50 protein-coding genes, 2 rRNA genes and 1 pseudogene (1 of these 53 running past the window's edge) are annotated in these 53797 nt (G+C 71.9%); 15 read left to right on the plus strand and 38 right to left on the minus strand.

Features of this window, described 5'->3' with window-relative positions; translation table 11 throughout:
• Positions 1–613 carry the 3' portion of a phosphatase PAP2 family protein gene (locus ACWD5F_RS22615; protein ID WP_401727487.1) on the plus strand. The gene continues 416 nt to the left of window position 1, outside the view, so 613 of the gene's 1029 nt are visible here — the last part of the coding sequence; its start codon lies off the left edge, out of view; it ends in the stop codon at positions 611–613.
• A 150-nt stretch (positions 614–763) separates the two neighbouring features.
• Here ACWD5F_RS22615 and ACWD5F_RS22620 read toward each other — a convergent pair whose 3' ends face one another.
• From ACWD5F_RS22620 to ACWD5F_RS22635, 4 genes are all read right to left on the minus strand, one after another.
• Complete coding sequence (locus tag ACWD5F_RS22620; RefSeq protein WP_124002505.1) at positions 764–979, minus strand: I78 family peptidase inhibitor; 216 nt, start codon at positions 977–979, stop codon at positions 764–766.
• A gap of 362 nt (positions 980–1341) precedes the next feature.
• Entirely contained in the window at positions 1342–2307 is a 966-nt protein-coding gene (locus ACWD5F_RS22625) for a helix-turn-helix transcriptional regulator (protein WP_451256684.1), read from the minus strand.
• Positions 2308–2321: 14 nt separating this feature from the next.
• A complete protein-coding gene (locus ACWD5F_RS22630; RefSeq protein WP_451256686.1) occupies positions 2322–3626 on the minus strand; it encodes an ABC transporter substrate-binding protein in 1305 nt (434 codons plus the stop codon).
• Positions 3595–4140 (minus strand): hypothetical protein, encoded by a 546-nt coding sequence (locus ACWD5F_RS22635; protein WP_451256688.1) that lies wholly within the window; start codon positions 4138–4140, stop codon positions 3595–3597. The genes ACWD5F_RS22630 and ACWD5F_RS22635 overlap by 32 nt, the downstream gene beginning before the upstream one ends.
• Before the next feature lie 123 nt (positions 4141–4263).
• Here ACWD5F_RS22635 and ACWD5F_RS22640 point away from each other — a divergent pair, with 123 nt between their 5' ends.
• Genes ACWD5F_RS22640 through ACWD5F_RS22650 form a run of 3 tightly spaced genes read left to right on the plus strand, consistent with a single transcriptional unit; the run spans position 4264 to position 8146 of the window.
• The gene (locus ACWD5F_RS22640; RefSeq protein ID WP_451256690.1) at positions 4264–4740 is read left to right on the plus strand and encodes a hypothetical protein; all 477 of its coding nucleotides are present in this window, start codon (positions 4264–4266) and stop codon (positions 4738–4740) included.
• Positions 4740–7433 carry an ABC transporter permease subunit gene (locus ACWD5F_RS22645; protein ID WP_451256692.1) on the plus strand — a complete coding sequence of 898 codons (2694 nt, stop codon included), beginning with the start codon at positions 4740–4742 and terminating at the stop codon, positions 7431–7433. The genes ACWD5F_RS22640 and ACWD5F_RS22645 overlap by 1 nt, the downstream gene beginning before the upstream one ends.
• Entirely contained in the window at positions 7430–8146 is a 717-nt protein-coding gene (locus ACWD5F_RS22650) for an ATP-binding cassette domain-containing protein (protein WP_451256694.1), read from the plus strand. Before ACWD5F_RS22645 ends, ACWD5F_RS22650 begins: the two co-directional genes overlap by 4 nt.
• A gap of 58 nt (positions 8147–8204) precedes the next feature.
• On the opposite strand, the gene ACWD5F_RS22655 is transcribed toward ACWD5F_RS22650, so the two are convergent.
• The gene (locus tag ACWD5F_RS22655; protein ID WP_451256696.1) at positions 8205–8870 is read right to left on the minus strand and encodes a LysM peptidoglycan-binding domain-containing protein; all 666 of its coding nucleotides are present in this window, start codon (positions 8868–8870) and stop codon (positions 8205–8207) included.
• A 509-nt stretch (positions 8871–9379) separates the two neighbouring features.
• Here ACWD5F_RS22655 and ACWD5F_RS22660 point away from each other — a divergent pair.
• Both ACWD5F_RS22660 and ACWD5F_RS22665 read left to right on the plus strand, forming a co-directional pair.
• Entirely contained in the window at positions 9380–10162 is a 783-nt protein-coding gene (locus tag ACWD5F_RS22660; RefSeq protein WP_401727478.1) for a hypothetical protein, read from the plus strand.
• Positions 10163–10228: 66 nt separating this feature from the next.
• Positions 10229–10624: a hypothetical protein gene (locus ACWD5F_RS22665; RefSeq protein ID WP_451256698.1), complete on the plus strand. Its 396-nt coding sequence runs from the start codon at positions 10229–10231 to the stop codon at positions 10622–10624.
• 77 nt (positions 10625–10701) lie between these two features.
• Here ACWD5F_RS22665 and der read toward each other — a convergent pair whose 3' ends face one another.
• From der to ACWD5F_RS22695, 6 genes are all read right to left on the minus strand, one after another.
• Positions 10702–12177: a ribosome biogenesis GTPase Der gene (der, locus tag ACWD5F_RS22670; protein WP_451256700.1), complete on the minus strand. Its 1476-nt coding sequence runs from the start codon at positions 12175–12177 to the stop codon at positions 10702–10704.
• 76 nt (positions 12178–12253) lie between these two features.
• A complete protein-coding gene (locus ACWD5F_RS22675) occupies positions 12254–12841 on the minus strand; it encodes a lysophospholipid acyltransferase family protein (RefSeq protein ID WP_451256777.1) in 588 nt (195 codons plus the stop codon).
• A 62-nt stretch (positions 12842–12903) separates the two neighbouring features.
• Entirely contained in the window at positions 12904–13599 is a 696-nt protein-coding gene (gene cmk, locus ACWD5F_RS22680) for a (d)CMP kinase (RefSeq protein ID WP_451256702.1), read from the minus strand.
• A gap of 124 nt (positions 13600–13723) precedes the next feature.
• Positions 13724–14809: a prephenate dehydrogenase gene (locus ACWD5F_RS22685; protein ID WP_451256704.1), complete on the minus strand. Its 1086-nt coding sequence runs from the start codon at positions 14807–14809 to the stop codon at positions 13724–13726.
• On the minus strand, positions 14806–15168 hold the full coding sequence (aroH, locus tag ACWD5F_RS22690) for a chorismate mutase (protein WP_124002491.1): 363 nt from the start codon (positions 15166–15168) through the stop codon (positions 14806–14808). Before aroH ends, ACWD5F_RS22685 begins: the two co-directional genes overlap by 4 nt.
• 136 nt (positions 15169–15304) lie before the next feature.
• Complete coding sequence (locus ACWD5F_RS22695; RefSeq protein WP_451256706.1) at positions 15305–15736, minus strand: YidB family protein; 432 nt, start codon at positions 15734–15736, stop codon at positions 15305–15307.
• Positions 15737–15905: 169 nt separating this feature from the next.
• Between ACWD5F_RS22695 and ACWD5F_RS22700 the strand changes: the two genes are divergently transcribed.
• The 4 genes from ACWD5F_RS22700 to ACWD5F_RS22715 are packed head-to-tail and all read left to right on the plus strand — an operon-like array spanning position 15906 to position 18415.
• Complete coding sequence (locus tag ACWD5F_RS22700) at positions 15906–16574, plus strand: hypothetical protein (protein ID WP_451256707.1); 669 nt, start codon at positions 15906–15908, stop codon at positions 16572–16574.
• A gap of 41 nt (positions 16575–16615) precedes the next feature.
• On the plus strand, positions 16616–17197 hold the full coding sequence (locus tag ACWD5F_RS22705) for a DUF6529 family protein (protein ID WP_401727469.1): 582 nt from the start codon (positions 16616–16618) through the stop codon (positions 17195–17197).
• Positions 17194–17604, plus strand: coding sequence for a Rieske (2Fe-2S) protein (locus tag ACWD5F_RS22710; RefSeq protein ID WP_451256709.1), 411 nt, complete (start codon positions 17194–17196; stop codon positions 17602–17604). The genes ACWD5F_RS22705 and ACWD5F_RS22710 overlap by 4 nt, the downstream gene beginning before the upstream one ends.
• Positions 17605–17626: 22 nt before the next feature.
• Positions 17627–18415 carry a nucleotidyltransferase domain-containing protein gene (locus tag ACWD5F_RS22715; RefSeq protein WP_451256711.1) on the plus strand — a complete coding sequence of 263 codons (789 nt, stop codon included), beginning with the start codon at positions 17627–17629 and terminating at the stop codon, positions 18413–18415.
• Here ACWD5F_RS22715 and ACWD5F_RS22720 read toward each other — a convergent pair.
• The 13 genes from ACWD5F_RS22720 to ACWD5F_RS22780 form a co-directional block, all read right to left on the minus strand.
• On the minus strand, positions 18347–19096 hold the full coding sequence (locus ACWD5F_RS22720; RefSeq protein WP_451256713.1) for a nucleotidyltransferase domain-containing protein: 750 nt from the start codon (positions 19094–19096) through the stop codon (positions 18347–18349). The genes ACWD5F_RS22715 and ACWD5F_RS22720 overlap by 69 nt on opposite strands.
• Positions 19097–19143: 47 nt before the next feature.
• Positions 19144–20166: an ADP-ribosylglycohydrolase family protein gene (locus ACWD5F_RS22725; RefSeq protein WP_451256715.1), complete on the minus strand. Its 1023-nt coding sequence runs from the start codon at positions 20164–20166 to the stop codon at positions 19144–19146.
• Positions 20163–20897, minus strand: coding sequence for an NUDIX hydrolase (locus ACWD5F_RS22730; RefSeq protein ID WP_401727464.1), 735 nt, complete (start codon positions 20895–20897; stop codon positions 20163–20165). The genes ACWD5F_RS22725 and ACWD5F_RS22730 overlap by 4 nt, the downstream gene beginning before the upstream one ends.
• A 172-nt stretch (positions 20898–21069) precedes the next feature.
• Positions 21070–21627 carry a TIGR03086 family metal-binding protein gene (locus tag ACWD5F_RS22735; protein WP_401727463.1) on the minus strand — a complete coding sequence of 186 codons (558 nt, stop codon included), beginning with the start codon at positions 21625–21627 and terminating at the stop codon, positions 21070–21072.
• Positions 21628–21874: 247 nt separating this feature from the next.
• Entirely contained in the window at positions 21875–23035 is a 1161-nt protein-coding gene (locus ACWD5F_RS22740) for a pseudouridine synthase (RefSeq protein WP_451256717.1), read from the minus strand.
• Positions 23035–23691, minus strand: coding sequence for an SMC-Scp complex subunit ScpB (gene scpB / locus ACWD5F_RS22745; RefSeq protein WP_401727461.1), 657 nt, complete (start codon positions 23689–23691; stop codon positions 23035–23037). The genes ACWD5F_RS22740 and scpB overlap by 1 nt, the downstream gene beginning before the upstream one ends.
• Positions 23688–24773: a segregation and condensation protein A gene (locus tag ACWD5F_RS22750; protein WP_451256719.1), complete on the minus strand. Its 1086-nt coding sequence runs from the start codon at positions 24771–24773 to the stop codon at positions 23688–23690. Before ACWD5F_RS22750 ends, scpB begins: the two co-directional genes overlap by 4 nt.
• 18 nt (positions 24774–24791) lie before the next feature.
• On the minus strand, positions 24792–25352 hold the full coding sequence (locus ACWD5F_RS22755) for a hypothetical protein (protein ID WP_401727459.1): 561 nt from the start codon (positions 25350–25352) through the stop codon (positions 24792–24794).
• Complete coding sequence (locus ACWD5F_RS22760; protein ID WP_401727458.1) at positions 25337–26524, minus strand: ParA family protein; 1188 nt, start codon at positions 26522–26524, stop codon at positions 25337–25339. Before ACWD5F_RS22760 ends, ACWD5F_RS22755 begins: the two co-directional genes overlap by 16 nt.
• 403 nt (positions 26525–26927) lie before the next feature.
• The gene (gene ald, locus ACWD5F_RS22765) at positions 26928–28052 is read right to left on the minus strand and encodes an alanine dehydrogenase (protein WP_451256721.1); all 1125 of its coding nucleotides are present in this window, start codon (positions 28050–28052) and stop codon (positions 26928–26930) included.
• A 136-nt stretch (positions 28053–28188) separates the two neighbouring features.
• Entirely contained in the window at positions 28189–30318 is a 2130-nt protein-coding gene (locus ACWD5F_RS22770) for a tetratricopeptide repeat protein (RefSeq protein ID WP_451256722.1), read from the minus strand.
• Positions 30319–30552: 234 nt separating this feature from the next.
• The gene (locus ACWD5F_RS22775; RefSeq protein WP_451256724.1) at positions 30553–31179 is read right to left on the minus strand and encodes an NUDIX domain-containing protein; all 627 of its coding nucleotides are present in this window, start codon (positions 31177–31179) and stop codon (positions 30553–30555) included.
• 120 nt (positions 31180–31299) lie between these two features.
• A complete protein-coding gene (locus ACWD5F_RS22780; RefSeq protein ID WP_451256726.1) occupies positions 31300–32949 on the minus strand; it encodes a CTP synthase in 1650 nt (549 codons plus the stop codon).
• A gap of 505 nt (positions 32950–33454) precedes the next feature.
• On the opposite strand from ACWD5F_RS22780, the gene ACWD5F_RS22785 reads away from it, so the two are divergent.
• Together ACWD5F_RS22785 and ACWD5F_RS22790 are read left to right on the plus strand one after the other, a co-directional pair.
• Positions 33455–35257, plus strand: a complete 1803-nt coding sequence (locus ACWD5F_RS22785; RefSeq protein ID WP_401727666.1) for a glycoside hydrolase family 15 protein — start codon at positions 33455–33457, stop codon at positions 35255–35257.
• A 131-nt stretch (positions 35258–35388) separates the two neighbouring features.
• Positions 35389–36771 (plus strand): FAD-binding oxidoreductase, encoded by a 1383-nt coding sequence (locus ACWD5F_RS22790; RefSeq protein WP_451256728.1) that lies wholly within the window; start codon positions 35389–35391, stop codon positions 36769–36771.
• Between the two features lie 26 nt (positions 36772–36797).
• Here ACWD5F_RS22790 and ACWD5F_RS22795 read toward each other — a convergent pair whose 3' ends face one another.
• Complete coding sequence (locus tag ACWD5F_RS22795) at positions 36798–37754, minus strand: LLM class F420-dependent oxidoreductase (protein ID WP_451256730.1); 957 nt, start codon at positions 37752–37754, stop codon at positions 36798–36800.
• Positions 37755–37846: 92 nt separating this feature from the next.
• Here ACWD5F_RS22795 and ACWD5F_RS22800 point away from each other — a divergent pair, with 92 nt between their 5' ends.
• Entirely contained in the window at positions 37847–39511 is a 1665-nt protein-coding gene (locus ACWD5F_RS22800) for a PucR family transcriptional regulator (protein WP_451256732.1), read from the plus strand.
• Positions 39512–39520: 9 nt separating this feature from the next.
• On the opposite strand, the gene ACWD5F_RS22805 is transcribed toward ACWD5F_RS22800, so the two are convergent.
• The 5 genes from ACWD5F_RS22805 to ACWD5F_RS22825 form a co-directional block, all read right to left on the minus strand.
• The gene (locus tag ACWD5F_RS22805) at positions 39521–40657 is read right to left on the minus strand and encodes a glycosyltransferase family 4 protein (protein WP_451256734.1); all 1137 of its coding nucleotides are present in this window, start codon (positions 40655–40657) and stop codon (positions 39521–39523) included.
• A 497-nt stretch (positions 40658–41154) separates the two neighbouring features.
• Positions 41155–42873, minus strand: coding sequence for a DNA repair protein RecN (recN, locus tag ACWD5F_RS22810; RefSeq protein ID WP_451256779.1), 1719 nt, complete (start codon positions 42871–42873; stop codon positions 41155–41157).
• 169 nt (positions 42874–43042) lie between these two features.
• Complete coding sequence (locus tag ACWD5F_RS22815) at positions 43043–43951, minus strand: NAD kinase (RefSeq protein WP_124002468.1); 909 nt, start codon at positions 43949–43951, stop codon at positions 43043–43045.
• Positions 43948–44763, minus strand: coding sequence for a TlyA family RNA methyltransferase (locus ACWD5F_RS22820; RefSeq protein ID WP_401727449.1), 816 nt, complete (start codon positions 44761–44763; stop codon positions 43948–43950). The genes ACWD5F_RS22815 and ACWD5F_RS22820 overlap by 4 nt, the downstream gene beginning before the upstream one ends.
• Before the next feature lie 7 nt (positions 44764–44770).
• Entirely contained in the window at positions 44771–45055 is a 285-nt protein-coding gene (locus tag ACWD5F_RS22825) for a hypothetical protein (protein WP_451256737.1), read from the minus strand.
• A gap of 42 nt (positions 45056–45097) precedes the next feature.
• Between ACWD5F_RS22825 and ACWD5F_RS22830 the strand changes: the two genes are divergently transcribed.
• Positions 45098–45445 (plus strand): SCP2 sterol-binding domain-containing protein, encoded by a 348-nt coding sequence (locus ACWD5F_RS22830; protein ID WP_401727447.1) that lies wholly within the window; start codon positions 45098–45100, stop codon positions 45443–45445.
• Here ACWD5F_RS22830 and ACWD5F_RS22835 read toward each other — a convergent pair.
• The 4 genes from ACWD5F_RS22835 to ACWD5F_RS22850 form a co-directional block, all read right to left on the minus strand.
• Positions 45429–46358, minus strand: coding sequence for an ABC transporter ATP-binding protein (locus ACWD5F_RS22835; protein ID WP_451256739.1), 930 nt, complete (start codon positions 46356–46358; stop codon positions 45429–45431). The two genes, ACWD5F_RS22830 and ACWD5F_RS22835, sit on opposite strands and share 17 nt — an antisense overlap.
• Positions 46355–47392: a FecCD family ABC transporter permease gene (locus ACWD5F_RS22840; protein WP_451256741.1), complete on the minus strand. Its 1038-nt coding sequence runs from the start codon at positions 47390–47392 to the stop codon at positions 46355–46357. Before ACWD5F_RS22840 ends, ACWD5F_RS22835 begins: the two co-directional genes overlap by 4 nt.
• Positions 47389–48432: a FecCD family ABC transporter permease gene (locus ACWD5F_RS22845; protein ID WP_401727444.1), complete on the minus strand. Its 1044-nt coding sequence runs from the start codon at positions 48430–48432 to the stop codon at positions 47389–47391. Before ACWD5F_RS22845 ends, ACWD5F_RS22840 begins: the two co-directional genes overlap by 4 nt.
• A gap of 89 nt (positions 48433–48521) precedes the next feature.
• Positions 48522–49550: an HAD hydrolase-like protein gene (locus ACWD5F_RS22850; protein ID WP_451256743.1), complete on the minus strand. Its 1029-nt coding sequence runs from the start codon at positions 49548–49550 to the stop codon at positions 48522–48524.
• A 71-nt stretch (positions 49551–49621) separates the two neighbouring features.
• Between ACWD5F_RS22850 and ACWD5F_RS22855 the strand changes: the two genes are divergently transcribed.
• The gene (locus ACWD5F_RS22855) at positions 49622–50911 is read left to right on the plus strand and encodes a DUF1015 domain-containing protein (RefSeq protein WP_451256745.1); all 1290 of its coding nucleotides are present in this window, start codon (positions 49622–49624) and stop codon (positions 50909–50911) included.
• Positions 50912–50971: 60 nt separating this feature from the next.
• Here the strand turns inward: ACWD5F_RS22855 and ACWD5F_RS22860 are convergent, their stop codons facing one another.
• From ACWD5F_RS22860 to ACWD5F_RS22875, 4 genes and pseudogenes are all read right to left on the minus strand, one after another.
• Complete coding sequence (locus ACWD5F_RS22860) at positions 50972–51895, minus strand: hypothetical protein (RefSeq protein WP_451256781.1); 924 nt, start codon at positions 51893–51895, stop codon at positions 50972–50974.
• Between the two features lie 195 nt (positions 51896–52090).
• Positions 52091–52651, minus strand: a pseudogene (locus ACWD5F_RS22865) (hypothetical protein); the annotation flags it as partial.
• Between the two features lie 720 nt (positions 52652–53371).
• Positions 53372–53488 (minus strand): 5S ribosomal RNA (gene rrf / locus ACWD5F_RS22870).
• A gap of 106 nt (positions 53489–53594) precedes the next feature.
• A 23S ribosomal RNA gene (locus tag ACWD5F_RS22875) occupies positions 53595–53797 on the minus strand; the annotation flags it as partial.

Genomic DNA, 53797 nt, shown 5'->3' on the forward strand with positions numbered 1-53797 from the left:
CCTCGGGCCGCACTACGCGACCACGATCGGCTCGAACGAGATGGGTCTGGGCGGCGATATATTTCCGAGCGGTCACACCGCGAACGCCGTGGTCACCTGGGGAATCCTGGCCTATCTGGCCTCCAGCCCGAGGACCCGCCGCTGGCTGTCGGCCGTCTCCGCGGTCACCTCGCTCGGCGTCGGCATGGCCACCGTCTACCTCGGTACGCACTGGCTGAGCGACGTCCTTCTCGGCTGGGCCGCCGGTCTGCTGGTCCTGCTCGCCCTGCCCTGGTGCGAGCCGCTGATCACCCGCGCCGAGACCGCGATCTTCGACCTGCGCGACCGCTGGCGTGCCCGCGCTCCCGCCGGGGTACCCGCGCCGGCCCTCCCTGTGGGGGCACCCGTGCTGGTCAAGCCGCACTCGACGGCATCGGACGAGGCCGCGGCGCACGAGCCGGCCTCGGTCTCCCGCGCCGCCCGGGCGCCCGTCTATCTGGCCCCGGGCCCGCACACCACGCGCGCGGAGCGCACACCGGTCACCCCGATCGGCAGCCGCCGCCCACCGCACGCGGACCGGGTGCCGCGCGGCACGCCGACCCCGACTTCGGCCCGCCCGGCGACGGGCGGCTGACCGGCAACCGGTCGACGACACGACCGGCGACACGGACGGCGGGGTCGGTACGCACCACCACCCCCGCACGGCGAAGGCCCCGGTTCCTGTCCAGGAACCGGGGCCTTCGCCGTGTCCGTATATCCGTGCGCCTGTCGGCCCTTGTGCCCGTCAGCCCTTCCAGGCGCGGGCCACGCTGCCGTTCCTGACCTCGAAGTTCAGCCGGCCCACGCGGTACTCCATGGTGATGATCGCTCCCGGTGGCAGCGAGCGCACCGTGGACCACCCCCGCTCGCGCGCACGCCGTTCGGCGTCCGTCGCGGCGAGGCCGACGTATCCGTCCGGACTGTCCTGGGGCTCCGCTGGAGGAGTCGGAATCGGTGCCATGCCGCCACGCTAGGCCCTGCCGGGCGGGCAGGGAAGCCGAGGCCGCGGCCACGGGTCCCGTATCCGCCTCCGGTCACGCTTCTGTCACAGGATCACGACACGCGTTTCGTCCGAACTCCGCCACTCGGACGAGCGGTTCGGTACGCCTTCCGCCGGTAATCGAACGTAATTCCCGAGGGCCGTGAGGGCTCTTCTTATAGTCCGTCGGAAAGCGCCGCGAGAACTCCTCGCGACCGCCCCGCGGACACCGTCCGGAGCCGATTCCCGGTCGATTCCACGCGGTCCGGCAGGAGCTGACGGCGCATAGGAAATACACGGCTCCAGCACACAATCCCCGCACCGCCGCACGGTGTCCGACCGGCTCAGGACCGGGCCAGCGAGCGGGTCAGCCGGTCACGCGCCGTCCTGATCGCCTCGGTGAGCTCGACCGGCTCCAGCACCTCGAACTCGAAGCCCGTCAGCATCACGTGAATGACCATCACGTCCAGGCTCGCGGCCCCGGTACGCAGGATGCAGGCGTCGGGCCCGTCCGCCTCCAACTGCCCGGACGAGGGCGAGATGCGCTCGGCCGCCTCCGTCAGCGGCACCAGCAACCGGACGACGGCGTGCGTGGCGTACGCGCGCGTGGAGACGCCTTTCGACACGTACGCGGCGAGGTCCTCGGCGGGCGGGGTGCGCGGGGCGAAGCGCGGGCCGTGGGGCGGCTTCGGGGTGATGCGGTCGACGCGGAACGTACGCCAGTCCGCGCGGTCGAGATCCCAGGCGACCAGGTACCAGCGGTGCTCGGTGCACACCAGGCGGTGCGGTTCGACGGTGCGGCGGGTGGGGGCGCCGTCATGGCTGCGGTACTCGAAGCGCAGGCGTTCGGAGTCCCGGCAGAGGTGGGCGATCTCCGTCAGGACGGCCGGGTCCACGGCGGAGGGCCGGGGGCCGCGGAGCATCGGCACGGTGAACGCGTTCAGGGCGCCGACGCGGCGGCGCAGCCGGGTCGGCAGGACCTGTTCCAGCTTGGCGAGCGCCCGTACGGACGTCTCGCCGATGCCCTCGATGCCCTGCCCGGCGGCCGTGCGCAGGCCGACGGCGACCGCGACCGCCTCGTCGTCGTCCAGGAGCAGCGGCGGCAACTCGGCGCCCGCGCCCAGCTGGTAGCCGCCGCCGGTGCCCGGGCTGGCGTTGACGGGGTAGCCCAGCTCACGCAGCCGGTCCACGTCCCGGCGCACGGTGCGCGGGGTGACACCGAGCCGGTCGGCCAGGTCGGCGCCGGACCACTCGCGGTGGGCCTGGAGGAGCGAGAGGAGGCGCAGGAGTCGTGCCGAGGTCTCCAACATGGTCGAAGTCTCTATCAAGGGCTGTACGGCAGTTGCGGCACCTCGAAACAAGTGCTGTTCATGTCCCCCTGCGCCACCCAGCCCTCGCCGTCCTGCCAACGGGCCACCGACAGACACGTCCTGCGCGTCCTGGGCGGTTCGGCGAGCCGCTCGAAGGAGACGGGAACCAACAGACCGTCGGCGGTGTAGTTCTCGCTCCGGTTCATGAAGCCGTCGACGCACGCGCGCGTGACGCCGTCCTTGGTCTTCGCGCACGACGTCGCCGCGTCCGTGAACCACATCCCGGCCGCCCAGCCCTCCACCTGCCACTGGGAGTGCGTCTTCAGCCCCTTGGTGGCGTCCCGGAACTCCCGCACCGCGGCGTTCCCGGTGTCCTCGAAGTCACGGCTGGACCCGGTCGCCCACAGCGCGTTGCGGCAGCGCGGCGCGTCCTTGTAGTCGTCGTCGACCGTGGACGTCCAGTTCTGCACGTTGGTGACCTTGGCGATGACCTGCGCGCCGACCGCGTCCATGGCCTCGCACAGCTGGGCGTTGCCGTGCGTGTCGATGGCGTCGAAGACCAGGTCGGCGCCCTGCTGCTTCAGATCGGCCGCGGCGGCGCGGAAGTTGGGCAGCGCGAAGTCGACCTGCTCGGTGACGACCTTGTAGCCCTCGGCCCGCAGCCCCTGCTCGACCAGGCGCGCGTAGGAGGCGGACGCGGCCTGGTTGTACGACACGACGGCGGCCGTGCGGGCGCCCTTCTCGCGCTTGAAGTACCGGTAGACCTCGGTGCCGCCGTACAGCTTCCCGCCCCAGCCCGGGGTGCCGTTCCGGGGCGCGAGGCTGCCGTAGATGCCGTAGAGGTGCGGCCAGGTGTCGTAGGCGGCGCCGATGGGCTGGCCGCCGATGTCGGGCACGCGCGCGTGGGAGACGCGGGAGGCACCGGCGTAGTCCAGCGCGGTGGTGGCGACCAGGGCGACCACCTTGTCCTCGTCGATCAGCCGGTGCACGCAGGTGTTGTTGCCGACCCCGCTGCCGCCGTCGTCGCACTCCCGCACCTCGACGGGGCGGCCGTCGATGCCCCCGCGCGCGTTGAGGCGGTCGAACCAGGCCTTGGCGCCGTCGCGCGGGCCGGTGAAGGTGTCGCCGCCGACCGGGCTGGTGGCGCTGGTGATGATGCCGACCCGGATCGGCGCGGTGTCGGTGCGCGCGGGCCCGGGCGTACGCGTGCCGGACCCGAAGTCGCTCTCCGGCAGCCGGCTGCCGCACGCCGTGCCCAGCAGGAGCAGCGCCGCGGCAGCCGCCGCCTCAGCAGCCCGCCGCGGGCGACTGCGAGGCATCGCCGCTCAACGCCACCAGCGCGCACAGCGTGTTGACGGACACCTTCCAGGTGCCGTCCTGCTCGACCGAGGTCCCGGAGGCCTTCGGCAGGGCGGTGGCGCCGTTGAGGGTCAGGTTGTACGTCACGGTCGCCTCGTCCGCCTTGGTGAACTCGACCGTGGTGACCTCCGCCTGCACCTGTCCGCCGCGTTCGTCGCCGTTGAAGGCCCGCAGGACCGGTCCCATCTCGTCGCCGTTCTCCAGGACGGCCTGTTTGTCCTTGGTGGAGAACTTCGGGTCGAAGAACTTCTCCCAGTTGGCTTTGACCTCCGCTGTGGCCGCCGCCGGATCCGCGGGGGCCGTCGCCGGTGCGCTCGTGGTCCGCTCCACGGACGGAGTGGGCGGTGCGCTGCCGCTCCCGCCGCCGCTGTCGTCGCTGCACGCCGCCAGAACCGGAGCGAGCGCCAGGACCAGGCCGACCGCACCCGCCCTCCAACGACCGTTCCCCCGCCTGAGGTCGCTCCCGAGAACCATCTGGCTCACCACCGGGTGTCGGTCCGGGCAAGGCGCGCCCGGTGCTTTCAGGGTCAGCTGACAGAAGGCATAGTGCAAGCCATTGGCTGACATGGACAGACTCATGACGTGTGGGAGCCAGAAATGCGGACAGCCCGACTGCGGAGTGTGCATCCCGTCCTGTGGGCCGGCTGGGCCGCGCTCGCCGCGGGCACGGTGCTGTGCGTGATCGGCTGGTACGGCATCTCCGGCGAGCGCTACGCCGAGCGGCAGCTGCCCTATCTCGCCTCCTGCACGATCCCCGGCGCGGCCCTGCTCGTGGCCGCCGCGGTGCTGCTCACCCACGGCCGCACGACGGCCGCCGCCGCGCGCGTGGACGAGCTCTACGGCCTCCTGGTCGCCGCCGGTCCCGCCGACGCCGACGAGTCCGGGCCGGTGGTCACCGCGCCGCTCGCGGTCAGCGGGGATCTGCTGATGGTGCCGGGCGGCACGCTCTTCCACCGCGCGGACTGTCCGCTGGTGGCCGGGAAGGCGGAGGCGGTCCCGGTGGACGCCAAGCTCCTGGCGAGCGGCGAGCTGGGGCCCTGCCCCATCTGCGAGCCCGCCGAAGAGACCGACTGATGTCGTCACTGACGTACGACCTCACGCTCGCCGGACTCTCGGTCGGCAGCGCCGCCGCGCTCACCGGGATCGGCCTGATCGTGACGTACCGCGCGACCGGGGTGCTCAACTTCGCGCACGGGGCGATCGCCATGGTGTGCGCGTACGTGCTGCGGCAGTGCGTGGTCGAGTGGGGCTGGCCGCTGTGGTGGGGCGCGACGGTGACGCTGGTGGTGCTGGCGCCGGCGCTCGGGGTGGTGCTGGAACGGTTCGTCTTCCGCCCGTTGGCGATCCTGGGCGGCGACCCCGCGCAGACGCTGGTCGCGTCGATCGGGGTCTTCGTGCTGCTGGTCGGCGGGGCGGCGCTGGTGTGGGGCCAGGGTGCGCGGGACGACGCGCCGGAGCTGGTCCCGGCGGACCCGTGGGGGCAGTTGGCCGTCGTCGTGGTGCTGGCCGCCGGAGTCGGTACGGTCATCCGCTGGACGCGCTTCGGGCGGGAGCTGCGGGCCGTGGTGGACGACCGGCGGCTCGCGGTGCTCGGCGGGATCGACGCGGACCGGGTGGCCGCGGCGGGCTGGGCGTTCGGGGCGTTCACGGCGGGCCTGACGGGCGTCCTGCTGGCGCCGTACGTCCGCCTCGACCCGTACGGACTGCCGCTGCTCGTGATGGAGGTCGTGGCGGTGGCGGTGGCCGCGCGGATGCGGAGCCTGGCGGTCGCCGTCGTGGTGGCCCTCGGGATCGGCGTGGCGCAGAGCCAGTTGACGCGGCTGCATCCCTCCGGCTGGAGCGAGCAGCTGCTCCAGGCGGTCGGCGCGAACCTCTTCGTCGTCGCCCTGCTGGTGGCGGCCCTGGTGCTGCCCCGCATCGGCACCCGCGACGCCCTCCCCCGCACGGCCACCGCGCGCGTGTCCACGCCGCCGGGCGCGTGGATCGTGGCGGCGGTGCTCTTCCTCCTCCCGCTCGGCTTCGCGGGCTCGGACCTGCATACGTCCGTCCAGGTGCCGGCGCTGGGCGTGGTGCTGCTGTCCCTGGTGGTCGTCACCGGCCGCGGCGGCCAACTCTCCCTGGGGCAGGCGGCGTACGCGGGCCTGGGCGCCCTGTTCACGGCCCTGCTGGCGGCCGGCCGCTTCCCCGGCCTGCCCCGTCTGCCCGAACTGGCCGCGCTCGCCCTGGCGGTCGTCCTGGTCGCCCCACTGGGCCTGCTGACCGGCTGGCCCGCGATCAGCCGCCAGGGCCTCGCGCTGGCGCTCGCGACGTTCGCGGTGGGCGTCGGCGTGAGCCGGTTCGTGTTCGCGCAGCCGTACGCCACGTCCGGACTCTCCCTGGACCGCCCGGCGGGCTTCGACGGGGACCGCGCGTACTACGTCCTGGAGTTGGCCCTGCTGGCGGCCGCCCTGCTGGCCACGCACGCGTTGCGCAGGGGCCGTACCGGCCTGGCCCTCGCGGCCATGCGGGACCACGAGTCGGGCGCGTCGGCGGCGGGCGTCCGCGTCCCGTCCCTCAAACTCCTCGCGTTCGTCTCCGGCGCCGCCCTGGCCGCGCTCGGCGGCGGCATGCTCGGCATGGGCCTGCGCGCCTTCGACCCCGGCGCCTACGACCCCGTACGCGGCCTGCTCTGGTTCGCCGCGGTCGTGGTCCTGGGCGCGGACAGCACCCTGGGCCCCCTCGCCGCGGCGGCTCTCCTGGTCGGCCTGGACGCGGGCGCCCGGGGTGGCGTGGCGGCGGCCCTGATCGGCGTACTGGCGGTCCTGGTCGGCCGCTTCCCCGGGGGACCGTACGAGGCCCTGCGGACGGCCGCGGGGCGCCTGCGGCCGCATCGGGAGGCGACGCTGACCGCGATGGGAGTGCGGGTACGGGCGAGGGTGCGGTCGGTGGAGCCGCGGGCGGACGACTCGCGCACCCCGGCCCCCGGCACCGCCGCCTCGGCCACGCTCACGACCCCCGACTCCCGGATCGCGCCCACCCTGCCCACCGCGTCCATCTCGACTCCCGCCGTCTCCACGCGCTCCCCCGTCCTCTCCGCCCGCGCCCTGTACGCCCGTTACGGCGGCTTCACCGCGCTCGACGGTGTCGATCTCGATGTGCGGCCCGGTCAGGTCACCGCGGTGGTCGGGCCCAACGGGGCCGGGAAGAGCACCCTGTTCCACTGTCTGGCCGGGACCTTGCGGCCCGCGCGCGGGGAAGTGCGTTTCGGGGGACGGGACATCACGCGGCTCGCGGCGCACGCCCGGACCCGGCTCGGTATCGCGCGGACGTTCCAACAACTGGCCGTCTTCCCGTCGTTGACCGTCGCCGAGAACGTCCGTGTGGGCGCCGAGCAGGGTCGCCTCGCCGATCCGGACGCCGTGGAGCGGGCCCTGCGCCTGTTCGGGCTCGACGGGCCGGTACGGGCCCTTCCCGCCGCCGGACTGCCCACCGGCACCCTGCGCCGCGTCGAACTGGCCCGGGCCCTCGCCGGCAGCCCGCGCGTGCTGCTGCTGGACGAGCCGGCCGCCGGCCTCGACGACGCCGAAGTCGCCGCCATGGCCCGGGTGCTGAAGGCACTGGCCGCCGACGGCACCGCCCTCCTCGTGGTCGAGCACGACCTCGATCTCGTCGCCGACCTGGCCGACGTCGTCCACGTGATGGCGGCAGGACGCATCGTCGCCTCGGGCCCCGCCGACCACGTCCTGGAGACACTCGGCACGCCCGGCACCCGTGAGGCCGGCGTATGACCGGCTCCCGCGCGGCCGCCACCGCCGTCTCGCTGCGCCACGTGCGCGTGCGCTACGGCCCCCTGGAGGCCCTGCACGGCATCACCCTCGCCGCGCCCGGCCCCGGCCTCACCGTCCTGCTGGGCCGCAACGGCTCCGGCCGTACGACCGTGCTGCGCGCGCTGGCCGGGACCGTGCCGTTGTCCGGCGGGGCGGTGGTGTGGGACGGCGTCGACGTGACGCGGCTGCCGGCGTTCGAGCGGGCCCGCCGCGGGCTGTGTCTGGTCCCGGAGCGGCAGGCCGTGTTCGGTTCGCTCACCGTGGGCGAGAACCTGGAGCTGGCGGCGAGCGACCACGCCCCCGCCCTCGACGCCTATCCGCAGCTGCGCCCTCTGCTCCGGCGCCGTGCCGGCACGCTCTCGGGCGGTGAGCAGCGCATGCTCGCCCTCTCCCGCGCCCTGCTGGCACGCGCACGCGTGGTGCTCGTCGACGAACCCGCGCAGGGCATGTCACCGACGGTCGCGGCCCGCACGTACGACCTGCTGGCCGCGCTGGACGCGTGCGTGGTCGTCGCCGAACAGCGGCTGCCGCCCGGGCTCCAGGACCGTGCGACCGTCTTCGTGCACGAACTGCGGCGCGGCACGGTCGTGTTCAGCGGCGAGGCGGGCGAACTGGAGCGACGGGCGAGGGGTCCTGCCCGGTCGGCCGACCGGGCAGGACCCCCTGATACCTGACACCTGAGATACCTGACACCTGATACGAGACGCGCGATCTGAGACCGGGTCGGATCGTTCAGAAGGTGAGGCGCTGGCCGGGCACGATCAGATCGGGATCGGCCCCGATGACGGCCTTGTTGGTCGCGTACAGCCGCTGCCAGGTGGTGCCGTGCCGGGCGGCGATCTTGCTCAGCGTGTCGCCCTGGCGGACGGTGTAGTCACCGCGCGAGGTGCCGCGGGCGGGGTGGCTCGACGGACGGGCCGGCTTCTTCGACGGCTTCGCCGCGGTGGACTCGGTGGTGGAGCCGGAGTTGGACCTGGGTGTCGACTTCGGCGTCGACTTGGTGGCTGGTGAACCCGCGGCGGGTGCGGCGCCGTACGCTCCGGCCCGGGTCGAGCAGGTCGGCCAGGCGCCCCAGCCCTGGGCGCGCTGGACCTTGGTGGCGACGGCGATCTGCTGCTCCCTGGAGGCCTTGTCGGCGGTCGGCGCGTACGCCGTGCCGCCGTACGCGCGCCAGGTGCCGGCGGAGAACTGGAGCCCGCCGTAGTAGCTGTTGCCGGTGTTGATGTGCCAGTTGCCGCCGCTCTCGCACTGGGCGATGCGGTCCCACACTCCCCCGTCCGCCGCCACGGCGTTGCCGGTCGCCGCGAGCAGTCCGAGCGGGGCGAGCAGAGCCGCTCCGGTGAGGACCGCCGTCGTGCGCTTGCGGGTCGGACGGTTGGTATCAACACATTCGGACATGTGAATCCCTCTCCACAAACCCGAGGTCCCCCAAGGCGGGACGCATGCCGTGCACTGGGGCGCGGTTAGCGCGTTCCACCCCGTCCGCCTCGGGGCTGGTGCTGGATTCTGCTGGCTTGGTGCGGTCGGCGGACGTACCCGAGCGGTGCTCTGTGCACACGGCCGAGGAATCTAGGGAGCCGGGCCGGTTGGTATCAACCAACTCCTTGTCATTCCAGGCCAGTTCGCCGTTACCGCGGGTATCGGCTATTTTCGGACACCCACTTCATTCGCCGATTTCATGATTTGTCGACCAGTGACCCGGACGTCCTGTGACCCAGTTCACCCAACCAACTTCCTTTGATTTCCAAGGAATTGACGATGAGTGCCCGATTCCGCACGTGCGGTGACCCTCCGCGCTGGATGGGTCGATTCCGTTCGCTCTGGGGCGTGACTCCCGCCACAGATCCTCCGTTGTCTTCTTCATGAGCCCGGGACCCACCGGGCACCACATCCTGAGGGAGCCACCCGTGCCGCGCATGCTCGACGTCAGCGACGAGGTACGCGCCGAGATCGGCGACGAAGAAGCCGACCGGCTGCTCGCCGGAGAGAACGCCCCCGGCAGCTACGACTGCACGTCCTGCCGCACCCCGGGCGACTCCGAACAGGAGCGCACCAGCACCGTCCTGTTCCTCGGCGACGAGACCGCCGTCCTCGCCTTCGCCCACTCCACCTGTCTGCCCTCGCAGGTCGTCCAGGTCACCGAGGAGCAGCTCCGCGGCGCCGTGAAGTCCATCTCCGGGGACACGGTGGACCTGGAGCCGGAGAAGATCGTGCCCGAGCAGGCCGTGCTCGGCATCACCAGCGGACTCGTCCTGATCGCCGGGGAGTTGCACCCCGCCCTGGTCGTCGAGCCGACCGCGCCCATCGCGCGCCCCGGCACGACCGGTTCCGGCGACGACTTCCTGCCGCTCCTCATCGAGCAGGGCTTCATGCCGCTCACGGAGCTGACCGAGGTGCCGCCGGTGCTGCACGGCTGGTCGGTACTGCTCGCCGTGGGCCAACTGCACGCGGTGCTCCAGCCCAACGCCAACGGCGGGCAGCCGGTCGCCTGGTGGCAGGCGCACCAGCCGCTGCAGGTGACGGAGAGCTGGCGGGCCGCCGCGAACAAGCACCAGCAGGTACTGATGTTCGCCGCGCCGGTCGGCTCGATCGGCCGCCAGCCCCGGGAGGACCTGCTGCGGGACGCGATCGACAAGGCCGCGGCGAACGGCAAGCTGGTCGCGGTGGCCATGCCGCTCGCGGGAACGTGAGGTCCCGCCCCTAAAAGGCCGACCGCGCAACCGCATCCCTGACCAGTCGGTGTCGTTTGGACATACGTGTACGCATACGACGTTCCACGCCGCCAGTCCTATCAGCCGATCCCGTCCGCGCGGTCGGCCCAGGACTACCTGAGCGGCCCATCGGCCACGCCGATCTACGACGCGCTCTATGCCGAGTACGTCAAGTCCTTCCGCACGCTGCCGGGCGACCGCAGCGGCGAGGAGGAGCTGGGCTTCACCGCCTTCGGGAACATCCCGCACAGTACGGGTGCGTACGGCGGCACGGGTACGTACGGCGGGCACCGGCCGGGGTCGTTCAGCAGCTCCTACAGCGCCTACAGCGCGGGGGCCTACAGCGCCCGGCAGCAGTCGCAGTGGCAGCGCGTGGGGCAGGTCGGGCAGCAGGGCACGCGGATGCACCACGTGCCCGCGGCGCTGCCACCGGGTCACTGAGTTCGGTGGCAACGGGAAAGGGCGACCCCGATCGGGGTCGCCCTTTCCCGTTGCCGTGAGCCTGCCCGGCCGTGGGGCTACTTCTTCTTGCCGCGCTTCTCGCGCACCCGCACCGAGATGTGGATCGGCGTGCCGTCGAAGCCGAACTCCTCGCGCAGACGGCGCTCGATGAAGCGCCGGTAGCCCGCCTCGATGAAGCCGGAGGCGAAGAACACGAACCGCGGGGGCTTGGTGCCGGCCTGGGTGCCGAAGAGGATGCGGGGCTGCTTGCCGCCGCGGACCGGGTGCGGGTGGGCGGCGACCAGCTCACCGAGGAAGGCGTTCAGCCGGCCCGTCGGGACGCGGGTCTCCCAGCCGGCCAGCGCGGCCTCGATGCCCGGGACCAGCTTCTCCATGTGCCGGCCGGTGCGCGCCGAGACGTTCACCCGGGGCGCCCAGGCGACCTGGCCGAGCTCGGTCTCGATCTCGCGCTCCAGGTAGTAGCGCCGCTCCTCGTCGAGGGTGTCCCACTTGTTGAAGGCCAGGACGATCGCGCGCCCCGAGTCCACGGCCATGGTGACGATCCGCTGGTCCTGGATCGAGATGGACTCGGAGGCGTCGATCAGGATGACCGCGACCTCGGCCTTCTCGACGGCGGCCGCGGTGCGCAGCGATGCGTAGTAGTCGGCGCCCTGCTGGAGGTGGACGCGCTTGCGGATGCCCGCGGTGTCCACGAACTTCCAGGTGATACCGCCGAGTTCGATCAGCTCGTCCACCGGGTCGCGGGTGGTGCCCGCGATCTCGTTGACGACGACGCGCTCCTCGCCCGCCACCTTGTTCAGCAGCGAGGACTTGCCGACGTTCGGGCGACCGATCAGGGCGATCCGGCGGGGACCGCCGACGGCGACACCGAAGGTCTGCTCGGGTGCCTCCGGCAGCGCCTCCAGGACGGCGTCCAGCATGTCGCCGGTGCCGCGCCCGTGCAGCGCGGAGACGGGGTGCGGCTCGCCGAGGCCCAGGGACCACAGGTAGGCCGCGTCGGACTCGCCGCTGAGGCCGTCGACCTTGTTGGCGGCCAGCACGACGGGCTTGCCGGCCTTGCGCAGCAGTCGTACGACCGCCTCGTCGGTGTCGGTCGCGCCGACCTTGGCGTCGACGACGAACACGACGGCGTCGGCGGCCTCGATCGCGTACTCGGCCTGCGCGGCCACGGACGCGTCGATGCCGAGGACGTCCTGCTCCCAGCCGCCGGTGTCGACGACCTTGAAGCGGCGCCCCGACCACTCGGCCTCGTACGTCACCCGGTCGCGGGTGACACCGGGCTTGTCCTCCACGACGGCCTCGCGGCGGCCGATGATGCGGTTGACGAGCGTCGACTTGCCGACGTTCGGGCGGCCGACGACGGCGAGGACCGGGAGCGGGCCGTGTCCGGCCGCCTCGATCGCGCCCTCGACGTCCTCCGGGTCGAAGCCCTCGACGGCGGCGAGCTCCATGAACTCCGCGTACTCGGCGTCGCCGAGGGCTCCGTGCTCGTGCTCCTCGCCCGGGCCGTCGGAGGGGATGTGGTCGTTCATGAAGTCCGTACCTCGTTCATCGTGGTGATCGGTGGACCGACCGGTTTCGCCGGTTTGATCCACTACTCAGTGTCGCCTAGCGGCCGGTCAGCCGCCTGGCGTTTTCCAGGTGCGCGGTGAGCTGCTTCTGGATGCGCTCGGTCGCCTCGTCCAGCGCCCGGCGTGTACGTCGTCCGCTGCCGTCGCCCGCCTCGAAGGGGTCGCCGAAGACGACGTCGATACGGCTGCGCAGCGGAGGCAGCCCCTTTATCAACCGTCCGGACCGCTCCGAACTTCCCAGCACCGCGATGGGCACGATCGGGGCGTCGCCGCGCACCGCGAAGTAGGCGAGCCCGGCACGCAGGGAGGCGAAGTCGCCCTCGCCCCGGCTGCCCTCCGGGAAGATGCCGAGCACCCCGCCGGCCGCCAGGACGTCCAGCGCCCGGGTGATCGCGGTGCGGTCGGCGGTCGTACGGTCCACCTTGAGCTGCCCGATGCCCGTCAGGAACGGGTCGAGCGGGCCGATGAACGCCTCCTGCTTGATCAGGAAGTGCGTCGGCCGGGGTGCCACGCCCATGACCATCGGGCCGTCGATGTTGTGCGAGTGGTTGACGGCGAAGATCACCGGGCCGGTCGCGGGCACCTTCCAGGAACCGAGCACGCGCGGCTTGAACAGCCCGTACATCAGGCCGACGCCGATGCGCCGGCCGACCTCGGCTCCCCGCTCGGAGGCGGCTGCGGGCCTGGTCACTTTCCGGCCCGCTTCTCCTCGACGAGGGTGACGACACACTCGATGACCTGCGCCAGCGTGAGCTCGGTGGTGTCCACCTCGACCGCGTCGTCCGCCTTGGCGAGCGGCGAGGTCTTCCGGCTGGAGTCGGCCGCGTCCCGCTTGATCAGGGCCTCACGGGTGGCGTTGACGTCGGCGCCCTTGAGCTCGCCGCTGCGCCGGGCGGCGCGGGCCTCCGGGGAGGCGGTGAGGAAGACCTTCACGTCGGCGTCGGGCAGCACGGTCGTCCCGATGTCCCGGCCCTCGACGACGATGCCCCGCTCCGCGCCCGCCGCCACGGCCCGCTGCAGCTCGGTGATCCTGGCCCGCACCTCGGGCACCGCGCTGACCGCGCTGACCTTGGAAGAGACCTCCTGGGTGCGGATCGGCCCGGCCACGTCGACGCCGTCGACCGCGATCGTCGGCTCCGCCGGGTCGGTGCCCGAGACGATCTCGGGCTTGCCGGTCACGGCGGCGACCGCCGTCGGGTCGTCGATGTCGATCCCGTTGGTCACCATCCACCAGGTGATCGCCCGGTACTGGGCGCCGGTGTCCAGGTAGCTCAGGCCGAGCTGCGCGGCGACGGCCTTCGACGTGCTCGACTTGCCCGTGCCGGCGGGGCCGTCGATGGCGACAATCACGGCCTGGGCGGTCGGGGCGGCGCCGTTTTCCACAGGGGGACACCTTCCTGGTGCGGTGCGGTGAGTGGTGTGCGGAGCACGAAAGTGCCCCGCACAAGGTTACTGGCTTCCCGGGTCCCCTCTTACAGGCGGCCGATCGGCCTCTCCGCGCGCGTGATCACTGGCGGATCGCCCAGCCCCGCTCGCGCAGCGACGCCGTGAGGACCGGCGCCGCCTGCGGCTCCACCATCAGCTGCACCAGACCCGCCTGCTGCCCGGTGGCGTGCTCGATGCGTACGTCCTCGATGTTGACCCCGGCCCGTCCGGCGTCCGCGAAGATGCGGGCGAGCTGACCGGGCTGGTCGTCGATGAGGACGGCCACGACCTCGTAGGACCGCGGCGCCGTCCCGTGCTTGCCGGGGACCCGGACCTGACCCGCGTTGCCGCGCCGCAGGACGTCCTGGATACCGGAGGTGCCCTCGACGCGCTTGGCCTCGTCGGCGGACTGCAGGGCGCGCAGGGCCTGCACCGTCTCCTCCAGGTCGCCGGCCACGTCGGTGAGCAGGTCGGCGACAGGGCCGGGGTTCGCGGAGAGGATGTCGATCCACATCGCGGGGTCGGAGGCGGCGATCCGCGTCACGTCCCGGATGCCCTGCCCGCACAGCCGTACGGCCGCCTCCTCGGCGTTCTCCAGCCGCGCGGCGACCATGCTGGACACCAGGTGGGGCATGTGGGAGACGAGCGCGACGGCGCGGTCGTGGGCGTCGGCGTCCATGACGACCGGTACGGCACGGCAGTGCGAGACCAGTTCCAGCGCGAGGTTCAGCACCTCGGTGTCGGTGTCCCGGGTCGGGGTCAGCACCCAGGGGCGGCCCTCGAAGAGATCGCCGGTCGCGGCCAGCGGGCCGGACTTCTCCCGGCCGGACATGGGATGCGTGCCGATGTACGCCGAGAGGTCCAGGCCCAGCGCCTCCAGCTCGCGGCGCGGGCCGCCCTTGACGCTGGCGACGTCGATGTAGCCGCGGGCCACGCCCCGGCGCATGACGTCGGCCAGCACGGTGGCGACATGGGCCGGCGGGGCGGCGACGATCGCGAGGTCGACGGGACCCTCAGGTGCCTGGTCGGTGCCGGCGCCCAGCGCGGCGGCCGTGCGGGCCTGCTCGGGGTCGTGGTCGGCGAGGTGGACGACGACACCCCGCTGGGACAGCGCGAGCGCGGCGGACGTACCGATGAGGCCGGTGCCGATGACGAGTGCGGTTCTCACTGGGCGATGTCCTTGCGCAGGGCGGCCGCGGCGCCGAGGTAGACGTGCGCGATGTCGGCACGGGCCCGGTCGGACTCGATGTGCGCCAGGATCCGGACCACGCGGGGCATGGCGCCCTGGATGTCGAGTTCCTGGGCGCAGATCAGCGGTACGTCGGTGATGCCGAGCTTGCGGGCGGCGGCGGCCGGGAAGTCGCTGTGCAGGTCGGGCGTGGCCGTGAACCAGATGCTTATCAGGTCCTCGGCACTCAGGCCGTTGCGCTCCAGGACGGCGGTGAGCAGGGCGCCGACCTGCTCGTCCATGTGCCCGGCCTCGTCCCGCTCCAGTTGGACGGCGCCCCGGACCGCTCGTACCGCCACGGCTCAGCTCCTTGCTAACGGCTCGACTCTTCCCTCGTCCAGCGTAGTCAGCCCCACCGACACCGGTGCGCGGCGCCCGCCCGCTGAGACGGGCTCGGGGCCCGCACGCCGAGACGAGCGCCACGCCCTCACCGCGTCACAGCCGCTGCTGCTTCACCAGGTCCTCCAGGGAGGCGGGCACCTGCCCGTTCGGGGTCAGCTTGTCGACGGCCGTGGGCAGCACCTGGGCCAGCTGGTCGGCGGCCTGGTCCGGGGTGACGCCGGACTGGCGGGCGACCTGGTCGAGGGTCTCGTCGGGCAGCGCCTGCTGGATCTGGGCGCCGGTCACGGACTCGTTGGTGCCGGTGCCGACCCAGGAGTCCTTCTGCTGGGCGAGCCCGGACTTCGTGAGCATGTCCAGGAGACCGCCCAGTGGGTTGGAGCCGCTGCCGGCGCCCTGGGCGCCGCCGAGGGCCGACAGGAGCGCCCCGAGGATGCCCGCGCCGGAGCCGGCGGAGCCGCCGCCGCCCTGGCCGCCGCCGAGGAGACCGCCCAGCAGACCGCCGAGATCGTTACCCGCCATGATCACGCCTTTCGCGAGGGGCCGGGCGCTGTTCGGGACCGGCCTCGAACTCTGCTCAATGTCACCGAATTGACCCAATTTCGCTACTTGGCGAGAGACGCCCCCGTGCGCCTCTTTACGCCGGGGCCGCCGGTCCGCTCTGATGGCAGGAAACTCGCCTCGGGGGAGGGCTTCGATGAAACGTCCAGGACCGCTGCTGACCATGCTCGCGGGACTCCTGCTCGCTGTGTTCATGCTGTCGCTCAACGCGACGACGGGGACGAAGAACGTCTCGTCCACGAAGAAGGAGACGCCCGCCGCCTCGGCGTCGCCGTCGTCGTCACCCAGCAAGCCCGCGCAGTCGCCGAGCCCCTCGCCGACCCGGACCCGGGTGCCCGTGCCGAACGCCGACTACGCCGGCCGTACCGACGACGACTCGTCCGCCGTCGCCGTGGCGGTGCACGACGGCAAGGCGGTCGCGTACTTCTGCGACGGCCGCACCAAGGAGTCGTGGCTGAAGGGCGACGTCAAGGACGACGGGAGCATGCGGCTGACCGGGAAGAACGGCGACTCCCTGACCGGCACGCTCAAGGAGGGCAAGCGGATCCGCGGCACGGTCGACGTCGGCGGCGGGCACTACGCCTTCACCGCGGACAAGGCCAAGAAGCCGGGCGGCCTGTACCGGGCGACCGCCACGGTGCGCGGCGCCAAGGTCGACGGCGGCTGGATCGTCCTGCCGGGCGGCCGCCAGGTCGGCATCGTCACGCGCGACGAGGACCCCTCGGCCGCGCCCGCCATCGACCCGGAGACGGGCGCGGTGACGGTCGACGGACAGCAGCTCACGGCACTCCCCGTCATCCCCTGACACCCCGTCCGCGACACCATCGTCCGCCCAGGGAGCCGACCATGACCGTCGACCCGAACGCCGCCACGCAGTTTTTCCAGCCGGAACCGCCCCGCCGTGCCTCCGGCGCCGCCCGCTATCTGATCCCCGCCCTGGTCGCCGCCGCCGTGGCGGTCGGCCTCGGGGCGTACGGCAAGGTCCACGACCCGGCCGGGACCGCCTTCAACCTCGCCGGGTTCAGCAGCACCGCCGCGGTGAAGTCGTGGCTGGCGACGACCGCGTTCTTCTTCGCGCTCGTCCAGCTGGTCTCCGCGTTCATGGTGTACGGCAAGCTGCCGGGCCCCAGCTGGTCGGCGACCCTGCACCGCTGGTCGGGCCGGATCGCGTTCCTCGTGGCGGTCCCGGTCGCCGTGCACTGCCTGTACGCGCTCGGCTATCAGACGTACGAACCGCGTGTTCTGTGGCACTCCGTCCTGGGTTGCTTCTTCTTCGGTGCGTTCAGTGCCAAGATGCTGCTGCTTCGCTCGGAGCGGCTGCCCGGCTGGCTGCTGCCGCTCGTCGGCGGCCTTGTCTTCACCGCGCTGACCGTCCTCTGGCTGACGTCCGCCCTCTGGTTCTTCCGCACTTTCGGAGTGACGACATGACCCACCGCTCGACGCGCCGCACGGTCCTCCTCGCGACGGGCGCCTCGGCGCTCGCCGTGGGGTGCAGCAAGTACGGCGACGAAGGTGACTCCGGCTCCTCCGACGTGAAGGCCTCCAGCGGTCAGGAGCTGGCGAAGACGACCGACATCCCGGTCGGCGGCGGCAAGATCTTCAAGGACGAGAAGGTCGTGGTCACCCAGCCCGCGAAGGACGAGTTCAAGGCCTTCTCGGCGATCTGCACGCACCAGGGCTGCACGGTGACCAAGGTCGCCGACGGCACCATCGACTGCCCCTGCCACGGCAGCAAGTTCAAGATCGCGGACGGTTCGGTGGCAGGGGGTCCGGCGCCGTCGCCGCTGCCCGCGGAGCAGATCAAGGTGGAGGGAAATTCGATCACCCTGGCGTGACGGTCCCCGTACTGTCCCGTCCATGACCAGCACGTCACCCGACCTGCCACCCGGCCAGTCCCCCGCCCCCGCCCCGTCCCCCGAGGCCCTGGTCCGCGACCACACCGTCTACGCGTGCGTGATGGGGTCGCGGGCCTTCGGTCTGGCGACGGAGGGCAGCGACACCGACCGCCGGGGCGTCTTCCTCGCCCCCACCCCCCTGTTCTGGCGCTTCGAGAAGCCGCCGACCCATGTCGAGGGCCCGGCGCCCGAGCAGTTCAGCTGGGAGCTGGAGCGCTTCTGCGAGCTGGCCCTGCGCGCGAACCCGAACATCCTGGAGTGCCTGCACTCCCCGCTCGTCGAGTACGTCGACGACACGGGCCGTGAACTCCTCGCCCTGCGCGAGGCGTTCCTCTCCCGCCAGGTCCACGGGACGTTCACGCGCTACGCGCTCGGCCAGCGCAAGAAGCTGGAGGGCGACATCCGTACGCACGGCGCCCCGCGCTGGAAGCACGCGATGCACCTCCTGCGCCTCCTGGCGAGCGCCCGCGACCTGCTGCGCACGGGCGCCCTCACGCTCGACGTGGGCGACGGACGCGAGCCCTTGCTCGCGGTCAAGCGCGGCGAGGTCCCCTGGCCCGAGGTCGAGGCGCGGATGAACCACCTGGCGGCCGAGGCCGACGAGGCCCTGCGCGGCAGCCCGCTCCCCGAGGAGCCGGACCGGGCCCGCGTCGAGGCCTTCCTGGTCCGCGTGCGCCGCGCCTCAGCCCGCCAGCCGGACCCGTACGACGAAGTCGTGCAGGGCGTCGTGGGCGACGGGCGCGTCGGGTAGCGCCGACGCCTCCTGGGCCTCGTCGAGCACGCCGTGCAGCCGCTCCACGTCGGCCCGCACGCGCGCGTGGTCGACGTCGGCGTCCCCGTGCTCCCGCTCCGCCTTCGTCGCGATCAGCTCCGGCAGATAGGCGGGCGCGTCCACCTCGCCGAGCAGCGTGGGCAGATGGGCCTGCACCTCGCCGCTGCGCATGAGGTGCACGCCGGTCAGCAGGGCGCGGAAGGTGTAGAGCAGCGGCTTGAGTTCGCCGGTCTTCTCGAACAGCCGCCACTGGGTCACCGCGAACCCCCGGTAGTGGTGGGCGTGATGGCCGGTGAGGACGTCGGGGGCGAGCGCGACCAGTTCGCGGTGCGCGTCGGTGGTGTGCACGACGAGGGGCGAGAGCAGCTGCTCCAGCACATAGCCGTTGCGCCGCAGCATCAGCCGTACGAACTTGCGCAGGTCGTGGGTGACCAGGTCCATCTCGACGCCGTCCCGGTCCCACATCCGGGAGCGGGTCTCCTCGGGCTCGCGCAGGCCCACCAGCGCGGCGGTGGGCAGCAGGTGGACGCCTCGCAGGTCCACGTCGGAGTCGCGGGACGGGAAGCCGTAGAGATGGGCGCCGGAGACGGTCGCGAACAGCACGGGGTCGGGCTGTTCGGCGACCACCGGTCTGAGGTCGATGTCCAGGGTGTCGATCATGTCTCAAGAATCCCAGAGGGCCGGATCAAGAATCCCAGAGGGCCGGGTCAGGAGTCCCAGAGGGCCCCGAGGGTCATCAGGTCGCTCTGGTACTCGATGCGGTCGGCCCACTCGTTCGGCCAGGCCTCGCTGCCGCGGTGCGCGCCCGCGAAGGCTCCGGCCAGGCAGGCGATCGAGTCGGAGTCGCCGGAGCTGTAGGCGGCCCGCCGGATGGCCGTGACCGGCTCGTCGGGGAAGCCGAGGAAGCACAACAGGCCGGTCGCCAGGGCCTCTTCGGCGATCCAGCCCGCCCCGGTGGCCAGACACGGGTCGGCCTCCGGATCGAAGGTGCGCACGGCGTCCTCGAGCCGGTCGAGGATCGCCAGGCACTCGCGCCAGCCGCGGGCGATGAACTCCTCGGGCCCGGCATCCTGGCTGCGCGTCCACAGGTCGCCGAGCCAGGACTGGTGGTAGTGGCCGCGGTTTTCCTCGGCGTACGACCGCAGGTGCTCCAGGAGTGCGGCCGGCTCGGTGCCCTGCGCGAGCAGGTGCACGGCACGGCCGGTGAGGTCCGAGGCGGCGAGCGCCGTGGGGTGGCCGTGGGTGAGAGCGGCCTGCAACTGGGCGGCGCCCGCGCGCTGTTCGTCGCTCAGTCCGGGGGCGAGCCCGACGGGCGCCACGCGCATGTTGGCACCGCAGCCCTTGGAGCCCAGCTGGCTGGCGTCCTGCCAGGGCAGGTCGGGGTTCTCCAGCAACTCGCAGGCCCGCAGGCAGGTGTTGCCCGGGGCGCGGTTGTTGTCCGGGGACCGGTTCCAGGCGATGAACTCCTGCCGCACGGTGACGGCCATGTCCTCGGGGCCCAGCGCCCCGCGGTCCATGGCGGTACGCATTCCCCGGGCCACCGCCAGGGTCATCTGCGTGTCGTCGGAGACGATCGCGGGCTTGATCAGCGGCAGCTGCCGCCAGGGCCCGAACTTGGCGAGGATCGAGGGGATGTCGTTGAACTCGGTCGGGAATCCGAGGGCGTCCCCGAGGGCGAGGCCGATCAGAGCCCCTGTGGCTGCGCGTTTGTCGACGATGGTGCTGGTCATGCGGAACGTCCTTCCGGGTTCGGCCGGAGCAGAGGCGGCTGGAGGGTGGTCGCGGTGCCCGCGCGGTACAGCGCGGCCGGCTTGCCACGCCCGCCGGTCAGGCGCGCGGCACCCGGCACCGGTTCGACGAAGCCGGGCGTGGCGAGCACCTTGCGGCGGAAGTTGGGCCGGTCGAGGGCGGTGCCCCACACCGTCTCGTAGACGTGCCGGAGCTCGCCGAGGGTGAACTCGGCCGGACAGAAGGCGGTGGCCAGGCAGGTGAACTCCAGCTGCGTGCCGACGTGTTCGTGGGCGTCGGCCAGAATCCGGTCGTGATCGAAGGCGAGCGGCCAGGACTTGTCGTACGCCAGCCAGTCGGCCCGTGCCGCGTCGCTGCCCGCTTTCGGCTCAGGCGCGTCGGGCAGCAGTGCGGTGAAGGCGACGGACACCACCCGCATACGGGGGTCGCGGTCGGGCTCGCTGTAGGTCCGCAGCTGCTCCAGGTGCAGCCCGGTGACGTCGGCGAGCCCGGTCTCCTCGGCGAGTTCGCGCCGCGCGGCCGTCTCGGCCGACTCGCTCGGCTCCACGAAGCCGCCGGGCAGCGCCCAGTGACCGGCGTAGGGCTCCTGGCCGCGCTCGACGAGCAGGACGTGCAGGGCGCCGGAGCGGATGGTGAGGACGGCGAGGTCGACGGTGACGGCGAAAGGCTCGTGGGCGTACTTGTCGTAGCCGTGCGGCTGCTTGTGGCCCATCCACCCCGCCCCTTAATGGTCAGTACGACTATAAAGAGCGCGAGCGTTCTTCCACAAGCCCTCGGTCACCGCCCTGTGTCACAACTCCCGGGCGCCGAAGGCCTCCTGAGCCGCGGCTGTGCGAACGCCGTCACCGCCCCTCTACCCCCGCGCCCCGGACCGACACCCGCCCTCATCCCGTACGGACCTCGCGCCGCCCGAGGAACGCCAGCAGCCGGACGTCGAGCCCCGCCCGGGCCGGCACGGCGACCGGCGCGCCGAACCGCGCTCCCCGGTCCTCCCGCGCGACCACGGACCGCGCCACGGGCAGCAGTTCGGCCGCCAGCGGGACCGGGATGGGCCGTGGCCGCCCGCAGGCCTGCGCCACGTCCCAGCCGTGCACGGCGATCTCCACGGCGCCCACGGCCCCCATAACCCGTACGTCCAGCGGCCGTTCGCCCACCAGGACCGACTCCCCCGACGGCCCCGCCGCCCACGCGCCCAGCACCGCGCACGCACGCGTACGGAACGCGCACGCCGGATCCGCCCCCGGCGCTCCGGGAAACAGCCCGATCCGCCCGCCGGTGAGCCCCTCGTGCAGCGCCTCGAGCGCGTCGTCGAGATGTCCGAGCAGCTCGCCCAGGTCCCACTCCCCGCACGGCGTACCTCGCCCCAGGCTCCCGGGCGCGACCCCCGCCACGCTTCCCAGCGCGTAGGCGAGCGAACGCTCCAGCAGCTCCCCGGAGTTCACGACAGCCCCTCGGGGCACCCGGGACGCCCGAAGGCCCCCGCGTCGGCCACAGCGGCCCCTGGGAGCCTCTCAGGCTCCGTCTTCGTGTCCATACCCGCTCCTCGTCTCGGCCGTCAGCCATACAGACCGCCGACAGGGCGAAAACACATCGGCCGGCCCCGGAGAAAATCCGGGACCGGCCGAAAGAGGAACCGAGGTCGTTCCAAGGGATCCGAAGAACTGAGGGATCCGAGGAACCGAGGTCGTTCTAGAGATCGACTTCCTGCATCAGCATCCCGACCTCCGTGTTGGACAGCCGCCGCAGCCAGCCCGACTTCTGGTCGCCCAGCGTGATCGGCCCGAAGGACGTGCGCACCAGCCGCTCGACCGGGAACCCTGCCTCCGCGAGCATGCGGCGCACGATGTGCTTGCGGCCCTCGTGCAGGGTGACCTCGACCAGGTAGTTCTTGCCGGTCTGCTCGACCACCCGGAAGTGGTCCGCACGCGCGTACCCGTCCTCCAGCTGGATGCCGTCCTTGAGCTGCTTGCCCAGGTCGCGCGGGATCGGGCCCACGATGGCGGCGAGGTAGGTCTTCTTCACGCCGTACTTGGGGTGGGTCAGCCGGTGCGCCAGCTCGCCGTGGTTGGTGAGCAGGATCACGCCCTCGGTCTCGGTGTCGAGCCGCCCCACGTGGAAGAGCCGGGTCTCGCGGTTGGTGACGTAGTCGCCGAGGGACTGGCGCCCCTCGGGGTCCTCCATGGTGGAGACGACACCGGCCGGCTTGTTCAGCGAGAAGAACTGGTACGACTGCGTGGCGACGGTCAGCCCGTCGACCTTGACCTCGTCGTGCTCCGGGTCGACCCGCTTGCCCTGCTCGACGACGATCTCGCCGTTGACCTCGACACGGGACTGCTCGATCAGCTCCTCGCAGGCGCGCCGGGAGCCGTAGCCCGCGCGGGCGAGGATCTTCTGCAGCCGCTCGCCCTCCTGCTCGGCGCCCGGGAAGGTCTTGGGCGGCTTCACGTCCTTCTTGCCCGCGTACCGCTCCCGGTTGCGCTCCTCGGCCCGCGCGTCGTACTCACGCGAGGTCGCGGGCACCGAGCGCCCGCGTCCGGTGCCCTGGCCCTGCTTGGGGCCGCCCTTGGCACCTCCGCGCGCGGAGGCACCGCGCCCGGACTTCGGACCCTCGTGGGAAGCCCCGGGCCCTACGTCGTAGCGGCGCTCCTCGGGACGCGGCTTGCCGGGACGCTTCGGCTTGTCGTCGCGCCCGCCCGCGCCCCTGGGCTGGGAGCCGCCCCCACCGGAACCCCGGGAGCCGCCACCGCCGCCGGAACCGCGGGGATTGCCGCCCCCACCGGTCCCGCGGGGGTTGCCACGCCCGCCGCTCCTGCCACTACCGCCGCCACTGCCACTGCCACTGCTTCGCATCAAAGTTCCGTCGTCGTCGTGTCGTCTGCATCTGCATCCGGTGCATCCGGATCGAACGACGGGACCCCTTCCAGCGTCTCCGCCTCGATCGCCTCGGCCTCAGGGAGGAAGGGCGCGAGCTCCGGGAGCTCGTCCAGGCCGCGCAGGCCCATCCGCTCCAGAAAGTAGTTCGTCGTCGTGTACAGGATCGCACCTGTTTCGGGTTCCGTGCCCGCCTCCTCGACCAGACCCCGCTGGAGGAGGGTGCGCATCACACCGTCGCAGTTGACTCCGCGGACCGCCGAGACCCTGCTGCGGCTGACCGGCTGGCGGTACGCGACGACCGCGAGGGTCTCCAGGGCCGCCTGGGTGAGCCGGGCCTGCTGCCCGTCCAGGACGAAGCCCTCGACGGCCTGAGCGAACTCGGGCCGGGAGTAGAACCGCCATCCGCCGGCGATCAGCCGCAGCTCGAAACCGCGCCCCTGCACGGTGTACTCGTCGGCCAGCTCCCGCAGGGCGTCACGGATCCGCCGCTTGGGCCGCTGAAGTATCTTCGCGAGGTGCTCCTCGGTCGCGGGTTCGTCCACGACCATGAGGACGGCCTCCAGGGCGGGCTTGAGATCGAGGTCGGCGACAGTGCGCGGGGCCGCCGCCGGATCGATGGTCTCCTCACTCACGCCTTCTCCTCCTTGGCGGGCTCGTCCTTGGGCACCTCGGGCGGCCGGTCGAACTCGTCGGTGACCACGGGCTCGCTCCCGCCCTCCCCACCGGTCCACCGCACGATCAGGTCCCCGAGCGCGATCTCCTGATCGAGCGCGACGGCCTTCTCCCGGTACAGCTCAAGGAGGGCCAGGAACCTGGCTACGACGGTCAGGGTGTCGTCGGTGTCCTCGACGAGCGTGCGGAAGCTGGCCTCGCCGAGTTCCCGCAGCCGTGCGACCACGATCCCGGCCTGCTCCTGCACGCTGACCAGCGGCGCGTGGATGTGATCGACGTACACCTGCGGCTTGGGCCTGGGCTGCATCGCCTTCACGGCGAGTTTCGCGAACCCCTCGGGCCCGATGCTGATGACCACCTCGGGCAGCAGCTCGGCATGGTGCGGTTCGAGCCCGACGGTACGGGGATAGCGGCGCGCTTCCTCGTCGAGCCGCCGGTTGAAGATGTCGGCGATCTGCTTGTACGCGCGGTACTGGAGCAGCCGCGCGAAGAGCAGGTCCCGGGCCTCCAGCAGCGCCAGATCGGCCTCGTCCTCGACCTCGGCGGAGGGCAACAGCCGCGCGGCCTTGAGGTCCAGCAGCGTGGCGGCGACGACCAGGAACTCGGTCGTCTGGTCGAGGTCCCAGTCCGGTCCCATGCCCCTGATGTGCGCCATGAACTCGTCGGTGACCTTGGACAGCGCCACTTCGGTGACGTCCATCTTGTGCTTCGAGATCAGCTGGAGCAGCAGATCGAAGGGCCCCTCGAAGTTGGCCAACCGAACCTTGAAGACGCCGTCATCGGCTTCGGCGACGTCCTCGGAGGGTTCGGTGACGTCCTCGGAGGATTCGGTGACGTCCTCGGAGGATTCGGGGACGTCCTCGGAGGGTTCGGGGACGATCTCCGGCGGTTCGGGAGCCGATTGTTCGATCTCGGGTTCGCCGCCACCGCTGTGCTCAGCCGGCTCCGCCGGAGGCTCGACCTCGGATCCGGGGCCCCGCCCGAGCACACGCCGACGACCGCCGGAGGCAGCGGCGGTCGCGGGAACGTCGTTCGAGGTCATCGCCCCGCACGTTACCGCCTACCGCCCGCGCAATCGCCGTACGAGAATGCTCGCGTCCCCACGGGACTCCAGATCGGCCAGCACCACGGCGACGGCCTCGCGTACGATCCGCCCGCGGTCGACCGCGAGCCCGTGCTCACCCCGGAGCACCAGACGCGCGTGCTCCAGATCCATGAGCTCCTCGGCGGACACGTACACCGTGATCTTCTCGTCGTGCCGTTCCCGCCCGCTGGGCCGACGCGAAGGGCTCCGCCCCCGCTTGCGCCCGGACGCCTCGGCGGCAGAACCTTCCTGCGCCCCCTGACGTCGCCCGGAGCCGGCCGCCCCGCGACTGCGGGACTCGCCGTCGTCGGCCTCCGACTCGGCGGCCACATGCTCGGCGCCCTCGCCGTCGCCGCCCTGTACGGGCACCGACTGCGGCGCGTCCTCACCGGCCGCGACCCCGTCGCTCTCCCCCGCGGGCGCGGGCACACGGGCTTCGCCGTTGGCCCCCCGCCGCGGAGTGGACGGCTGGAGCGCCATTCCCCCTGTCGTACGGAAGAGTTCGTCGGCCCCCGGCAGACTCACTCGGCGTGACACCGGGCGAGCACCTCCCTGGCGAGCTGGCGATAGGCGGCGGCACCGACGGAGTTGGAGGCGTACGTGGTGATCGGCTCACCGGCGACCGTGGTCTCCGGGAAGCGGACCGTGCGCCCGATGACCGTGTGGTAGACGTGGTCGTCGAACGCCTCGACGACACGCGCGAGCACCTCACGGCTGTGCACCGTGCGCGAGTCGTACATGGTGGCGAGGATCCCGTCGAGCTCCAGCTCCGGGTTGAGTCGCTCCTGGACCTTCTCGATCGTCTCCGTCAGCAGTGCGACACCGCGAAGAGCGAAGAACTCGCACTCCAGAGGCACTATCACCTTGTGCGCGGCCGTCAGAGCGTTGACCGTGAGCAGACCGAGCGAGGGCTGACAGTCGATCACGATGTAGTCGTAGTCGGCCATCAGGGGCTTGAGGGCCCGTTGCAATGTCGACTCGCGCGCGACCTCGGAGACCAGTTGGACCTCCGCCGCCGACAAGTCGATATTGCTCGGCAGCAGGTCCATGTTCGGGACCGCGGTCTTCAGGAGCACCTCGTCGGCCGCCATGCCCCGCTCCATGAGCAGGTTGTAGACGGTGAGGTCGAGCTCCATCGGGTTGACCCCGAGACCCACCGACAGCGCGCCCTGCGGGTCGAAGTCCACGAGCAGCACGCGCCGTCCGTACTCCGCGAGCGCGGCACCCAGGTTGATGGTCGACGTGGTCTTGCCGACGCCGCCCTTCTGGTTGCACATCGCGATGATCTTCGCGGGGCCGTGATCGGTCAGCGGGCCCGGGATCGGGAAGTACGGCAGCGGGCGTCCGGTCGGGCCCACGCGCTCGCGGCGCTGGCGGGCGGCGTCGGGCGCGAGCGTGGCCGCGTACTCGGGGTCGGGCTCGTACTCCGCGTCGGGGTCGTAGAAATGCCCCTCGGGCAGTTCGTCGTAGTCGGCGAAGTGGTTGTGGGGCGCGCCACTTCCGTCGCCGGCCATGGCGTTCACGTGATGGCCATCCATGCTCTGGTGTGCTGGCTGAGTCATCCCGGACATCTGAGACACCTGATGACTCCTCTGGGCTGCGAAGGTGCGCACAGCAACGGAGCCGACAGCCTCGAACCCCGCGGGACCCTGGCCCCGTACAGGCGTTCCTGGTTGACCACCCCCGGGAGAAAATGTCGACTCATTCACAAGTCGTCTTACCTCCTTGGTGACCAGGAAACTTCTAGACAGGTCAGCGTGGCACCATGCCGACGGTTGGCGACTCTATGGCGTGTCGGGCGTTCGCAGCAACACAATCCGCCGGACCCGGCAGGATGTGTCGGCAATGAAACATCCCTCTGTCAAGGGCGTACGGGCGTCGCACGGCAGGTTTCACCGGTGCACGAATCGGTTCAAGGGTTACGTTCGACGCGAGTTGACCGAGAGTCGCAAAGTGACCATACACACATCCGGCCGGACCTTGTGGTGCAAGGTCCGGCCGTGTGTACGTCGTTGACGCGCCTTGTTGACGTATCGCCTTTACGAAAAGGTGACTTAGCCTCTGAGCTGGTCGGAAGCCGCCATCAGGTCGCCGTTCATGTCGACTTGGGGCTCAGCCGAGCAGCGAGTCGAGCTCCACGTGCTCCAGGCCGTGCGCCTCGGCGACCTCCTTGTAAACGACCTTGCCGTCATGGGTGTTGAGGCCCTTGGCCAGCGCGGGATCGCGGCGCAGCGCCTCCACCCAGCCGTGGTTGGCGAGTTCGACGATGTAGGGCAGCGTCGCGTTGGTCAGCGCGTAGGTCGAGGTGTTGGGCACCGCGCCCGGCATGTTGGCGACGCAGTAGAAGACCGAGTTGTGCACCATGAAGGTCGGCTCGGCGTGCGTGGTCGGACGGGAGTCCTCGAAGCAGCCGCCCTGGTCGATCGCGATGTCGACAAGGACACTTCCGGGCTTCATCCGCGACACCAGTTCGTTGGTGACCAGCTTCGGCGCCTTGGCGCCCGGGATGAGGACCGCGCCGATCACGAGGTCGGCGTCCAGGACGGCCTTCTCCAGCTCGAAGGAGTTGGACATGATCGCCCGGACCTTGGTGCCGAAGACCTTGTCGGCCTCGCGCAGCTTGTTGATGTCGCGGTCGAGCAGGGTGACGTGGAAGCCCATGCCGACGGCGATCTGCGTGGCGTTCCAGCCGGAGACCCCGCCGCCGATGACGACGGCCCGCGCGGGCTGCGTGCCGGGGACACCGCCGGGGAGCACACCGCGGCCGCCGACCGAGCGCATCAGGTGGTAGGCGCCGACCTGCGGGGCGAGACGGCCCGCGACCTCGGACATCGGGGCGAGCAGCGGGAGCGCGCGGCTCGGCAGCTCGACGGTCTCGTAGGCGATCGCGGTGGTGCCGGACTCGACGAGCGCGTCGGTGCACTCCTTGGAGGCCGCCAGGTGCAGGTACGTGAAGAGCGTCTGGTCCTTGCGGAGGCGGTGGTACTCCTCGGCGATGGGCTCCTTGACCTTGAGCAGCAGGTCGGCGCCGGCCCAGACCTCGTCGGCGGTCTCCAGGATGCCGGCGCCGGCGGAGACGTACTCGCTGTCCGTGATCGAGGAGCCGAGACCGGCGCCGCGCTCGATGACGACCTGGTGGCCGGCGCGCACCAGCTCGTGCACACCGGCGGGGGTGATGGCCACCCGGAACTCGTTGTTCTTGACCTCGCGGGGGATGCCGACCTTCACGTGGATCACGGTCCTTGGCTCAGGGGAATGTGGTGCATTACTTGACATACCCAGGCACGAAGGCGCACACCGGGGTACACCGCAGGAGAAGGTGCGGCAGACCCAGTTTAATGAAGGCGTTCCCGCTGTCTAGCCTTTCATTGCATCAATCTTCTGCGGATGTACTACGGATTTCGCAGGCGTCAGGGTCTTGTTTCGGGAGATCGGCCTGCTCCGGCGCCTCTTCGGCCCGTCGTGGCGCGTCCTGGGCGGGCTCCGGTTCCCCGTCCGTCCGCTCCGCCTCCTGCGCCTCCTCCTCGCCCAGCAGCCGCTCGGCGGTCCCCCGGTGCAGCCCCGCCGCGGCGGGATCGCCCAGGCGCTCCAGCGTGTCGGCGAGCCGCAGCTGAAGCGCCGCCTGGAGCCGTACGTCGTCGGCGCGGCGCGCCCACTCCACCGCCTCGTGACAGGTCGCCAGCGACTCCTCGGGCCGCCCCGCGTACTCCTGGACGCGCGCGAGTTCGCTCAACGCCCGTGCGTGGGCGCCCACATCGCCGTTCCTGCGGTGTCCGGCGACCGCGGCCCGCCAGGACCGCTGCGCCTCGCCGTAGCGGCCCGCGTAGGTCTGGGCCGCGCCGATGCGGCCGTACAGCCGGGCGGCCTCCGCGCGGTCGTCCCGGGCGAGCCGCTGGGCCAGCGCCCGGCCGAACCAGTCGGCGGCCCGGTCGAAGTCCCCGAGCTCCAGATGCGCGCCGCCTACGGATTCCGTCGCGCGGCCGGTCGCATACGGGTCGTTCGCCTCGCGTCCGGCGTCCAGCGCGGCCCGGTAACGCGCCAGCGCGTCCTCGGTCCGCCCGGTCTGCGCGTCCAGGTCGCCGAGGTTCAGCAGCGCGGCGGCCCGTTCGCGGGGCAGCCCGCGGCGCTCGGCCACGTCCAGGACGAGCCGGTGGATGCCGTACAGGTCGGCCGCGGCCGCCTGGGTGCCGAAGTGCGCGACCATCGCCCTGACCAGCTGGGACATCAGCCGGCGGGCCAGCGTGTCGAGTTCCCCGTCGGCGACGGCGAGCCGGGCCGCGGCCAGCAGGGCGGGCCGGCGGATGCGCAGCCAGTCCTCGGCGGCCCGGGGGCTGGGGAAGCGCAGGGAGCGTGGCATGCCCTGGAGCTTCTCGCGCGCCTCGGGGTTGTCCGTCTCGGTGATGGCCCGGCAGGACTGCAGCAGTCGTACCGTCCGCTCCAGCATCCGGGCCCTGGCCAGTTGGAGCTCTCCCGGGCGGTCCTGGGTCTCCGTGAGGGCCTTCAGGAGGGGGTGCAGGCTGCCGGGGACCTCGTACTGCGGCAGCGGCGACTCCACGGCCCGCAGCAGGCCGAGGGCGACGAAGTCGTCCAGGGTGGTGCGGGCGCCGCCGACCGAGCAGCCGGCCAGCGCGGAGGCGGTGTGCGGGTCGACCAGGCCGGCCGGGGCGAGGGCGAGCAGACGCAGTATCCGGGCGGCCGGCGTGGGCAGCGAGGTGTACACGAGCCGGAAGACCCGGCTCAGCGGCGTGCCCTCGTCGTTCTCGGCGCGCAAGTGCTTGGCGAAGTCGGCGACGGCCGCCTTGGGGCGGGCGGCGAGCCAGCCGCCGGCCAGGGTGAGCGCCTCGGGGTGCGCCTGGCACTCCTCGGCGAGGTCCTCGGCGGCGCGCGGGTCGACGGTGATGCGGACCGAGCCGGTGTAGCGGGTGAGCAGTTCCAGGGCGGACTTGGTGTCGAGGCCGCCGAGGGTGCAGGGGCGGACGTCGGAGATGCCGGTGAGGGGGCCGCCCGAGACGGCGACGACCAGGCAGTCCGGGGTGTCCGGGAGCAGCGCGTCGACCTGCTCGGCGTCGGCCGCGTCGTCCAGCAGGAGCAGTGCCCGGCGGTCGGCCAGGGCGGTGCGCAGCGCCTCGGTGAGGTCGTCCTCGGCGGCTCCGGCGGGCGCCGGCCGGTCCAGGGCGGCGAGCAGCACGCGAGCCACGCGTTCGACCGGCACGGGGGTTCCGTCGGGCTCGCTCAGCCGGGCCCGGAGCACCCCGTCGTCGTAACCGTCCGCGACCTGCCGTACGAGCTCCTCGGCGAGCGCCGTGCGTCCCGAACCGGGACGTCCCGCGATCAGCAGGACGCGCGCGCGGGGCGCCTTCTTTCCGGTCAGGGTGTCCAGGCCGGTGCGCTCGATGTCGGCACGGAGTTCCTTCAACTCCCGCGTACGGCCCAGGAACTGACGCTCCGCCGGTTCGCGCCCGGACAGCCGGACGCCGCCTGTGTCCACCGCCTGATCCGTCACGGGCCACGCTCCCGTCCCACCGCACGCGCAAGCCCGCCGGGACTCCGGTATCGGGCGTTAACAGAGCCTAGTTCACGCTCTGCTACGTTCCGGGCGGAGCGCGGCGGGCACGTCCCCCGATCGGATCAGCCGATCGTCACACCGGGCGAGGTCACTGTGGGTCGCGACGTGTCCGCGGTGTCTTCGCGGACCCGTGCGGGTTCTGCGCGGTTTCTCTGTGAAGTCCCTGTGGGTTCAGGACTCGAACGGGCGCGCCGGCCAGGGCGCTTCCGCGGGACGCAGCGCGTCGAGGCCGTCGCCGGCGCGTGCGGCGGCCAGCGCGAGGACGCCCACGACGAGACAGCTGCTGTGCAGGTCGCCGGCGAGCACACCCCGTACGAGCTCGTCGAGGGGCACGCGTGCGTGCTCCATGTCGGTCTCCTCGTCCTCGGCCTCGAAGCGCTGTCCGTCGGCCTCGGACAGGTCGCGGGCGAGGAAGACGCGCACGGCCTCGTCGCAGCCGCCTGCGGTGGTGTAGAGGTCCGTCAGCACCCGCCAGTCCTCGGCCTTGACGTGGGCCTCCTCGTACAGCTCCCGCTGGGCGGCGTGCAGCGGGTTCTCACCGGGCACGTCGAGCAGGCCGGCCGGGATCTCCCACAGCCGCTGGCGCACGGGGTGGCGGTACTGGCGGATCAGCAGGACGCGGTCCTGGTCGTCGAGGGCGAGGATGCCGACCGAGCCGGGGTGGACCTGGTAGTCGCGGCGGGCCACCGAGCCGTCGGGCATGACCACCTCGTCCGTGCGGACCGAGGTCTTGTTGCCCACGAACGGGGTCTCCGTGGCCCGGATCTCCCACTCCTCCGGGGTGTCCTTCAGCGTCATGCCCTGTCCTTCCACGAACTCCGCCACCACCGGCCACGGACCGGCCGGCGACCGGCCACAAGAAAACCGGGGTGCTCACCTTTTGAAGGTATGCACCCCGGCCACCGTACAACTGGCGTGTTACTTGGAATTCTTGCGCTCGACCGAGGCCTTCACGAGCCCGGCGAACAACGGGTGCGGCCGGGTCGGCCGCGAGCGCAGCTCGGGGTGCGCCTGCGTGGCGACCAGGTAGGGGTGCGTCTCGCGCGCGTACTCGACGTACTCCACGAGCTTGCCGTCGGGCGAGGTGCCCGAGAACAGGATGCCGGCCTTCTTCTCCAGCTCCGCGCGGTAGGCGTTGTTCACCTCGTAGCGGTGCCGGTGCCGCTCCTCGACGTACTCCTTGCCGTCGTAGACCTCGCGCACGATGGAGCCCTCGGCCAGCTTGGCCGGGTACATGCCCAGGCGCATCGTGCCGCCCATGTCGCCGTCGCCGGCCACGATGTCCAGCTGCTCGGCCATCGTGGAGATGACCGGGTGGGCGGTGCCCGAGTCGAACTCGGTGGAGTTGGCGTCGGCGATGTCGGCCAGGTTGCGCGCGGCCTCGATCACGATGCACTGCAGGCCCAGGCAGAGGCCGAGCAGCGGGATCCTGTTCTCGCGGGCGTACCGGATGGCGCCCACCTTGCCGAGCACACCGCGGTCGCCGAAGCCGCCCGGGATGCAGACGCCGTCGACGTCGGCGAGCTGCGCCGCGGCGCCGGCCGGGGTCTTGCAGTCGTCCGAGGTGACCCACTTGATCTTCACGCGGGCCTTGTTGGCGAAGCCGCCCGCGCGCAGCGCCTCGGTGACCGAGAGATAGGCGTCGGGCAGGTCGATGTACTTGCCGACCAGCGCGAGGGTGATCTCGTGGTCCGGCTTGTGGACGCGGTCGAGCAGGTCGTCCCAGGTCGTCCAGTCCACGTCGCGGAACGGCAGGTCCAGCTTGCGGACGACGTAGGCGTCCAGGCCCTCGCTGTGGATGGTCTTCGGGATGTCGTAGATCGAGCGGGCGTCGGGACAGGCCACCACCGCGGCCTCGTCGACGTCGCACATCAGCGAGATCTTGCGCTTGATCGCGGTCGGCACCTCGCGGTCGGACCGCAGCACGATCGCGTCCGGCTGGATACCGATGTTCCGCAGGGCCGCAACCGAGTGCTGGGTCGGCTTCGTCTTCAGCTCCCCCGACGGGCCGATGTACGGCAGGAGGGAAATGTGGACGACGAAGACGTTGTCACGGCCGACCTCGTGCCGGACCTGGCGGACCGTCTCCAGGAACGGCAGGGACTCGATGTCGCCGACCGTGCCGCCGACCTCGGTGATCACGACGTCGACCTCGTCCGTCGCCATGCGGCGGATGCGGTGCTTGATCTCGTTGGTGATGTGCGGGATGACCTGCACGGTGTCGCCGAGGTACTCGCCGCGCCGCTCCTTGGCGATCACCGTCGAGTAGACCTGGCCCGTGGTGACATTGGCGGTGCCGTCCAGGTCCCGGTCCAGGAAACGCTCGTAGTGACCGATGTCCAGGTCGGTCTCGGCGCCGTCGTTGGTGACGAACACCTCACCGTGCTGGAAGGGGTTCATGGTGCCGGGGTCGACGTTCAGATACGGGTCGAGCTTCTGCATGACGACGCGCAGGCCCCGTGCCTTGAGCAGCATCCCCAGGCTGGAGGCCGTGAGGCCCTTGCCGAGCGAGGAGGCGACACCCCCGGTGACGAAGATGTGCTTGGTCGTCGTGGATTTCCGAGGCATGGCCAAGAGGGGGCTCCCGTGGTCGCGGTCTGGGGTGCGGTACGGCTGCCGTCCGGGATTCTCCGGGGGCGCCGTCGCTGCGGTTCGGGGGTTTTTCTCCCACCGGTCCACGGGCTACCAGGGTATCAGCGCCTCGGCGCGATGGCTTCCGGCCACGCTCCGCACGCAGGTCGACACGTGTCGGCACGCCGTCACGCGTTTCTCACCCGCCGCTCACCCGATCGGCCGATCCGGGTTGCCCGGAGCGGCACGCAGATCATCTACGTGCGTCGTATCCTGCTCGGACACTCGCTGCCGAGCCCGGCCGGAAACACGGCACCACCCCCGCCCGTCCCTCCCGGAACAACGAGAGCTCGTCAGTCCGTTGAGCTGAGATCGTCGTTTTGCCACATGGCCGGAACGACTGCTTTGCTTCACCGCTCAACGACGCATTACAACGACCCCTTGACCGCACCAGCGACAACCCCCTGTCGGGGGTGACGTGGCCGTTCGACTGGAGTTGCACGTGGCCGGGCGCATCGAAGACTACGCACTCATCGGAGACATGCAGACCGCCGCCTTGGTCTGCCGGGACGGCACAGTGGACTGGCTGTGCCTGCCCCGCTTCGACTCCCATGCCGTCTTCGCCGGCTTGCTGGGCACAGAGGAACACGGCTTCTGGCGGCTGGGCCCCGCGCACGCCTCGGACGCGCCGCCGCCGACGGCGGCCCGGCGCACCTACCGCGGCGACTCGCTGATCCTGGAGTCCGAGTGGGACACCCCGCGCGGCACGGTCCGGGTGACGGATTTCATGCCCCCGCGTGACGGTGCGCCGCAGCTGATCCGCATCGTGGAAGGCGTCTCGGGCCGCGTCCCGATGCGCTCGGCCCTGCGGATGCGTTTCTCGTACGGCCGTGTCGTGCCGTGGGTGCACAAGCACGAGGGCCGCACGGTCGCCGTCGCCGGACCGGACTCGGTGTGGTTCGACACGGAGGCCGAGACCTACGGCAAGTCGCTGACCACGTACGCCGACTTCACGGTCGCCCCGGGCGACCGGATCGCGTTCACGATCTCGTGGGAGCCCTCGCACAAGAAGCCGCCGGCACTGCCGGAGCCGGAGGCCTCGCTGCAAGCGACGGAGGACTTCTGGCGCGAGTGGGTGGAGCACTGCACGTACCACGGCCCCTACCGCGAGGCCGTCGTCCGCTCGCTGATCACTCTGAAGGCGCTGACCTACGGGCCGACCGGCGGCATCGTCGCCGCGCCGACCACCTCCCTGCCCGAGGACATCGGCGGGGTCCGCAACTGGGACTACCGCTACACCTGGCTGCGCGACGCCGCGATCACCCTCTCCTCGCTGCTGCGCACCGGCTACCGCGAGGAGGCCAGCGCCTGGCGCGAGTGGCTGCTGCGGGCGGTCGCCGGCGACCCGGAGAACCTGCAGATCATGTACGGCATCGCCGGCGAGCGCGAGTTGGGCGAGGCGGAGCTGGACTGGCTGCCGGGCTACGAGAACTCGGCGCCGGTGCGCGTCGGCAACGGCGCCGCGCACCAGCTCCAGTTGGACGTGTACGGCGAGGTCACCGAGGCCCTGCACCTGGGCCACATGACCGGCCTGGCGCGCAGCGACTACGCCTCCCTGCTCCAGCTCAAGCTGATCCGCTACCTGGAGCAGCACTGGGACGAGCCGGACGAGGGCATCTGGGAAGTCCGCGGCCCGCGCCGCCACTTCGTGCACTCCAAGGTCATGGCCTGGGTCGCCGTGGACCGCACGATCAAGCTGATCGAGTCCGGTGACGCGGACGGCCCGCTGGAGCGCTGGCGCGAACTGCGCGACGACATCCACCGGGACGTCTGCGAGAAGGGCTACGACAAGGAACGCAACACGTTCACGCAGTCCTACGGTTCGAAGGAACTGGACGCCTCCCTGCTGCTGATCCCGCAGATGGGCTTCCTGCCGCCGGACGACAAGCGCGTGATCGGCACCATCGAGGCGATCCAGCGCGAGCTGTCCACCGCGGACGGCTTCATCCTGCGCTACCCCACCGAGGGCGACAGCGAGGGCGTCGACGGCCTGCCCGGTGACGAAGGGGCCTTCCTGGCCTGCTCGTTCTGGATGGCGGACGACCTCGCGATGATCGGCCGCGTGGACGAGGCCCGCAAGCTGTTCGAGAAGCTCCTGGCCCTGCGCAACGACCTCGGCCTCCTCGCCGAGGAGTGGGACCCGCGCCTGAAGCGCCAGGTCGGCAACTTCCCGCAGGCCTTCAGCCACGTCCCGCTCATCGACACGGCGCTGCGCCTGACGGCGTCGGGGGCGTACGGCGGCTGACGTCCGCCAAGGTCGCCCGCCACGGCGGCCGATTCCTTACCGAGTGGTGACGGCGGGCGGTTGAACAGGACCGCCCGCCGAAGCACGCCTAGGGTGGAACCCATCAGCCCCTTCAGGAAGGGGGCGCCCCCATGGCCTCCCCATCTACGGCGGGCGCGGCTCTCACCGCGCTGCGCGAGGATCTGGTCGGCGACGTGTTCGCCCCTCAGGACCCGGGCTACGACGAGGCCCGGACCGTCTTCAACTCGATGATCGACCGGCGTCCCGCGGTCATCGCGCAGTGCGTCACCGGGGACGACGTCGTACGGGCCGTGCGCTTCGGCAGAGAGCTGGATCTGCCGATCGCGGTGCGCGGCGGCGGACACAGCGTGGCCGGCATGGCGCTCAACGACGGCGGACTGGTCGTCGACCTGCGCCACCTGCGCGCGGTGAGCGTCGATCCCGTGGCAGGGGCGGTACAGATCGCCGGCGGCGCCACGATGAGCGACCTGGACCGCGCCTGCCAGCCGCACGCTCTGGCCACCACCGGCGGCCGGGTGTCGACGACCGGGGTCGGCGGTTTCGTCCTGGGCGGCGGCTCCGGCTGGCTGGACCGCTGGTGCGGACTGGCCGTCGACAACCTGCTCGGCGCCGACCTCGTCACCGCGGACGGCGAGCGGGTGCACGCGAGCGCCGACGAGAACCCGGAGCTGTTCTGGGGCCTGCACGGCGGCGGGGGCAACTTCGGCATCGCCACCTCGCTCACCCTCGAGCTGCACGCGCTGCCCGAGTTCTCCATCGCGTTGGTGCTGTACCTCCCGGAGTTCGGCCCCGAGGCCGTGCGCACCTACCGCGACCTGATCGCCACGGGCCCGGACGAGGCGAGCGGCGGCGCGCTGTTCATCACGGGCCCGCCCGCGGAGTTCGTACCGCCGCACCTGGTCGGCACGCTCCTGTGCGCGGTGCTGCTGACGTACGCGGGGCCCGAGGAGGACATGCTCAAGCTGGCCGAGCCGCTGCTGGCGCTGCCGCACGAGTCGCAGGTCGTCGGCGCGATGCCGTACGCCGACGTCCAGTGCATGCTCGACGATCCGCCCGGGATGCGGAACTACTGGTCGGCCGAGTACCTCACGGGCGCGCCCGACGACTATCTGAAGGTCTTCTGCGCCGGAGCCCGGTCCATGCCCGTGCCGACCGGGACCATGCACGTGCTGTTCCCGCTGGGCGGCGCGATCGCCGCCGGGCCGCACGAGTACCCGGTGCCCTACCGGGACGCGCCCTGGGCCACGCACCCCTTCGCGATGTGGGAGGACCCGGCGGACGACGAACGGTGTGCCCAGTGGGTCCGGGACATGCGCGCCGCCGCACGGCCGTGGAGCACGGGTGACGTCTACCTCAACTTCATCGGCGACGAGGGCACCGAGCGGGTGGTGGCCGGGGTGGGCGCGGAGAACGCGGGGCGGCTGGCCGCGCTGAAACGGCAGTACGACCCGGACAACGTCTTCCGCTTCAACCACAACATCAGGCCGGCCTGAGGGCCGTACGTGTGCGCGGTGGCAGGTCAGGTGGGCCGGAGAGCCGTCAGCGTCCGCTCCCCGGCCGGGTCGCCCGCCGTCGCCGGTACGAGGGCGATCTCGTCCAGGCCGGCCTCGGCATAGGCGTCGATCCGGGCGCGTACGGCGTCGAGGTCGCCGATCAGGCCGAGGGTCGCGGCGGCTCTGGGCGGGAGGGCCCGCAGCAGGGTCTCCCGGTCGGCGCCGGTCGCGGCCAGCATCACCGCCTCGCCGAAGCCGGCTTCGACGAAGACCTCGCTGTAGCCCGGCACGGTGAGGTAGCCCGCGATGCCGCCCAGCACCTGGGCGAGGGACGCGGGGTCGGGATCGACGGCGGCGGGCAGCCAGGCGGCGAGCACGGGCCGCGCCCGCCCCGCCTTCTCCGCCGCCGCGTCCAGCTTCGTCCGCAGCACGCCGACCTGCGCCGGGGAGACCATGTCGAGGAGCATCCGGTCGGCGTGCGCGGCGGCGGTGGCGATCGCGCGGTCGCCGAACGCGGCCACGGTGAGAGGACCGCCGGGCGGCGGAAGACGTCGCAAGAAGGTGCTGCCGGGTACGACCGGCTCGCCCGGAGTGCCGTGCAGCAGACGGCGTACGGCGACCGCGCTCTCCTCCAGTACGGCCGCGGGCCGCTCGCGCACCCGGCCGTGCACACCCTCGACGACCCGCTTGCTGGAGGTGCCGAGCGCCACGCCGACCGCGCGGCCGGTCACGGCCGCGACCGAGGCGGCGCCCCGGGCGATCGTGTACGGATCCCGCACGTTCACCGGCACCGGCCCCGCCGTCACCGCCACGCGCTCGGTGGCCGCCCCGACGGCCGCCGCGAGCACGAACGCGTCCCACGTCGGCCCCTCCCCGGCCCACACCTCCCCGTACCCGAGCCGGTCGGCGAGTCGGGCCACCCGCACCGGCTCGTCCACCGCGCTGTCGTCCTCCCGGGCAACGGCCACCACGCTGAAGTCCATGTCCCGTCGCTACCCAGTCGCGCCCGGTTGATCCCAAAAGGCCCGCCATACCGGGCTGACCCGGAGGCATCCGCGCAGGTAGCGTCCGCTTCATGAACAGCGGCACGGACAGCAGCGCGGGCACGGGCACCGACAGCGCATACGACTCCCACGGCGCCGGGATCACCGTTCAGCGGGCCCTGGAGCTCCCCGGTCTGCGCAGCGGACTCCCCGAGGTCCTGGCGGGAGCCGACCGGCTCCAGCGGACCGTGCGCTGGGTGCACGCGGGCGAGGTGCCGAACATCGCCTCCCTCCTCAAGGGCGGTGAGCTGCTGCTGACCACGGGCTACGGCCTCGGCACCCGTCCGGCCGATCAGCGGGCATTCGTGCGCACCCTGGCCGAGCGCGGTATCGCGGCCCTCGTGATGGAACTGGGCCCGCGCTTCACGCGCCTGCCCGCCGCCCTCGTCGACACCGCACGGGCGGCCGGCCTGCCACTGGTCCAGCTGCACCGCGAGGTGCCGTTCGTGGCGGTCACCGAGGAGATCCACACCGAGATCGTCAACGGCCACTACGCGCTGCTCCAGCAGGCCGAGGAGGTGCACCGGCGCTGTACCGAGGCCCTGCTGGGCGGCGGCGGGATCCCCCAGGTGCTGGGCATCCTGGCGGACTTCAGCGGCAACCCGGTCTTCCTCGAGACGCCGGACGGGCAGCTGCTGTACGCCGCCGGAGCCGGTCCCGAGGGCGCGGAGCCGCTCCAGGTGTGGGAGGGCCTGCGCGGCCAGCACAAGGACACCCCGCCGGCCGGTTCGGCCCTGGTGGACGTGCCCGGGGGCGGTCCCGGTACGGGTTCGGTGCGGGCGCGGCTGGTCCTGCTCCCCGTGCGCGCTCCTCTGACCCCGGTGCACCGGATGGCCGCCGAGCGGGCCGCGGGCATCCTCGCCGTCGTCCTGATGCAGGCGCGTCAGGAGGAGGAACTGGCGGCGCGCGGGCGCGGGGACTTCCTGACCGACCTCGCCGAGGGCCGTATCGCCGCCGAGGACGCGCCCGCACAGGCGCGCGTGCTGGGCTTCAAGCCGGGCAGCAGCCCGCTCCTTCCGGTCGTCATGCGGATCGGCGACACGCTCGCCCCGGGCGGGGGCTGGGCGGTGCTCGCACGGGCGGTCGCGGAGGAGCTGGCCGCGGTGGGGGTGCCGGTCCTGTTGGGCGTACGACCTGTGGAGGGCCGCGTTCCGCTGCTGCTGGGGCTGCGCTCGGAGTCAGAGCGGTCGGCGGTCGCGGACCGGGTCGCGGCGGCTCTGCGGGCCGGGGTGGAGCGCGCCGGGATGCAGCGGCCCGGGGCGCAGCCGCCCGTCGTGGTGGTCGGCGTGGCCGGCGGCTGGGCGGCGGCCTCGGCGGGGCTGCGGCACGCGGCGGAGACGGCCACCGCGGCACAGGGCCTGACCGACCGGCCCTGGTACGACGCCCGCCGCCTCGACATCGACCTCCTGCTGTGGCGACTGCGCGAGCACCCGGACCTGGCGGCCTTCGTGGACCGCGCGATCGGCCCGCTGCGCGACCACGACAACCGCTCCCGCCCGCCGCTCCTGCCCACCCTGGAGACGTACCTGGCGCACGCGGGCCGCAAGGCGGAGACGGCCCGCGAGCTCCACCTCAACCGGCAGACGCTCTACAACCGGCTGGCCCGGATCGGCGAGTTGCTCGGCACGGACCTCGACGACCCGCAGACGGTACTGGCGTTGAGCCTGGCCCTGCGGGCCCGCAGGCTCGTGACCTGAACCGGTACGTCAGATGAGCGGCCGGGGCTGCGTCAACTCGTCGTACACACTCAGCACTTGCGCGACCGTCTCGTCCTCGGTCGGCCAGGTCGCCGCCTGGAGGGCGCCCTTGTCCTTCAGGAGTTCGCAGCGCTCGGGGTCGGAGAGCAGCCGCACGACGGCGTCGGCGAGGGCCTTCGCGTTGTCGGCCGGGACGAGTTCGGCGGCGTCGCCGACGAGTTCGGGAATGCCACCGACCCGGGTCGCGACCAGCGGCACGCGTGCGTGGAGGGCTTCCTGGGCGAGCACGGAGCGCGCTTCCCGGCTGCTCGGCAGAAGCACGAGGTCGGCGGCCGCGAGGAGTTCGGAGACGTCGTCACGGCGTCCGACCAGGCGGACCGGCAGTTCCTCGTCCTCGATCCGGCGCTGCAGCTCCGCCCGCAACGGACCCTCCCCCGCGACCGCGACGAGCGGCACGGGGTCCAGCCGGCTCCATCCGCGTGCGGCGTCCAGGAGGGTGTCGTAGCCCCGGTGCCGTTCGAGAGAACCGACGGCCATCAGCAACGGGCGGCCGATGGCGCCGAGTTCGGCCCGCACCTTGGCGCGCAGCCGGTCGGGGTCGTCCTGCTCGGCGGAGTGCCGCGGTCCGGGCAGGGAGACGGCGGCGAGCCGGGCGTCCCGTGCTCCCGTGCGGCGCGCCCGGTCCACGAGGTCGGAGGTGGTGCCGAGCACCACCGTGGCGGCCTTGACGACCCGCCGCTCCAACAGGCGCAGCAGATGGGCGCGGGCGCCCGCCGCGTACGCGCGGTCGTGCCAGGTGACGACGAGCGGGGTACGCCGGCCGCTGAGCGCCAGCACGGCACGGAAGGAGGCGTGCAGACCGTGCGCGTGCACCAGGTCGGCGTCCCGGCACGCCTCCCGGAGGGCGGCCACGGAGGCCGGGTCGCTGCTGCGGGGCACGTGCACGTGTTCGGCACCCGCACCGGTGAAGTCGTAGGTGTGATCGGCTTCTACGGGGGCGCACACCGTGACGCGTACGCCCCGTGCGGCGAGCCCCGAGGCCAGCGCACGCACGTGTGCGCTACTGCCGGCGTTGCCTCCGCCGAGCACCTGGACGGTGCGCAGCGGCGACTGGCCGGTCGCTGAGTGGCTGCTCACGTGGGTCACGTGGCCGGGGCTCCTGGTTCGGCGTCGGGCGGTCACGAAGAAAGTACAGAAGGATCGAGCGGAGGGGGTGTACCGCGCGGCTTCCTCCACGTACACGCCCAAGGATGCCAGCACGCACGGGTGTTCCGGGAACGCCGAGGGCGCGAGGAGTCGGCGGGCCGGGGTGCCGGGTCACCCACACGGGTGAGGGAAGCGGTGGTTCCGGGGGCGGGACGGTGAAGAAACGGTGAGCGAGCGGACAGGCCCGCGGACCTGGTTTCCCATGTCCTGTCCCACGCGCGGGCACCCTCGCTCGGGAAAGTCCGCACGCCGCGACCTGCGCGGCCCCGCTCCCCACGTGCCGTTGCGCTCACACGCGGGCGCGCCCGCCCCACACGCCGTCACGCGCCGCCCTGACCCGCGAAACCGCCCCGGCGCGGCAACACACCGACGAGCAGCGTCCGCCCGTCCCGGGCCGAGTTGAGCCGAGCCCGGCCGAACCGCCGACCGTCGAGCCGCTACCCGTCGGCCCGCGCCGTCGCCAGCAGCTCCTCCGCATGCGCCCGAGCCGTCTCCGAGTCCTCCTGGCCCGCCAGCATCCGGGACAACTCCCGGATCCGGTCCTCGCCTTCGAGGACCTTCACGCCGGACCGGGTCACCGACCCGTCGTTCGTCTTCTCGACCAGCAGCTGCCGGTCGGCGAACGCGGCGACCTGGGGAAGGTGGGTGACGACGACGACCTGCGCCGACTTGGCGAGCTTGGCGAGCCGGCGGCCGATCTCGACCGCCGCCTTGCCGCCGACGCCGGCGTCGACCTCGTCGAAGAGGTACGTCGGCACGGGGTCGGTGCCCGCGAACACGACCTCGACGGCGAGCATCACGCGCGAGAGCTCACCGCCGGACGCGCCCTTGGCGATGGGCCGTGGGGGCGCTCCCGGGTGCGGGGCGAGGAGCAGTTCGACCTCGTCGACGCCGGACGGCCCGTAGGCGACCGCGCGTCCGCCGACCTCCACGCCCTCCGGGTCCTCGGTCTGCCGGATCTCGAACGAGATGCGCGCGTGCGGCATGGCGAGCGAGGCCAGCTCGGCGGTCACGGCGGCCGCGAACCGCTCCGCCGCCTCCGCCCGCGCGTCGCTCAACGCCTGCGCGAGTCCGCCCAGTTCGACCCGCAGCGCGTCCCGCTCGACGGTCAGTTCGCCGATCCGCTCGTCGTCGCCGTCCAGCTCGGTCAGCCGCCCGGCGCTCGATTCGGCCCAGGCGAGCACGGAGTTGACGTCCTCGCCGTACTTCCGGGTCAGCGCGGTGAGCGCGGCCCGCCGCTCCTCGACGGCCGACAGCCGCAGCGGATCGGCGTCGAGGTCGTCGGCGTACCCCGCCAACTCCCCTGCCACATCGCCGAGAAGGATCCCGATCTCGCCGATCCGGTCGGCGAGCGCGGACAGCGCGGGGTCGTGCGACCGCACCGCGTCCAGGGCCCGGTGCGCGCCCGCGACCAGCGTGGCCGCGTCGACGCCCTCAGGGTCCTCGGGGTTGCCCGCGAGGGCCGCGTGGGCGGCCGTGGCGGCGGACGACAGGGCCTCGGCATGCCCGAGCCGGTTCGCCTCCTCCGCCAGCTCCACGTCCTCACCGGCGCGCGGCTCGACGCCGGCGATCTCGTCGAGGCCGTAGCGCAGCCGGTCGGCTTCCTGGGCCCGTTCACGCGCGCGGGTGACGATCTCGTCCAGCTCGACGGACACGGCCCGCAGCCGCCGGTAGGCCTCGCCGTACTTGGCGAGCGGGCCGGCCACGGCCTCACCGGCGTACCGGTCGAGCGCCGCTCGCTGCCGGGACAGTTTCAGCAGCCCTTGCTGATCGGTCTGCCCGTGCACGGCCACGAGGTCGTCGGCGAGTTCCGCCAGCAGCCCCACGGGCACACTGCGTCCGCCCACGTGCGCCCGCGACCGCCCTTCGGCGGAAACGGTACGGCTGATGAGCAGCGCCCCGTCGTCGAGTTCGGCCCCGGCCTCCTCGGCGCGCACGATGGCCGAGGCGCCCGGGGGCACGGAGATCCGCCCCTCCACGACCGCCTTCTCGGCGCCGATCCGCACCAGCGCGGGATCCGCCCGTCCGCCCAGCAGCAGCCCCAGGCTGGTGACCACCATGGTCTTGCCCGCGCCCGTCTCACCGGTGACGGCGGTGAACCCGGGCGACAGCTCGACGACCGCGTCGTCGATGACTCCGAGCGACCGTATCCGCATTTCTTCCAGCACGATGAAGACCTTACGAGGTCCGACCGGGCGAGTGCGAGGTGCCCTTGTCACCCGGGGGAGTGTCAGGGCCCGTAGGGGCCGGGGAACTGCGCGAGCGACCACAAACCGTCCACAGTCGCCCGCGCTTCCGCACATCTGTCCCGAACCATAAGGACGGCTAGTGGTGCGGCGCCCCGCGCCACCCGGAGACCGGCAACGCGAACTTCGCGACCAGCCGGTCCGTGAAGGAGGCGTGATGCAGCCGGGCCAGCCGTACCGGCACGGCGCCTCGCCGCACCTCCACCCGCGCCCCCGGCGGCAGCTCGAAGGTCCGCCGCCCGTCGCACCACAGCACACCCGGCGGGATGTGCGGCAGCAGCTCCACGGCGAGCACCGAGTTCGGCGAGGTCACCAGCGGCTTCGCGAACAGCGCGTGCGCGCTGATCGGCACCATCAGCAGCGCCTCGACCTCGGGCCACACCACCGGTCCCCCGGCGGAGAAGGCGTACGCGGTGGACCCGGTGGGCGTCGACAGCACGATCCCGTCGCACCCGAACCCGGTGACCGGCCGCCCGTCGATCTCCAGCACCACTTCGAGCAGCTTCTCGGCGCCGGCCTTCTGCACCGCCGCCTCGTTCAGCGCCCAGTCCGTGTGCACGATGTCGCCGTTGCGGTGGACGACCACATCGACGGTCATCCGCTCCTCGACCTCGTAGGACTTGGAGACCACGCGGTCGACGACCTTGTCGAGGTCGTCGCGCTCGGCCTCCGCGAGGAAGCCGACGCTGCCGAGGTTGACGCCGAGCATCGGCACCCCGGACGCGCGGGCGAACTCGGCGCCGCGCAGCAGCGTCCCGTCACCGCCCAGCACGATCAGCAGCTCGCACCCTTCGAGGCACTGCGCGGTCGCCTCCTTGACCAGCTCCACCTCTTCGGGCAGCGGCAGGTCGGCGGCCTCGTACTCCAGGACGCGCACGCCGATGCCCTCGCGCAGCAGGCCCTTCACCACCAGTTCGGCGCTGCGGATGGCCGCGGGCCGCCCGGTGTGGGCGAGCAGGAAAACAGTACGAGCTCGGTTCGGTGTCAACGGGGCCCCTCCGCCACTGCACGGTCGACATCGGCCGGGTCCAGTTGGGGTGCCCCGGCGCGCAGCCACAGAAAATACTCGACATTCCCGGAGGGTCCGGGCAGCGGGCTGGCGGTGACGCCCCTGACCCCGAGCCCGAGTTCCCACGCTTTCCCGGCCACGCCCCGCACGGCCTCCGCCCGCAGTTGCGTACTGCGGACGACACCGCCGCTGCCCAGTCGTTCCTTCCCCACCTCGAACTGCGGCTTGACCATCATCACCAGGTCGGCATCCGCCTTCACACACCGCGCGAGGGCCGGCAGCACCAGCCCGAGCGGGATGAAGGACAGATCACCCACGACAAGATCCACAGGTTCCCCATCGATCGCTTCAAGCGTCAACTCGCGTACGTTCGTACGGTCCTTGACGGTGACGCGTTCATCGCTTTGGAGAGACCAAGCGAGTTGTCCGTATCCGACATCCACCGCCACGACATGTGCGGCACCTGCCCGCAACAGGACGTCGGTGAAACCGCCGGTGGACGCGCCGGCGTCCAGCGCCCGCCGCCCCTCGACCACGAGCCCCTGCGGTACGAACGCCGCCAGCGCGCCCGCGAGTTTGTGCCCGCCCCGGGAGACGTAGTCGGGATCGCTGTCGTCGGTCTGGACGACGATCGCCGCCGCGGTCTCCACCTGCGTGGCGGACTTGGTCGCGACGGTCTTGCCGACGGTGACCCGGCCGGCCGCGATCAGCTGCCCGGCATGCTCGCGCGAGCGCGCCAGCTTCCGGCGCACCAGCTCCGCGTCCAGCCGACGGCGTGCGACTCCTGCCACGTTCGGTTCAGCTCCTACTGCCATACGTCGACGGGGGCACCGGAGGTCCCGGGCGGGCGTCGAGCGCGGTGAGCGCGTCGCGCAGCCCCCGGTGTACATCCTCGTACACCTCGATGTGTCCGTCCGTGGCGAGGTGGTCGGCGTCGGACAGCCGCTCCAACTGTCCGTCGACCTCGGCGTTGCCGGTCGGTGTGCGGGCCACGTCCAGCGGGGCGGGAGCGGCGGGGTCGTACTCGGCCTCGACCTCGGCCGGCTCCTCCTGCGCTGTGGCCTCGGGCACTGTGTCGCTCATGCCCAGACGCTACCCCGAAGAGCTGGGGTACCGTCGATCACGATGGCCACGATCGAGGAGTGCCGCGCCGCACTCGAAAAGCTCTCGGACAACATGCAGCGCGCCGAGGGGGACACCGCCGCGGCGGCGGCCCTGGACCGCTCGGTGAGCTGCCGCATCACGGACCTGGACGTCACGTTCGTCGGCCGCATGACGGGCGGCCGGATCGTGGTGCAGGACACCCTTCAGGGCCCTCCCAAGGAGAAGGCCCAGATCAGGCTGACCATGTCCGGCGACGACCTGGTGGCGCTGGTGAACGGCGAGCTGAACTTCGCGAAGGCCTGGGGCTCCGGCCGGGTGCGCCTGGAGGCGGGCCTGCGCGACCTGTTCCAGCTCAGGAAGCTTCTGTAGCGGCGACCTTCTCCCCTGCGGCGGCGTCCGCCTCGGAGTCCTCGGCGGCCTTCTTGAGGTCGGCGCGCGCCTTCGTACGCGCCTTCCGCGCGGCCGGCACCACCAGCGGGGTCCCCGTCTCCGGGTCGTCGATGACCTGGCAGCGCAACCCGAACACGTCCTCGACCAGCTCGGCCGTGACGATGTCCTTCGGCGCCCCCTCGGCGATGATCCGCCCCTCCTTCAGCGCGATGAGGTGGGTGGCGTACCGGGCCGCGTGGTTGAGGTCGTGCAGCACGGCGACCAGCGTGCGCCCCTGCTCCTCGTGCAGCTCGGCGCAGAGGTCCAGGACGTCGATCTGGTGCTGGATGTCGAGATACGTCGTCGGCTCGTCGAGCAGCAGCAGCGGGGTCTGCTGGGCGAGCGCCATGGCGATCCACACGCGCTGCCGCTGACCGCCGGACAATTCGTCGACATAGCGATCGGCGAGCTCGGCGACCCCGGTCTGCGCCATGGACTCCTGTACGACCTTCTCGTCCTCGGTCGACCACTGGCGCAGGATGCCCTGGTGCGGGTAACGGCCGCGACCGACGAGGTCGGCGACGGTGATCCCGTCGGGCGCGATGGACGTCTGCGGGAGCAGGCCCAGGGTGCGCGCGACCTTCTTCGCCGGCATCGACTGGATGACCTGGCCGTCCAGCAGCACCCGGCCGACGTTCGGCTTGAGCATCCGGGACAGGGCCCGCAGCAGTGTCGACTTGCCGCACGCGTTCGGTCCGACGATCACGGTGAAGGAGTTGTCGGGGATCTCCACCGAGAGCTGCTCGGCGATGACCCGCTGGTCGTAGGCGAGGGTGACGTTCTCGGCGGACAGGCGGTTCACGGTGCTCCTTCGGTTGTCCAGCCCGCGGCTGGGGATGCTCTGGTCGCTCATATCCGGCCCGCCCTGCGCTCGCTGACGAGCAGCCACAGCAGATAGACACCGCCGAGGACGCCGGTCACCACACCCACGGGGATCTGGTCGGCGCCGAAGATCTTCTGCGAGAGCCAGTCGGCGGTGACCAGCAGGGCGGCGCCCATGCACAGGGACGGCAGCAGGTTGGGGCCGGGCGAGCGGGTCAGCCGGCGCGCGAGCTGGGGCGCGGTGAGGGCCACGAAGCCGACGGGTCCCGCGGCGGCGGTCGCGGTCGCGGTGAGCAGGACGGCGGCCACCAGCAGCAGCGCGCGGACCCGTTCGACGCGTACCCCGAGGGCGTTCGAGACGTCGTCGCCCATCTCCATCATCCGCAGGCCGCGCCCGTTGGCGAGGACCAGCGGCACGAGCACGGCGCACAGCGCGAGCAGCGGCCAGACCTGGTCCCAGTCCCGGCCGCTGAGGGACCCGGTCATCCAGACGACCGCCCGGGTCGCGTCGACGATGTCGGAGATGGTGAGGAGATAGCCGTTGACGGCGGTGACGATCGCGGAGACGCCGATGCCGACCAGGACAAGCCGGTAGCCGTGCACGCCCCGCTTCCAGGCGAGCAGGTAGATGGCGATCCCGGTCGCCAGGCCGCCCACGAGCGCGCCCATGGTGACCTGCGCGGCGCTGCCGGAGAACAGCACGATCATCACCAGCGCCCCGGCCGTCGCCCCCTGGCTGAGGCCGAGCACGTCCGGGCTGCCCAGCGGATTGCGGGTGACGGCCTGGAAGAGGGCGCCGCCGAGTCCGAGCGAGGCGCCGACCAGCAGTCCCACCAGGACCCGGGGCAGCCGCAGTTCGTTGACGATGAACTCCTGGCCGGCGTCCCCGTTCCCGGCCAGCGTCTTGAGCACGTCCCCCGCCGGGATGGGGAAGTCACCGGTGCCGATCAGCACGACGCTCGCGGCGAGCGCGGTGAGCAGGAGCAGGGATACGACGGTGACGGCACGGACGTCCAGACGCAGGGAGAGTCCACCCGGCGTCCTCATGACACGGTTGGTCCTCACAGCTGCGTCGTCCTCCGGCGTCGTACGAGATAGATGAAGACCGGGCCGCCGATGATCGCGGTGACGATGCCGACCTGGACCTCCGAAGGGCGGGCGACGACGCGGCCGACGACATCGGAGCCGAGCAGCATCACGGGCGACAGGATCGTGGCGTACGGCAGGATCCAGCGCAGGTCGGGGCCGGTGAAGGACCGGACGACGTGCGGGACCATCAGGCCGACGAACACGATCGGGCCGCAGGCCGCGGTCGCCGCCCCGCACAGCACGGTGGCGGCGAGCATCGCCAGCGCTCGGGTGCGGTTGAGGTTGGCGCCGAGGGCCTTGGCGGTGTCGTCGCCCATGGCCAGGGCGTTGAGCGGCCGGGCGAGACCGAGGGCGAGGACCGTGCCGACCGCGATGAACGGCAGCACTTGCAGGACCGTCTCGTCGGTCGCCGTCGTCAGCGAACCGACCGTCCAGAAGCGCATCTTGCCGAGCGCGGCCTGGTCGCTGATCATCACGGCCTGGAGATAGCCGTAGAGCGCGGCGCTGATCGCGGTGCCGGCGAGCGCGAGCCGCACGGGCGTCGCACCCCGGCTGCCGCCCAGGAACCAGACCAGCGCGCCGACGGCCGCCGCGCCGAGGAAGGCGAACCACACGTATCCGGTCAGCGAGGTGACGCCGAAGTACGTCATCGCGGTGACGACCGCGGCGGACGCGCCCGCGTTGATGCCGAGCAGTCCGGGGTCGGCCAGCGGATTGCGGGTGAGCGCCTGGAGCACGGCTCCGGAGAGCCCGAGCGCGGCGCCGGCGAGCAGTCCGAGCAGCGTGCGCGAGACTCGCTCCGCGACGACGACGTCCCCGTAGGTCCCCGAGTCCTCGAACAGACCGTGCCAGACCTGCCCCATGGACAGCTCTTTCGCGCCGATCGCGATGCTCGCCACCGCGACGAGCGCCAGGATCAGGACGGAGACGAGGAGCCCAAAGGCCCGTATCGCCCGGCGATTCGGGGGCGCGGGGGCGGTCTCCGCGCGCTGTTCGGGAGGACTGTCGACCAACACGCAGTTAGGTTAGCCTACCCTCGCATCCGCCTTCGATCCCTGGTCGCGCCCGCCTTCCGATCCACCGCCCCGCCACCAAGTGACCCGGCTCACAACGCCAGTCGGGCCAGGGCCTTCTCCGCGTCCAACTCACACCTGCCGTCGCCGGCCACCGTCCAGGCCGCCGCGCACAGCGCCCGCAGACCGTCCAAGTCCTCGCCGTCACCGTCGAGTTCCAGCCGCTCCGCACCGGCCCTCGCGGTCCAGCCACCGCACCGGAACCCGTCACCCGCCTCGGCGACCTCCGGCTGCCCCGTCAGCATCCCGCGCAGATCGGCGTCGACATACGTCGGCCGGTGCTGCGGCGGGGCCGCGAGGAGCTGGGGTCCGTCGGTGACACCGGTGAGGACGAGCAGGGAGTCCACCTCGCCGTTGAACGCGCCCTCGATGTCCGTGTCCAGCCGGTCCCCGACCACCAACGGCCGCTTCGCGCCGGTGCGCAGGATGGTCTCCCGGTGCATCGGAGGCAGCGGCTTGCCGGCGATCTGCGGCTCGGCACCGGTCGTGATCCGGACGACCTCGACCGCCGCTCCGTTGCCCGGCGCGATCCCGCGCGCGCCCGGGATCGTCAGGTCGGTGTTGGACGCGTACCAGGGCACCCCGCGCGCGATGGCGTATCCGGCCTCCGCGAACCGCGCCCAGGCCAGATCGGGCCCGCCGTACCCCTGCACCACGGCCGCCGGATCGTCCTCCGCCGACTCGACCGGCTCGAGACCGCGCTCGCGCAAGGCGACCCGCAGCCCCTCCCCGCCGATCACCAGCACCCGCGACTTCGCCGGCACCTGCTCGCTGATCAGCCGCGCGACCGCCTGCGCGGAGGTGATGACGTCCTCGGCACCCGTCGGTATCCCCAGCGCGGTGAGATGCGCGGCCACGACATCCGGGGTTCGCAGCGCGTTGTTGGTGACGTAGGCGAGCCGCATCCCGCCCTCCCGCGCGGCGGCGAGCGAGTCGACCGCGTACGCGATCGCGTTCCCGCCCGCGTACACCACCCCGTCCAGGTCGAGGAGCGCCGTGTCGTACGCCTCGCTCAGGGCCTGGTCACTGCCCTCGGGCTGCCTCCTGGCGCTCTGGCTCATTCCACATCGCTCCTCGTTCGACGGCTTTCCCCGATCATCCCGCACGCCACTGACACACGTACGATGCCGGGATGAACACTGCAGGTCACTCGGAAGCAACGCTGCCCCGAGGCCTGGAACTCACCCCGTTCCGAGGCCTACGGTACGACCCCGACCGGGTCGGCAGCCTGGCCGCCGTGACATCTCCGCCCTACGACGTCGTCGTACGCCCCGACGGCCTGCACCATCTCCAGGACTCCGACCCGCACAACATCGTCCGCCTGATCCTCCCGCAGGCCACCACCCCGAGCGCCCGCAACGAACAGGCCGCCGACACCCTGCGCCGCTGGGTCGCCGAGGGCGTCCTGACGACCGACGCGGAACCGGGCCTGTACGTCTACGAACAGCGCCACGACGACGGCATGCTCCAGCGCGGCATCATCGGCGCCCTGCGGGTCTCGGACCCCTCCGAAGGCGTCGTGCTGCCCCACGAGGACGTCATGCCGCACGTGGTCGCCGACCGCGCGGCCCTGATGCGCGCCACCTCCGCGAACCTGGAGCCCCTGCTCCTGACCTACCGCGGCAACGGCTCGGCCCCCACGTCGAAGGTGGTCGAACGCACCGCCCAGCAGCCCCCGTTGCTCGCCACCACCACGGAGGACGGCTACAGCCACCGCCTGTGGGCGGTCACCGACCCGGACGACCTGGCCGACGTCCGCTCCGACCTGGCCCACCACCAGGCCCTGATCGCCGACGGCCATCACCGCTGGGCGACTTATCGACTTCTACGCGCGGAGCATCCCTCCCCCAGCGACTGGGACCACGGCCTCGTCCTCCTTGTCGACACGGCCCGCTACCCCCTGCGGGTCCGCGCCATCCACCGCCTCCTGCACGGCCTGCCGGTCGCCGACGCCCTGGCCGCCCTCGACGGCCTCTTCCGCGTCCAGCGCCTGGACGTACCACTGCCGGAGGCCCTCACGACCCTGGCCGACGCGGCCTGCGCGGGCAACGCCTTCCTGCTGGCCGGCGACGGCGCCTTCCACCTCGTCGACCACCCGGACCCGGCCCTCCTCGCCCGCACGATCCCCGCCGACCACCCGCCGGCCTGGCGCACTCTGGACGCGACCGTCCTGCACGCCACGCTCCTCGACCACGTCTGGCACATCCCCGAGGACTCCCCCGCCCACATCGCCTACATCCACGACACGGCGGCGACGGTGGAGAAGGCCGAACGCGACGGCGGCACGGCGGTCCTGATGCACCCCGTCCGCGAGGAGGTCGTCCGCGACCTGGCCCGCCAGGGCGTCACGATGCCTCGCAAGTCCACGTCCTTCGGCCCGAAACCCGCGTCGGGCCTGGTACTGCGCGCGCTGGAGCTCTGACGAGCGAACGGGACATGAAAAAAGGCGGGACCTCACGGCCCCGCCCTCTTCCTGCGCAGATCAGTTCTTACGGTCCTCGAGGCCGTCGTCCTCGACGTCCTCGTCTTCTACATCGTCCTCGACCCGGACCTCGTCCTCGACCGGAGCCTCATCTTCGACCGGGACCTCGATAGGAGCCTCAACTTCGGTCTCGGCCTCAACCGTGACCTCGGTGTCGACCTCTGTCTCAACCTCGGCGTCGGCGTCAGACTCGACCTCGACCTCAGCCTCGGCCTGCTCACCGTCACTGTCGCCCTCGTCGTCCTCGACGAACGCGTCGACGAACTCGACACCGTCCAACTCGGCAAGCCGGTCCGACGCGTCCGTGCTGCCGTCCCGGTCGGCCTCGATCGCCTTCCCGAACCACTCCCGCGCCTCGGCCTCACGACCGGCGGCGAGCAGTGCGTCCGCGTACGCGTACCTCAACCGCGCGGTCCACGGCTGGACGGAGTTGGAGGCGAGCTCGGGGCTCTGCAGCGTCACGATCGCCGCGTCGAGCTGGTCCATGTCACGCCGGGCGCCGGCCACGACGAGCCGCATCTCGACCTGCCCGGCCTTGTCGAGCTTGTTCACCTCGGGCGCACCGGCCATGTCCAGCGCCTTCTCCGGCCGCCCGAGCCCACGCTCGCAGTCCGCCATCACAGGCCACAGGTCCACGGACCCGGTCATCCGCCGCGCCGCCCGGAACTCACCGAGCGCCTCGGAGTACTTCTGGGTCGCGTACGCCGCGAACCCGGCCGCCTCTCGTACGGCAGCGACACGCGACGCCAGCCGCAACGCCACCTTGGAGTAGCCGTACGCGCCCTCGGGGTCCTCGTCGATGAGCCGGGCAACCATCACCAGGTTCTTCGCGACGTCCTCGGCAAGCGTCTTGGGCAGGCTCTGCAGCTCCTGCCGTACATCCTTGTCGATCTCCTCGCCGGTGACGTCCTCGGGGATCGGCAGCCGCTTGATCGGCTCACGGTCCCTGTCCCGGTCCCGGTCGTCCCGGCCGCGGTAGCCGCCGCCACCCTGCCGGTCATCGCGACCCCGGAAGCCACCGGGACGCCCACCGCGGTCGTCCCTACGGTCGTCACGCCGGGGCGCAGATCCACCACGGTCGTCCCGACCCCGGAAGCCACCGCTGCGCTCACCTCGGCTGTCGTCACGCCGGAAGCCACCGCGATCGTCCCGCTGGCCGGCCGGACGAGGAGCACGGTCACCCCGGTCATCGCGACGGAAGGGCGGACGGTCGCCGCCACGGTCGTCCCGACGCGGCCCACGGTCACGGTCATCCCGCTGGAAGGACGGACGCGAACCACGATCCCGATCGTCACGCTGGAACGACGGACGAGAACCCCGATCCCCACGGTCACCCCGGTCACCGCGGTCGTCACGACGGAAGGGCGGGCGATCGCCGCCACGGTCGTCCCGACGCGGCCCACGGTCACGGTCATCCCGCTGGAACGACGGACGCGAACCACGATCCCGGTCATCACGCTGGAACGAAGGACGAGAACCCCGGTCACCACGGTCATCGCGCTGGAACGACGGACGTGAGCCACGATCCCGGTCGTCCCTACGGTCATCACGGCGGGGGGCGCTGCCTCGGTCGCCGTCACGGCGGTCATCGCGACGATCGTCACGTCGGAAGCCACCGCGGTCGTCCCGCTGGCCGGCCGGACGGGGACCACGGTCACCGCGGTCGTCACGACGGAAGGGCGGACGGTCGCCGCCACGGTCGTCCCGACGCGGCCCACGGTCACGGTCATCCCGCTGGAACGACGGACGCGAACCACGATCCCGATCGTCACGCTGGAACGAAGGACGAGAACCCCGGTCCCCCCGGTCATCGCGCTGGAAGGAGGGACGCGAACCACGGTCACGGTCATCGCGCTGCCCCGCCGGACGGGAACCACGGTCACCGCGGTCGTCACGCTGGAACGACGGGCGCGAGCCACGGTCGCCATCGCGTCGGTCGTCGCGACGACCCGCGTAGCCGCCTCCTCGGTTGTCATCCCGACGGAAACCACCGCGGTCACCGCGGTCGTCGCCTCGGCGGTCGCCGGAGCCACCCCGATTGTCATCGCGTCGGCCGGGCGCGGGCCGGTTGTCGTCGCGGCGCCCATAGCCACCGCCACGGTTGGCACCACCGGAACCACCAGAGCTAGCGGAACCGCCGGTGGCTCCGGAGCCACCGCGGTCGCTGCGACCTCCGCGGTAACCACCACGGTCGCCGCGGTCACCACTTTCCCGGCGCCGCTGGTCGCGCTCCGGTCGATCCTCGGGAGAGTTGGTGGACATCGGTGACTCCTGTCTTCGGTACCGCAAGTCATTCTCGCGCAGCCGGGTAGCCGGCGCGCTCCGGGTGGAGCTTGATTCAAAACACAAAAGGACCCCTGGTCCCAGCTTGACGCTGGGACCAGGGGTCCTCCAAAGATTGTTCGGCGGCGTCCTACTCTCCCACAGGGTCCCCCCTGCAGTACCATCGGCGCTGTAAGGCTTAGCTTCCGGGTTCGAAATGTAACCGGGCGTTTCCCTCACGCTATGGCCACCGAAACCCTAATGGTTTCGAGCGAACAAGCACACTTTTCTGTTGTGTGGTTCAAGCTCTAGCCGACAACCGTTCGTTGTCTCAGAACTAACACAGTGGACGCGAGCAACTGAGGACAAGCCCTCGGCCTATTAGTACCGGTCACCTCCACCCATTACTGGGCTTCCAGATCCGGCCTATCAACCCAGTCGTCTACTGGGAGCCTTAACCCCTCAAAGGGGGTGGGAACACTCATCTCGAAGCAGGCTTCCCGCTTAGATGCTTTCAGCGGTTATCCCTCCCGAACGTAGCCAACCAGCCATGCCCTTGGCAGA

This window comes from Streptomyces sp. NPDC002499 (assembly GCF_053595415.1).

Coding starts and splice junctions, on each gene's coding strand:
- ACWD5F_RS22620 (WP_124002505.1), bottom strand. CDS start 979: ATGGCACCGATTCCGACTCCTCCAGCGGAGCCCCAGGACAGTCCGGAC.
- ACWD5F_RS22625 (WP_451256684.1), bottom strand. CDS start 2,307: ATGTTGGAGACCTCGGCACGACTCCTGCGCCTCCTCTCGCTCCTCCAG.
- ACWD5F_RS22630 (WP_451256686.1), bottom strand. CDS start 3,626: ATGCCTCGCAGTCGCCCGCGGCGGGCTGCTGAGGCGGCGGCTGCCGCG.
- ACWD5F_RS22635 (WP_451256688.1), bottom strand. CDS start 4,140: ATGGTTCTCGGGAGCGACCTCAGGCGGGGGAACGGTCGTTGGAGGGCG.
- ACWD5F_RS22640 (WP_451256690.1), top strand. CDS start 4,264: ATGCGGACAGCCCGACTGCGGAGTGTGCATCCCGTCCTGTGGGCCGGC.
- ACWD5F_RS22645 (WP_451256692.1), top strand. CDS start 4,740: ATGTCGTCACTGACGTACGACCTCACGCTCGCCGGACTCTCGGTCGGC.
- ACWD5F_RS22650 (WP_451256694.1), top strand. CDS start 7,430: ATGACCGGCTCCCGCGCGGCCGCCACCGCCGTCTCGCTGCGCCACGTG.
- ACWD5F_RS22655 (WP_451256696.1), bottom strand. CDS start 8,870: ATGTCCGAATGTGTTGATACCAACCGTCCGACCCGCAAGCGCACGACG.
- der (WP_451256700.1), bottom strand. CDS start 12,177: ATGAACGACCACATCCCCTCCGACGGCCCGGGCGAGGAGCACGAGCAC.
- ACWD5F_RS22675 (WP_451256777.1), bottom strand. CDS start 12,841: ATGTACGGGCTGTTCAAGCCGCGCGTGCTCGGTTCCTGGAAGGTGCCC.
- ACWD5F_RS22700 (WP_451256707.1), top strand. CDS start 15,906: ATGAAACGTCCAGGACCGCTGCTGACCATGCTCGCGGGACTCCTGCTC.
- ACWD5F_RS22705 (WP_401727469.1), top strand. CDS start 16,616: ATGACCGTCGACCCGAACGCCGCCACGCAGTTTTTCCAGCCGGAACCG.
- ACWD5F_RS22710 (WP_451256709.1), top strand. CDS start 17,194: ATGACCCACCGCTCGACGCGCCGCACGGTCCTCCTCGCGACGGGCGCC.
- ACWD5F_RS22715 (WP_451256711.1), top strand. CDS start 17,627: ATGACCAGCACGTCACCCGACCTGCCACCCGGCCAGTCCCCCGCCCCC.
- ACWD5F_RS22720 (WP_451256713.1), bottom strand. CDS start 19,096: ATGATCGACACCCTGGACATCGACCTCAGACCGGTGGTCGCCGAACAG.
- ACWD5F_RS22725 (WP_451256715.1), bottom strand. CDS start 20,166: ATGACCAGCACCATCGTCGACAAACGCGCAGCCACAGGGGCTCTGATC.
- ACWD5F_RS22730 (WP_401727464.1), bottom strand. CDS start 20,897: ATGGGCCACAAGCAGCCGCACGGCTACGACAAGTACGCCCACGAGCCT.
- ACWD5F_RS22740 (WP_451256717.1), bottom strand. CDS start 23,035: ATGCGAAGCAGTGGCAGTGGCAGTGGCGGCGGTAGTGGCAGGAGCGGC.
- ACWD5F_RS22750 (WP_451256719.1), bottom strand. CDS start 24,773: ATGACCTCGAACGACGTTCCCGCGACCGCCGCTGCCTCCGGCGGTCGT.
- ACWD5F_RS22775 (WP_451256724.1), bottom strand. CDS start 31,179: ATGACGCTGAAGGACACCCCGGAGGAGTGGGAGATCCGGGCCACGGAG.
- ACWD5F_RS22780 (WP_451256726.1), bottom strand. CDS start 32,949: ATGCCTCGGAAATCCACGACGACCAAGCACATCTTCGTCACCGGGGGT.
- ACWD5F_RS22790 (WP_451256728.1), top strand. CDS start 35,389: ATGGCCTCCCCATCTACGGCGGGCGCGGCTCTCACCGCGCTGCGCGAG.
- ACWD5F_RS22795 (WP_451256730.1), bottom strand. CDS start 37,754: ATGGACTTCAGCGTGGTGGCCGTTGCCCGGGAGGACGACAGCGCGGTG.
- ACWD5F_RS22800 (WP_451256732.1), top strand. CDS start 37,847: ATGAACAGCGGCACGGACAGCAGCGCGGGCACGGGCACCGACAGCGCA.
- recN (WP_451256779.1), bottom strand. CDS start 42,873: ATGCGGATACGGTCGCTCGGAGTCATCGACGACGCGGTCGTCGAGCTG.
- ACWD5F_RS22825 (WP_451256737.1), bottom strand. CDS start 45,055: ATGAGCGACACAGTGCCCGAGGCCACAGCGCAGGAGGAGCCGGCCGAG.
- ACWD5F_RS22830 (WP_401727447.1), top strand. CDS start 45,098: ATGGCCACGATCGAGGAGTGCCGCGCCGCACTCGAAAAGCTCTCGGAC.
- ACWD5F_RS22835 (WP_451256739.1), bottom strand. CDS start 46,358: ATGAGCGACCAGAGCATCCCCAGCCGCGGGCTGGACAACCGAAGGAGC.
- ACWD5F_RS22850 (WP_451256743.1), bottom strand. CDS start 49,550: ATGAGCCAGAGCGCCAGGAGGCAGCCCGAGGGCAGTGACCAGGCCCTG.
- ACWD5F_RS22855 (WP_451256745.1), top strand. CDS start 49,622: ATGAACACTGCAGGTCACTCGGAAGCAACGCTGCCCCGAGGCCTGGAA.